Origin of the sequence: Nocardiopsis sp. MG754419 (assembly GCF_018207095.1) — a bacterium.
In the GTDB taxonomy this organism is placed as follows: domain Bacteria; phylum Actinomycetota; class Actinomycetes; order Streptosporangiales; family Streptosporangiaceae; genus Nocardiopsis.
Map to the genome: position 1 here is coordinate 1 of NZ_QOCZ01000032.1, position 43811 is coordinate 43811.

Below are 43811 nucleotides of genomic sequence, written 5' to 3' on the forward strand. Positions count from 1 at the left end.
CCCCGGGGGCAACGAGGGCCCGACCGCGCGGATCCCTGAGAGGCGTCCCACGGCCGTCCGGTGGGCGATCGCGAGCGCCGTGCACCCCCGGAACGCGAGAGACCCCGGTGGCCAGCGTTGTCGCTGTTCACCGGGGTCTCGTCCCAGGGTGGCAGGTGAAGGATTCGAACCTTCGAAGGCTAAGCCGACGGATTTACAGTCCGCTCCCATTGGCCACTCGGGCAACCTGCCTGGGATGCGGCGACGCGTGCGTCGCTGCGCATGAATGACAATAGCGGATGATCGGCCCGAACCTGAAATCGTTGGTCCGCGCGCCGCCCCGCCAGGGGCTTCGGGCACGCCCGACGGCGCGCGGCTAAGCTCTGAAGCCGGCCCGGTCCGAGGCCGGAGCAGACGTGCACGGGTACCGCCCGTGACCCATGAGATCTACGGGGTGTGAGAGTACGTGGCCGCCGAATCCAGTTTCGACGTGGTGTCCAAGCTCGACCGTCAGGAGGTCGACAACGCCTTGAACCAGACGGGCAAGGAGCTGGCCCAGCGGTTCGACTTCAAGGGCACCGGGACCACCATCGCCTGGCAGGGTGAGAACGGCATCGAGATCAGGAGCACCTCCGAGGAGCGCGCGTCCGCCGCGCTGGAGGTCTTCAAGGAGAAGCTGATCAAGCGCAAGATCTCCCTGAAGGTCCTGGACGCCGCGGAGGAGCCCAAGCCCTCCGGCAAGGAGTACCGCCTCCCGGTGGACCTCAAGGAGGGCATCACCACCGAGGACGCCAAGAAGATCTCCAAGCTCGTCCGCGACGAGGGCCCCAAGGGCGTCAAGACGCAGATCCAGGGCGACGAGCTCCGGGTCAGCTCCAAGAAGAAGGACGACCTCCAGAGCGCCATGACGCTCATCAAGGACAAGGACTTCGACCTGGCGCTCCAGTTCGTCAACTACCGCTAGCGCGTGCACGTCCCACGGCCGCCCGCCTCCGGTGGGCGGCCGTCGCCGTGTTCAGCCCAGGTCCCACTTGCGGCGCAGGGCCCGCAGGCGCTGGATGCGCTCGGCGATCGGGGGGTGGGCCGAGAACAACCGGCCCAGCGACCCGGGGAACGGGTTGGTGGTCATCAGGTGCGCCGTGGCGAGCAGGACCCGCTCGCGGGGCAGGGGGAAGGCCCGGTTGCCGGACTCCAGCTTGCGCAGGGCGTCGGCCAGCCCCAGGGGGTCACCGGTGAGTTCGGCGGCCTTCTCGTCGGCCCGGAACTCCCGGGCCCGACCCACGCCGCAGTAGACGACCAGGGCCGCCAGCGGCGCCAACGCGGCCAGCATGAGCCCACCCAGGATGTTGGGCATGTCCGTCTCCTCGGACTCGCCCAACGGCAGGAGGAAGGTCACCGCGGTCAGGGCGGTGATGAGCGTGGTGAGCGTCGCCGCGACCGAGCTGAGCAGGGTGTCGTGCGCGCGGATGTGCGCCAGTTCGTGGGCGATCACCCCGCGCAGCTCCCGCTCGTCGAGGGCGCGCAGCAACCCGGTGGTACAGCACAGGGAGGCCCGCCGGGGGGTGCCCCCGGCGGCGAAGGCGTTGGGCGAGCGCACGGGTGACAGGTACAGCTTCGGCATGGGCTGTTTCGCGGCCGTGGCGAGCTCCCGGACGATCCGGTAGAGCTCGGGGCGCTCGATCTCGCTCACCGGTCGGGCGCGCATCGCCCGCAACGCCAGGGACTCCCCGAACAGGTAGACGAGGATCCCCGCGCAGAGCACGAGGGCGATCCCGACCTGGACGCCCTTCTGGGCACCGCAGAGCCAGCCGACCAGGACGATGAGTGCCGAGGCTCCGGCGAACAGACCGACCGCGCGGACCGCGTTGGCGTGCACGCGCCCTCCTTCCGCTGTTCGCCGGTGTCCGGCTTTGGATGCGTACATGGTGACAAACGTGCGGGTCGGCGTCTCGCGTTCCCCATGTGACCGGCCGGTGTTGCGAAGTCTCCGCCGAGGGCGCGGGCGTCGGCGGAGGGAGGCCGAGTGTGACAATCGCCACCCGCCCCCCTTCGTTCCGGGAACGACGACCTATAGTGCGGACGTGGCCCTTGTCACTCCGCGCACCGGGGGAACGGAGGAACTCCGTCCCCGGGTGAACGGTGGGCCGTGTCGTTGAAGGTCGGCAGCCTCACACGACCCGGCCGCGGTGCACGCGCCCGCACACACCGCTCCGGGTTGGCGCACCCGGCGCGTGTGGGGGCCACGACAGCTGTCCTCCGTCCCCGATCCAGGCACCCGGCCCGCGACGGTGCGGTCCGACCGGGGGTGGAACACCCGAGCGCCGCCGCCTTCACGACCGGCGGCTCACCGAGGAGGTCGTCGATCTCAGTGGCCAAACAGATCGAACAGCTCGACCGCGTCATCATCCGCTTCGCCGGCGACTCCGGCGACGGGATGCAGCTGACCGGTGACCGATTCACCCAGGAGACCGCGTCGTTCGGCAACGACCTGTCGACACTGCCGAACTTCCCGGCGGAGATCCGTGCCCCGGCCGGCACCCTTCCCGGGGTCTCCAGCTTCCAGTTGCACTTCGCCGACCACGACATCATGACCCCCGGGGACGCGCCGGACGTGCTCGTGGCGATGAATCCGGCCGCACTCAAGGTCAACCTCGGCGACCTGCCGAAGGGCGCCACCATCATCGTCAACACCGACGAGTTCACCGCGCGCAGTCGGGCCAAGGTCGGCTACGTCTCCGACCCGCTCACCGACGGGACCCTCGACGGGTTCAAGGTCAGCGCGGTGGGACTGACCTCGATGACGGTCGCGGCCCTGGCCGACACCGACATCTCCAAGAAGGACGCCCAACGCGCGAAGAACATGTTCGCGCTAGGGCTGCTGTCCTGGATGTACAACCGCCCGACGGAGGGCACGACCTCGTTCCTCAAGGCGAAGTTCGCGAGCAGGCCGGACATCCTCGCGGCCAACCTCACCGCCTTCCGGGCGGGGTGGAACTTCGGCGAGACCACGGAGGACTTCGCGGTCTCCTACGAGATCAAACCGGCCCGGCTCCCCTCCGGCACCTACCGCAACATCACCGGGAACCTGGCGACCGCCTACGGCCTGATCGCGGGATCCCGACGCTCCGGGCTGCCCCTGTTCCTGGGCTCCTACCCGATCACCCCGGCCTCGGACATCCTGCACGAGCTGTCCAGGCACAAGCGGTTCGGGGTGCGGACGTTCCAGGCGGAGGACGAGATCGCGGGGGTCGGGGCGGCCCTGGGCGCCTCGTTCGGCGGGTCGCTCGGGGTGACCACCACCTCCGGCCCGGGGATGGTGCTCAAGCAGGAGACCGTGGGGCTGGCCGTCATGACCGAACTGCCCCTGATCATCATCGACGTCCAGCGGGCCGGCCCCAGCACCGGCATGCCCACCAAGACCGAGCAGACCGACCTCCTCATGGCGTTGTACGGGCGCAACGGCGAGTCCCCGGTCCCGGTGGTGGCGCCCTCCTCCCCCGCGGACTGCTTCGACGCGGCGGTGGAGGCCACCCGGCTGGCGGTGACGTACCGGACGCCGGTGGTGATGCTCTCCGACGGGTACCTCGCCAACGGCTCCGAGCCGTGGCGGCTGCCGGACGTGTCCCGACTACCGGTGATCGAGCCGGACTTGGCCACCGAGCCGAACGGGCCGGAGGGCACCTATCTGCCCTACCTGCGCGACGAGGACACGCTGGCGCGGCCGTGGGCGGTTCCGGGCACACCCGGGTTGGAGCACCGCATCGGCGGCATCGAGAAGCACGCGCAGAGCGGCGACATCTCCTACACCCCCGGCAACCACGACCTCATGGTCCGCACCCGTCAGGCCAAGATCGACGCCATCGCGCGGGACATCCCCGCGATGGAGGTCTCGGACCCGACCGGGGACGCCGAGGTCCTGGTGCTGGGCTGGGGCGGCACCTACGGGTCCATCACCGCGGCGGTGCGGCGTGTGCGGCGCGCGGGCGGCCGGGTGGCCCAGGCGCACCTGCGCCACCTCAACCCGTTCCCGGCCGACCTCGGCGAGGTGCTCCGCTCCTATGACCGGGTGGTGGTCCCGGAGATCAACCTGGGCCAGCTCGCGCTCCTGCTGCGCGGCCGTTTCCTGGTCGACGTCATCGGTTACAACAAGGTCCGCGGACTGCCCTTCAAGGCGGAGGAGCTCGCGGGTGTGCTGCAGGAGGTGATCGACCGTGACTGAGAACCCGAACGGTGTCGACGGCCCGGGGCACGAGGACGGGCTCGCGGGGCTGCGGCTCGTGCCCAGGACCGACACCGCGTACAAGATGAAGGACTTCAAGTCCGACCAGGAGGTGCGCTGGTGCCCGGGGTGCGGTGACTACGCGATCCTGGCCGCGTTCCAGTCGTTCCTGCCGCAGTTGGGGGTGCCGCGCGAGAACATCGTGATGGTCTCCGGGATCGGCTGCTCCTCGCGTTTCCCCTACTACCTGAGCACCTACGGTGTGCACTCGATCCACGGTCGGGCGCCGGCGATCGCGACGGGGCTGGCCACGAGCCGCCCGGACCTGTCGGTGTGGGTGATCACGGGGGACGGTGACGGACTGTCGATCGGCGGCAACCACCTCATCCACGCCCTGCGCCGCAACGTCAATATCAACATCCTGCTGTTCAACAACCGCATCTACGGGCTCACGAAGGGGCAGTACTCGCCCACCTCCGAGCCCGGGAAGATCACCAAGTCCTCGCCGGTGGGGTCGTTGGACCAGCCGTTCAACCCCGTGTCCTTGGCGCTCGGCGCGGAGGCGGGTTTCGTGGCGCGGACGGTGGACTCCGACCGCAAACACCTGACGTCGGTGCTGCGGGCCGCCGCAGACCACCCCGGCGCGTCGTTCGTGGAGATCTACCAGAACTGCCCGATCTTCAACGACGACGCCTTCGAACCCTTGAAGGACCCGTCCTCCCGGGATCTGCGCCTGTTGCGGATGGAGCACGGCGAGCCGTTGCGTCTGGGCCCGGACCGCGGTGTGGTCGCCGGTGAGTTCGGCGGGCTGGAGGTCGCGGACGTCGCCGAGGTGGGCGAGGATCGGCTCATCCGCCACGACGCCCACCGGGAGGACCCGGGGTACGCGTTCGCGCTGTCCCGGTTGGACCGGCCCGCCTTCGAGCACGTGCCGATCGGGGTGTTCCGGGACGTGCGTCGGCCGACCTACGACGACCTGTTGAACGAGCAGATCGAGGACGCGCGGTCCGAACGCGGCGACGGGGATCTGGAAGCCCTGCTGGCCGGCGGCGACACCTGGACCGTCGACTAGAAACCCGTGCCCGGGCCCCGGCGGGGGGTGAGCCGCGCACCCGCGGCCCCTCGCCACCGGCCCCGCGGTGGACCCCGGGTTCCGGCTCGGCGGACCCGCGCCCCAGGGGTGTTTCGTACGGGCACCGGCGGCGGCTCCTTTCCGGAACCCGGGGAGCTGCCGGAGGTCCCCGCCGCGCCGTCGCACATCCGGGCGCGCGCCGAAGCGAGGCGGAGTCCCGAAGAAAACCGGACCCTCGCCCGGGACGGTCGCCGGTGCCACTTTGGACGGAGGCAATACGCTGCCCCCATGCGTATCGTCATCGTCGGAGGACACGGGAAGATCGCACTACGGCTGGCCAGGCGACTGGCCGACCGTGGTGACACACCCGTGGCCCTCATCCGCAACCCCGACCACTCACAGGACGTCGTCGAGGCCGGGGCCGAACCGGTCGTCATCGACCTGGAGCAGGCCACCGCCACCGAACTGACCGAGAAGATCATGGGCGCCGACGGCGTGGTGTTCGCGGCCGGCGCCGGACCGGGAAGTGGCGCCGCCCGCAAGGAGACCGTGGACCACAAGGCCGCGGTGCTGACCGCCGACGCGGCCGCTCTGGCGGGCGTGCGCCGGCTGATCCAGGTGTCGGCGATCAACGTCGACGTGCCGGTCCCCGAGGGCACGGACGAGGTCTGGAAGGCGTACGTGGCGGCGAAGAAGGCGGCCGACGACGACCTCCGTCAGCGGGACCTGGACCTGGACTGGACGATCCTGCGTCCCGGACGCCTGACGGACGAGGAGGGCACCGGCCGCGTCGACCTGGGCGAGGACGTCGAGCGCGAGGCGGTGACCCGCGAGGACGTGGCCGCCGTGATCGTCGCGCTTTTGGACGAACCGGGGACCCGGGGCGGGGTTCTCAATCTGGTGAACGGTGAGACGCCCGTCGTCGACGCCGTCCGCGCCGCCGCCGGCTGATCCGTACCCCGGGCTCCGGAGCCCGGGGGGCCGTTCGGGCTCTGTGGCCAGATGCACCTCTAGGGGGCATGATGGTTGCGGAGCCCGGCGGAATCCCGCCACGGTGGACGCGGACGACCGGGAACAGGCCCCGACGGGTGAAGCAGCTCCGCAGAGCAGATGGGTACGGTTTTTCATGAGCGTCACACAGGTCGTCAGGGACAGCACGGTCGTCGAGCACGCCAAGGTCGCCGCGCAGCAGAAGCGTCGGATGTTCATCATCCAGCTGGACGTGAACGCCTATGACGAGGCGTCGAGCAAGCTCCGCCCGGGCCTGACGCGCATCCTCGAAGGGATCGAGGAGGCCGGGTGGCGTCTGGAGCAGATCACCCCGAGCGAGGGCGGCGAGTCCGCGTCGGCCCGCCTGTTCCTCTTCCGCCCCGACGCCGAGGCGCAGAAGGCCAAGGCCGCGGAGCAGGCCGAGGCCCACCAGCCCCAGCAGCACCCCCAGCAGCCGCAGGACCACTCGGGCCAGCAGCCCGCCTACCCGCAGCACCACACCGGCGCACAGCAGCAGGACCCGTACGCCGGTTACGGCCAGGGGTACGGCCACCAGCAGCCGTACCCCGGTTACGACCAGCAGCAGTACCCCGGTTACGGCCACCAGCAGCCGGGTTACGGGCAGCAGCCCGGATACGGCCAGCAGTACCCGGGGTACGGGCAGCAGGGCTGGTAGCCCTCCCCCGCACGTCTCTTCGAGGCCCGCACGGCATCGCCGTGCGGGCCTCGTGCGTACCGAGCGTGGCCATCGGCGTTCACGGTGGGTGGCGTTCGGGCCGTTTCGCCGGTCCGGATCGGCCCGTTCCCCGCACTCGACACCCCCGAAGTGCCCGACTCGCGGATTCATGACGGGTAACGACCGTTTCCGATGTATTCGCCAGAAGCCTGTTCTAGTCGCGCTTTCGGTTGTGTAACGCGACGGGTCCTCAAGGCAGTGATATGTCGGTCATGCCGCCCGAGAAGCCGAAGAAAGTCTGATCGAACTCGGGAATCTTCCCGAAAACTACTTCGAGCAGGCTTCCGGCTACGCTAAGTTAATTCCGGCGGCCGCAGCCAACCCGTTTCTGTACTTCCGAAAGGTGACTCACATGTCCCGTATCGCCAAGGTTTCCGGCTTCGTCCTGGCCACCGGCCTCGCCTTCGGTGCCTTCACCGGCACCGCCGCGGCCGACAACAACGCCGACATCCAGAACATCACCATCCCGGTCTGCGTGGACGTTCTGAAGGCCTCCGGCATCAGCGCCAGTGGCTGCAACGTCGTCGACTGGGACGCGACCTCGGGCATCGCGGTCCACGACAAGTAGACCCGGACGTCACCCGGGTCGGCTTCACACAGCCGCCGACTTCACCTGCACACAGCGAACCGAAAAGGAACACTCACCATGAAGCGCATCACCGCCGTCTCCGGCCTCATCCTCGCCACCGGCCTCGCCCTGGGCGCCATGTCCGGCACCGCTTCCGCCGACAACAACGCCAACATCCAGAACGTCACGGTGCCCGTCTGCGCCGACGTCATCAGCTTCGCGGGCTTCAGCTCCGAGGGCTGCAACGTGATCTCCAACGACATCCACTCCGGCATCGCGGTCTCCGACTGGTAGCCACTACTCCTCCGGAGTCGACGACGCGGGGCACGGCGGATCCACCGCCGTGCCCCGCGTTCGTTCGTGTGCGCGGTCCCCGCTCAGCCCTTGCAGGGTCCCTCGGGCGACCGGACCTCGGCGTCGGTGACCAGACGCGCGTGCGAGGCGGTGTCGTAGCGGGAGGTCCCGTAACGGAGTTTGGCCCGTTCGATCCCCTCCGGCAGCAGACCCGCGCGCCCCAGCGCCAGACACGACCCCGGGTTGTCGAGCCGGTGCCCCGCCTCCACCCGGAACAGGTCCAGGTCGTCGAAGGCGAACCGCGAGACCAGGCGCGCCCCCTCCGTGGCGACACCGCGCCCCTGCTCACCGCGGTGGGTCCAAAAGGACAACCACCCCAGCCCGTGGGCACGGCTGGTGACCGCCACCTGGGCGTGGCCCAGGGCCCGGTCCCTGCCGTCCACCACCGCGAACCCGTGGACGTCCTCGGTCCGGGCCAGCTCGGCACGACGATCGATCCATTCCAGGGCCAGGTCCACGGTGTTCGGGACGTCGGGCTCCTGCCAGGCCAGCTCCTCCCAGGCGAAGGCCTCCAACAGCCGGTCCACGTCCCCTCGGTTCCACTCGCGCAGTCGGTACAACGACACTCCCTCTCCTCGACTCCCCGGTCGCGCCAACCTAGAACCCGCCCTCGCCACGGGCAAGCGTTTTCTTGGCGCGCGCGGATCACTGTTCGGTATCCCTCCAGGTGATCGGCGGAACGTGGCCGGAACCGGGCGCGGACGTGTCACACGACGGCTCCCGTGGTACGTCTTCCCTGCCATGACGACGACAGAGGTCTTCGAGGAGCACCGCTCCCTCCTGAACGGGGTCGCCTACCGGGTCCTGGGCAGCGCCAACGACACCGAGGACGTGGTCCAGGAGGCCTGGCTGCGCTGGTCCGGCATCGACCCCACCGGGATCGACGATCCACGCGCCTACCTGGTCACCGTGGTCTCCCGGCTGGCCATCGACCGGCTGCGCCGGGCCGGTTCCCGGCGGGAGTCCTACGTGGGCGAGTGGCTGCCCGAACCGGTGAGCGACCTGCCCGGCGGGGCCGAACGTGCCGAACTCGCCGACTCGGTGGAGTTCGCCCTCCTGGTGGTGTTGGAGACCCTGAGCCCGCTGGAGCGCGCCGTGTTCGTGCTGCACGAGGCCTTCCAACTCCCCTACGCGGAGATCGCCCGGGTCATCGGCCGCGGTGAGGCGGCCACCCGGCAGTTGGCCAAGCGCGCCCGTGACCACGTGCGGGACCGTCGGCCCCGCTTCGAGGCCGACCGTGCCGAACGCCGACGCATGACCGAACGCTTCCTCCGGGCGTGTCTGGAGGGCGACCTGGAGGGGCTCACGGGGCTGCTCGCCACCGACGCGACCCTGGTCGCCGACAGCGGGGGCAAGGCCCGCGCTCCGATGCGGGTCCTGCACAGCGCGCGCAAGGTCGGGCGGTTCCTCACCGCCGTCGCGGAGGAGCGCAACGTCACGCGGTTCCTCGCCTCGGCGGGGATCGACGCCGTGGACGAGCTGGACGTGCGGATCACCGAGGTCAACGGCGGTCCGAGCGTGGTGGCGTCCGTGGCCGGCGGACCGGTGATCGTGCTGTCGCTGGACGTCTTCGAGGGCCGGATCCAGCACGTCTACCTGTTGGTCAACCCGGACAAGCTGTCACGTTTGCGGGTGCCCGACCCGTCCTAGGGCCATGGAACTCACCATTGTGGGCGGTGGCCTCGCCGGACTGACCGCGGCCATCGCCGGTGCCGAGAGAGGCGCCGACGTCACCCTGTTCGAATCCCATGCCACGCTCGGCGGTCGGGCCCGCTCGACCGCCCCTCCGTACGTGGCCAACGACGGACCCCACGTCCTGTACGGGGACGGAGCCCCCTACGCCTGGTTGCGGCGGCGCGGTCTGGTGTCGCCCTCGAAGGCCCTGCCGTTGCGAGGGGCGCTCGGTGCCCGGTGGCGGTACCGAGGCCGTGTCGGCGGTCCGCCCGCCGAGGTCCTGGGGGCGGCCACGCGCCGGCGTCTGCGCGCCCCGCACGACGTGGACTTCGGTGCGTGGGCCACCGAGCGTCTCGGAGCGGCGACCGCGCGCGCGGTCGCCAACATGATGGGGGTGGCGCTCTTCGACGCCGATCCCGCCCGCCTGTCGGCCGCCTTCGTCTGGGACCGGTTCCAGCGGGTGACCGCCCCGCGACGACCGTCGGCCCGTTACCTGATCGGGGGGTGGGGGACGTGGGTGGACCACCTGGTCGAGCAGGCCCGGAGCAGGGGCGTGCGGATCGCGACGCGGACCCGGGTGGACGCGCTCCCGGAGGGACCGACCATCGTCGCGACCTCCTTGGACGCGGCGCGCTCCCTGCTGGGCGACGACGGGCTGCGCGGGGAGAGCGGACACACGCTGATGGTGGACCTGGGCCTGACACGTCGACGTGGGGACCCGTTCCTGGTGTTCGACTCCGACGAGTGCGGCTACCTGTCGCGCTACAGCCTCGTCGACCCCACGCTCGCCCCTGCGGGTGAGGACCTGGTCCAGGCCCAGATGCCGGTCCGGCCCGGCGAGTCGCGGGCCGACGTCAGGCTCCGGTTGGAGACCCTGCTCGACGCCGCCCTGCCGGCGTGGCGGGAACGGTCGACCTGGCGGCGCGAGCAGATGGCACGGGGACGCACCGGGGCGCTGGATCTGCCGGGCCGCACCTGGCGCGACCGTCCGGCCATCGACCGGGGCGCCGGGGTGTACCTGGCCGGGGACCGCGTGGCGGCCCCGGGGCTGCTGGGCGAGGTGGCGCTGACCAGCGCCGTGCGCGCCGCGACGCTGGCCACCGCCCCCGGGAACACGCGTTCGGCGGCGCCGACGAGGTGATCGGGGACGTCCCCGCGGCCGGACGCCCGACGGGTCAGGCGTGCACCGGCCCGTGGGAGACGGCCTCCACGTTGTTGCCGTCCGGGTCGCGGACGAAGGCGCCGTAGTAGTGCTCGTGGTACTCCGGCCACACCCGTGGCGCGTGCAGGACCCGTGCCCCGGCCTCCACGGCCGCCGCGAAGAAGGCGTCGACCGCGGGCCGGTCGGCCGCGGTGAACGCGATGTGCGATTCCCGCGCCGGCCCGCCCGTCTCGGTGGGCGCGATCCAGAAGGCGGGCTGGTCGGATCCGTAGCCGATGACCTCCCCGTACTGGCGCATGCGCCGGTGGCCCAGGGGGGCGAGCACCGCGTCGTAGAAGGACGCGCTCTCGGCGGCGTCCGCGACCTGGATTCCGAGGTGATCCAACATGGCACCAGTGTGACACCCGTCACCGACGGGAGGCCGCGCGGAACACGCCCGCCGGGGCGGAACCACCGACTCGGGATCTCCGACTCAGGCGACCCACCGGTAGAGGTGTTCGGGGCGGCCCGCCGAGCCGTAGCGCATGCGCAGCTCCGCGCGGCCGTCGGCGCACAGGTGCTCCAGGTAACGTCGGGCGGTCACCCGGGACACCCCGGAACGCTCGGCGACGTCCGCGGCGGACAACTCCCCCTCCGCCTCCCGCAACACCCCGGAGACCAGGTCCACGGTGGCCGAGGTCAGCCCCTTGGGCAGGGAACGGGCCGCGGGCGGACGCAGCAGCCCGAACAGACGGTCCACGTCCTGCTGGGTGGCCTCGCCCTCCCCCTCCATCTGGCGGCGGGCCACCGCGAACCGTTCGAGCTGGTCGCGCAGGGCGCTCAGCGGGAAGGGTTTGAGCAGGTAGTGGACGGCACCGCCGTGCAGGGCGGAGCGCACCTGGGCGATGTCGCGCACCGCGGTGATCATGAGGAAGTCGGGTTGGGGCGTGCCGGGTTCACCTGCCGAGCGCAGGGCCCGCATCACCGAGATCCCCGAGGCGTCGGGCAGGTGCAGGTCCAACAGGACCAGGTCGGGGCGGTGTCCCCGCACCTGGGCCAGGGCCGCGGCGGCGGTGTGCGCCACCCCGACCACCGTGAACTCGGGCACCGACTCCACCAACTCCTGGTGGTTGCGGGCCACGCGCACGTCGTCGTCGACGATGAGGACACGGATCATCCGCTCACCCCCGCGGACACGGCGACGGGCAGGCAGGCGGTGAACACCGCCCCCTCCTCCGCGTCGGGCGCCTCCATCTCGATGCTGCCTCCTCTACTCTCACAGACCTGTTTGACCAGGGCCAGGCCCAGCCCTCGGGTGCCCCCGTCGCGGGAGGCCTTGGTGGTGAACCCGTAGCGGAAGATCTCCTCGGCCACGTCGTCGGCGACCCCGTGCCCGGAGTCGGTCACCCGGATCTCCAGGAGGTCGTGCGGCAGGTCCGTGTCGGCGGCCCGGTGCAGACGCACCAGGAGTTCCACCCATCCTCCCTGCGTGACGGCGTCCAGGGCATTGTCCACCAGGTTGCCGAGGATGAGGAGCGCCTCGGAGCGCAGTTCGCCCCGCAGACGGTCCGGAACGCTGGTCATCGGGGACAACCGCAGGTCGACACCGCGCTCGGAGGCCTGCGCGGACTTGGCCAGGGTGAGGGCGGCCAGCGCCGGGTCCCGCACGTGTTCGGCCACACCACTGGAGGTGCGGGTGTGGGTGGCGGCGAGGTCGGCCAGGTAGGCGCGGGCCTCCTCGTGGGCGCCCAGTTCGAGCATGCCCGCGACGGTGTGCACCCGGTTGGCGAACTCGTGGGTCTGGGCGCGCAGACCCCGGGTGACGGTGCGGGCGCCGTCGAGTTCCCCGGCGAGCCGGTCCACCTCGGTCCGGTCCCGGAGGGTGACCACGGCGCCGGACTCGACACCGCGGATGCTCACCGGCATGCGGTTGGCGACCAGGACCCGGTCGCCGGACAGCAGGATGAGGTCGTCGCCCGGGTCGGCGCCGGAGACGATGTCGCGGACCCGCGCGGACAGGTCGAGTTCGTCCAGGTGCCGGCCCTCGGCGCTCTCGGGCAGGTCGAGCATGGTGCGCGCCGGGCGGTTCACCAGGACGACCCGGTCGTGGGTGTCGACGGCCAGCACGCCCTCGCGCACGGCGTGCAGGAGGGCCTCACGGCTCTCCAGGAGCGCGGTGATGTCCGCGGGTTCCAGGCCGTGGGTCTTGGTGCGCAGTTGCCGGGACAGCGCCCAGGAACCGCCCACGCCCACGGCGAGGACGAGCACGGTCACGGCGAGGATCACGGGCATCGCGGCGCGTGCGTCGTCGGCGGCGCTGGAGGTGAGGATGCCGAGCGACACGTAGCCGACGACCTCGCCGCTCGCGTCATCGCCGCTGACCGATCCCCCACCGGAGAACACCGGCACCTTCGCGCGGACGGTGCGGCCCTGGGTGCCGTCCTGGACTCCGGTCCACTCCACCCCGTCCGCGGCGGAGCCCGGAGGGGTGGAGACCGTCTCACCGATGAGGTCCTTGTCGGGGTGGGTGAAACGCACCCCCGCGGGTGAGGCGATGACCAGGTAGTCGGCCCCGGTGGCCGCGGCGACGCGGTCGGCGATGGGGTCCAGTTCGGCGGCGGGTTCGGGCCCCTGGATCCCGTCGACCACCTCGGTCATGACGGCCACGGAGCGGGCGACGGTGAGGACGCGTTCGGCGTACTGCCGGTCGGTCTCACTGTCGACGTGCAGCGCCCACAGGACCCCGATGCCGGCGAGCGCGACCGCCAGGAGGCAGACGTAACCGATGAAGAGGGAGCCGGTGAGTGTGAGCCGGCCGTGAACGGGTGGTGAAGTCATGGGTGCTCCAGTGGCCGGGGTTCGTGGGCGGCCCGGCCGGTGAACGCGCAGGTCGTCAGCGTGTGGGCGCGTTCCACGAACAATACGACCAATATGACTCCAGTTTTAACAAAACCCTCATCCGCGCGTGGGCCGGGTCACACTGTGTCCTGGATCTCCCCTGCGTCTGCGCACCGGGGGATGTGCACAGACGAACGAAGAAGGAGAGGACCGATGCGCGATCGTGGCGTGGTGCTCCGTGTGGTGGGTGGGTTGTGCGCCCTCCTGCTGGTCGGAACGGCGCTGTTCGACGTTCGCCAGAGCGCGGCCTCCGGCGACGGTGCTCAGGAGAAGATCCTGCTCATCGCACCCGCCGGCCCCGGCGGCGGCTGGGACACGTTGGCCCGCGAGATGCAGAACGGCATGCGCGAGGAGGACCTGCGATTCAACGTCGAGGTCCGCAACGCCGAGGGCGCCGGCGGCACCATCGGGCTGGCCCAGACCGTGGGCCGCGACGGCCAGGACAACGTGCTGACCATGACCGGCCTGGGCATGGTGGGCGCGGTGGAGACCACCGGGTCGCTGTACGCGATGGCGGACTCCACCCCCATCGCCCAGCTGGCCTCCGAGTACCTCGCGGTCGTGGTCCCGCAGGACTCGCCCTACGAGTCCCTCGACGACCTCGCCGAGGACTGGCGGGAACAGTCCGGGACCCTGCCGGTGGCGGGCGGCTCCATGGGCGGGGTCGACCAGATCTTCGCGGCCCAGGTCGCCCAGGCCATGGACATCTCCCCCGGTGACATCAACTACCTGCCCTACTCGGGCGGTGGCGAGACCCTGACCTCGCTGCTGTCGGGCACCTCCCAGGTCGGCTTCGGCACCCTGGGCGACTTCAGCGACCAGATCGCCGAGGACGGTCCGCTCCGCGCGCTGGCCGTCTCCTCGCCCGAGCGCCTGGACGGGGTGGACATCCCGACCATGATCGAGCTCGGTTACGACCTGGAGATGTCGAACTGGCGTGGCGTCATCGCCCCTCCCGGTCTGACCGGCGAGGAGGCCGACGACCTGGAGGAGCTGGTGCGCGCGCTGCGGGCCACCGACTCCTGGGCCGACACCCTGGAGCGCAACCGGTGGACCGACACCTACCAGGGGCGCGCCGAGTTCGAGGAGTTCCTGGGCGAAGAGATCGCCTTGACCCAGGAGACCGTTGAGGAGCTGGGACTGTGAGCCCCAAGGGAACAGACGAGACGACGACGGCGGAGACCGAGGCCTCCGAGACCGTCGAGACCACCGAGTCCACCGTGTCCCCCGGGACCGAAGAGACCTCGGTGAACACCGCCGAGACCACGGCGGTCGACCCCGAGACCACCGCCTGGAGCGGACCCGCGGCCTGGGTCGTGCCCGCGCTGGCGGCGATCCTGGGCCTGGTGGCCGTGTGGGGCGCCTTCACCATCGAGGCCCCGCCCAACGCCACCCGCCCCGGCCCGGGCGCCTTCCCGGGTGCGGTCGGCGCACTGCTGCTCGTCGCCGCCGTCGGCATGAGCGTGGTCAACCTGCGCAACGCCGGCAGCGGGACGGCCTCCGCGCCCCTGGCCTGGTTCGAGGGCCGGCCGGTCGTGCTCGTCCTGGCCGGCCTGGTGGTGCACACCGCCCTGCTGGAGTTCGTGGGCTGGCTGTTCGCCGGCGCCCTGCTGTTCTGGATCGTGGCCTACGCGTTCGGCGCCCGCGCCTACCTGCGTGACGCGATCGTGGCGTTGTCGATGTCGGCCGCCGTGCAGGTCGGTTTCTCGCTCGGGCTCGGGCTCAACCTGCCGGGCGGCTTCCTGGAGTTGGTGCTGTGATGGACACTCTGATCAACCTGATGGACGGGTTGGCCGCGGCGCTGACCCCCCAGAACCTCATGTGGGCCTTCCTCGGTGTGCTCTTGGGCACCGCCGTGGGCATCCTGCCGGGCATGGGCTCGGCGATGGCGGTGGCGCTGCTGCTGCCGGTGACCTTCCGACTCGACCCCACCAGCGCGTTCATCCTGTTCGCGGGTGTGTACTACGGCGGCATGTTCGGTGGCGCCACCACCTCGATCCTGCTGAACACGCCGGGTCAGGCGTCGTCGATCGCCACCACCTACGAGGGCCACAAGATGGCGCTCAAGGGTCGAGCGGCCCAGGCGCTGGGAACCGCGGTGATCGGTTCCTTCGTGGCGAGCATCATCGGCACGCTCGTCGTGGCGCTCTTCGCCCCCGTGATGGTGGCGTTCGCGCTCAACTTCGGGCCCGGCGAGTACTTCGCCCTCACCGTGTTCTCCTTCGTGGCGGTGGCCGCGGTGGTGTCGGGTTCGGTGCTGCGCGGTGTGACCTCGCTGCTCATCGGTCTGGCCATCGGCATGGTGGGCATCGACGCCCAGAGCGGCACCGCCCGGTTCGACTTCGGCTCGTCCAGCCTGCTGGACGGCGTCGACATCGTCATCGTGACCGTGGGTCTGCTGGCCCTGGGCGAGGTGCTGTACATCGCGGCGCGGGGCAAGTCCGCGCCGGACTTCGCGGCGATCCGCACCGGTCGTCCGTGGCTGGGCCGCAAGGACCTGCGCCGCTCCTGGAAGCCGTGGCTGCGCGGCACCGCGATGGGCAGCGCCTTCGGGCCGATCCCCGGCAGCGGCGCCGAGATCCCCACGTTCCTGTCGCTGGGTCTGGAGCGCAAGCTCGCCGAACGTCGTGCGCGTCGCAAGGGCGTGAAGAACGAGTTCGGTGAGGGCGCCATCGAGGGTGTGGCCGGTCCGGAGTCGGCCAACAACTCCAGCGCCGCGGGCACCATGGTGCCCCTGCTCGGACTGGGTCTGCCCACGTCGGCGACGGCGGCGATCATGCTCGCCGCGTTCCAGCAGTACGGTCTCCAGCCGGGTCCGGTGCTGTTCGAGCGCAACGCCGACCTGGTGTGGACGCTCCTGGCGTCGCTGCTCATCGGCAGCGTCCTGCTGCTGGTGATCAACCTGCCGTTCGCACCGCTGTGGGCGAAGCTGCTGAAGCTGCCCAAGCCGTACCTGTACGCGGGCATCACGCTGTTCTCGGTGCTGGCGGTGTACGCGATCAACACCTCGGTGACGCACCTGGTGATGCTCCTGGTGATCGCGGTGCTGGGTCTGGTCATGCGCACCTTCGGTGTGCCGGTGGCCCCCGCCCTCATCGGTGTGGTGCTGGGTCCGATCGCGGAGACGGAGTTCCGTCGGGCGTTGGCGGCCTCCTCCGGCGACCCGTCGATCCTGGTCGCCAGCGGTATCTCCGTGGGCCTGTACGTGCTGGTGGCCGTCGCCGCCGTGGTGCCGCTCATCGGGTACCTGCGCAAGCGTCGCGCCGCCACCCGTGTGATCGACGTGCAGGAGCCCACCGAGAAGGTGTGAGTTCGGCCCTCCGTCCGACAGCGGCCCCCGGCTTCCGTCCGCCGGGGGCCGCTGTCGTGTCCGCCGTCCACCGGTGGGCGCGCCACCACCGGCGGGCTCCGCGCGCCCCGCGTCACCGTGGGTCGGACCCGGCCGGGAGGCGGTGGGAACGACCGGCCTGAACGACCCACGAGGTGGCGCGATACCCTCGTCGGGCCAGTCGAACTCCATCTCTTGGAGCAGGGAACCCGGTGTGAATCCGGGACTGACGCGCAGCGGTGAGGGTGACGGGCGGGCACGTCACGGGACACGTTTCCCGGGACAGCCACTGGAGCGACGCTCCGGGAAGGCGCCCCGCACCGGTCGACCCCGAGTCCGAAGACCTGCTGGCGCTGGCGGTGACGGGCCGCCAGGTCATCCGCGGACCCCGCGAACGGGTCCCTGACCCGAAGGACACGCATGCCCGATGCGCTCCGCACGCGGCGTGACCGCTGCCCCGGCGTACTCAGACCCTGGCCCGCCGACGACGGGCTCCTGGTCCGCCTCCGCCTCGTCGGCGGACGGTTGCCCGCGCATTCCCTGCGCGCCCTGACCACCGTGGCCGAGCGGCACGGCGACGGCCGTGTCCACGTCACCGGTCGCGCCAACCTCCAGCTCCGCGCCCTGCCCGGCCACGAGGGGGACCTGGATCCCGAGGTGCTGCGGGCGCTGGAGCACACCGGCCTGCTGCCCTCGCGCACCCACGAGCTGGTCCGCAACATCATGGTGTCCCCGCGCACGGGTACGCCGACGCACGGCCGCGCCGACCTGCGACCGGTCGCCACGGCCCTGGACGCGGCGTTGCGCGCCGCACCGCATCGCGCCGCGCTGCCCGGACGTTTCCTGTTCGTGCTGGACGACGGGACCGGCGACCTGCTCGACCGCACCTGTGACCTGGGGATCGTCGCGCTCGACGCGCACACATTCCAGCTCAGGATCGGCGACGGGTGGGGACCGACGGCCCCGCTGGAGGAGGCCGCCACCCTGCTCGTGGACCTGGCGGACGACTTCCTGAGCCTGCGCGGCGAGGGACCCACCGCGCCGTGGCACGTCACCGAACTCCCGACCCCGCTCACCGCCCCCGCGCCCCGGGATCCGCGGGTGCCGGAGCCCGCACCGCCGTTGCCGTACGGCCCGCTGCCCGACGGCGGCCGCCACGTCCCCGTGGGCGACGCGGGTCTGGGGCGGTCCGACTCCGAGGCCCTGGTCGAGGCGGCGCTCACCGCCGCGACCGACGAGCTCGTCGTGACCCCCTGGCGGGGCGTCCTCGTTCCCGGGAGGGCCCGATGAGCGCGCCCCGTCGCCCCCGACGGCACTACGAGTACGTCGATGACGGACCCGCGATCTACGTGGACTCCTTCGCCACCATCCGCCGCGAGGCCCGACTCGATCACCTGCCCGCCAACGCCGAGCGGCTCGCCGTGCGCATGATCCACGGGACCGGCCAGGTCGAACTCGCCGACGACCTGGTGGTCCATCCCGCGCTGGTGCCCGCCGCGCGCACCGCCCTGGAGGCGGGGGCTCCGATCCTGTGCGACGCCACCATGGTGGCCACCGGGGTCACCGCGAGCCGCCTGCCCCGCGACAACGACGTGCTCTGCTTCCTCGGGGATCCCCGGACCCCGGGGTTGGCCCGCGACTTCGGCACGACGCGCACGGCGGCCGCCGTGTCGCTGTGGGAACCCCTGCTCGACGGTGCCGTGGTCGCGATCGGGAACGCGCCGACCGCGCTGTTCCACCTGCTGGAGATGGTGGCCGACGGGGCGCCCCGCCCGGCCGCCGTCATCGGGTGTCCGGTCGGTTTCATCGGTGCCGCGGAGTCCAAGCAGGCCCTCGTGGAGTTCGCCGAACGACACGGCGTCGACATCCCGTACGTGACCGTCCGAGGACGCCGCGGAGGGTCGGCGATGACCTCGTCGGCGCTGAACGCACTCGCGAAGGAGCAGGAGTGACCGGACGTTTCCACGGGGTCGGGGTGGGCCCCGGCGACCCCGAACTGATCACCCTGAAGGCGGCCCGCCTCATCGCCGAGGCCGACGTCGTGGCCTACCACGCCGGGGTGGGCAAACAGTCGAACGCCCGCCGGATCGCCGCCTCGTTGATCCCCGCCACCGCGGTGGAGGAACAGCTCACCTACCCGGTCACCACCGGAACGACGGACCACCCGGGGGGCTACGCGGGCGCGCTCGCCGACTTCTACGAGGAGTCCGCCGCACGGCTGGCCCGCCACCTCGACGCCGGCCGCGACGTGGTGCTGCTGTCCGAGGGCGATCCGCTGTTCTACGGCTCGTACATGTACATGCACGACCGGTTGTCCGAGCGCTACGCGACCGAGGTCGTCCCCGGGGTGCCCGCCTTCGGGGCCGCCGCAGCGGCGGCCGCGGCCCCGCTGGCCCGGCAGACCGACGTGCTCACCGTGCTGCCCGGGACCCTGCCCGAACCGGAGCTGGCCCGCCGTCTGGCGGACACCGACGCCGCGGTGATCATGAAACTGGGCCGGACCTTCCCGGCCGTGCGCCGCGCGCTGGAGTCCGCCGGCCGGCTGGAGCACGCCGTGTACGTGGAGCGCGCCTCCATGGGCGGCGAGCGACGGCTGCCCGTGGCCGAGGTCGACCCCGGATCCGTACCGTACTTCTCCCTCATCCTGGTCACCGGGGACAGCCGCAACGGCAGGCGGTCCCGGGACCGGACGGAGCCCCGACCCGCGACCGTGGAGGGCACCGACCCGGCCGCCGAACTCCTGGTCGTCGGCCTGGGCCCCGGCCCCGAGCACTGGCTCACCCCCGAGGCCGACGCCGCGCTGGCCGAGGTCGACCACGTGGTGGGTTACGGGCCCTACGTCGACCGCGTCCCGCAGCGCCCCGGCCTGACCCGGCACGCGTCCGGCAACACCGTGGAGATCGACCGCGCGCGGCTCGCCCTCGGGCTGGCCCGCGACGGCGGGCGCGTGGCCGTGGTCTCGGGCGGGGACGCCGGAGTGTTCGGCATGGCCACCGCCGTGTTCGAGGCGGCCGAGGACCCCGCCTTCCAGGACGTCCCCGTGCGGGTGCTGCCGGGCGTCAGCGCCGTGCAGGCGGTGGCGGCACGGGCGGGCGCCCCCGTGGGCGGGGACTTCGCGGTGATGAGCCTGTCGGACCGGCTCAAGCCCTGGGAGGTGATCGAAGGTCGTCTGCGGGCCGTCGCCGAGGCCGACATGGCGCTCGCGATCTACAACCCGGCCTCTCGTGCGCGGATCGCGCAGATCGCCACCGCCCGCGACGTCCTGCTGGAACACCGCAAGAGCGAGACCGTGGTCGTCATCGGCCGCGACGTCGGCCGCGAGGGCGAGTCCCTGGAGGTGACCACGCTCGGTGGGCTCGATCCGGCCGCCATCGACATGCGCTGCCTCATCATCGTCGGCGCGTCCGGAACCCGCGTGTCCCGGACGGGCCGTGTGTGGACGCCCAGGTGGGTGCGGACGTGACCGTGCACTTCGTGGGGGCCGGTCCGGGCGCCGCCGACCTGCTCACCGTCCGCGCCACGCGCATGCTCGCCGCGGCCGACGTCGTCCTCTACCCGGGCACCTACCTGGACCCCGAGGTCCTCACCCACTGTGCGCCCGACGCCGACCTGGTGGACACCCAGGGCCTGGACCTGGACCGCATCACCGAGCGGCTGGTCCGCGCACACGCCGCGGACCGGGACGTCGTGCGGCTGACGTCCGGTGATCCGTCGCTGTACTCGGCGCTGTCGGAGCAGACCCGGCGGCTCGACGCCCACGGTGTCCCGTGGGACGTCACACCGGGGGTCCCCGCCTATGCGGCGGCGTCCGCGCTGGTGGGCCGGGAGCTGACGGTGCCGTTGGTGGCCCAGTCGGTGGTGCTCACCCGGACCGCCGCACGGTCGACCGCGATGCCCGAGAGCGAGTCGCTGACCGCGTTCGCGGCGACCCGGGCCACGCTGGTGCTGCACCTGGCGATCCGGCGGGTCCGCGCGCTCATGGACCGGATCGTCTCCGAGTACGGCGACGACTGTCCCGTGGTGGTCGTGTACCGGGCCAGCCAACCGGAGGAGACGGTCCTGCGCGGCACGGTCGCCACCATCGCCGATCGGGTGGAGGAGGCGGGACTCCGGCAGGCGGCGGTGGTCCTGGTCGGCCGTGCGCTCGACCCCGAGGGCGGCGGCGAATCCTTCCTGTACGACCCGGCGCGACCCCGCCTCAGCGCTCCGTCGTCAGGAACCACTGGGTGACGGTGCGGGCGGGGGTCCACCCGGTGAACGTGCCGATGGCCGCGGTCGTCTCGACCGCGATCCGGGTCAGTTCCCCGCCGTGGCGCCGGTAGGCGTCCGCGAGCAGGTGCTCGGTCTCCAGCGTCACTCCGTGCACCACGAGTCGGCCGCCCGGGCGCAGCGCGTCCAAGCAGGCGTCGAGTACGCCCGGTCGGGTCGCGCCGCCACCGAGGAAGACCGCGTCGGGCGGGGGCGGCCCGGTCAGTGCCTCCGGTGCCCGTCCGTGGATCACGCGCAGCCCCGGCACGCCGAGCCGGTCCGCGTTGCGCCCGATCCGCTCGGCGCGCGCGGCGTCGGCCTCCACCGCCGTCGCCGTGCACGAGGGGTGCGCCCGCATCCACTCGATGCCGACCGAGCCCGCACCCGCCCCCACGTCCCACAGGTGCCGCCCCGGCGAGGGCGCCAGCCGTGCCAGCGCCGAGGCGCGCAGATCCCGCTTGGTGAGCTGGCCGTCGTGCTCGAACGCGTCGTCGGGCAGCCCCGTCGCCAGCCCGTACCCCGCCGGGCCGAGCGGTTCCAACGCCAGGACGTGCAGTGGGGGCACCTCGGTGGGAGGGGCGGCGAGCCAGTCGTGCGCCGTGCCCGCCCGACGCGACTCCGTGGTGGCGCCCAGGTCGCCGAGCACGGTCATCCGAGTGTCGCCGCGCCCCGCGCCGACCAGTAGGGCAGCGACCGTCGCGGGCGTGGTGGCGTCCGACGAGAGCACCAGGACGCGACGGCCCGGCTCCAGGACGCGCATCAGCAGGTGCGGATCACGCCCCACGAGGGTCACCACCTCGCACTCGTGCGCCGGCCAACCCATCCGGGCCCGGGCCAGCGCGACCGACGAGACCGCCGGTTCCACCCGGACCGCGTCCGCTCCGAGCAGGTCGATCAGTGTGGCGCCGATCCCGGACACGAGCGGGTCACCGGAAGCGAGCGCGACGACGTCACCGTCCCCGAGGGAGGCGAGCAGGTCCGGCAGCCCCGCCCGCAGCGGGGAGGGCCACAGTCGACGCCGCTGCTCCGGCGCCTCCGGCAGCATGGCGAGGTGGCGGTGCCCGCCGAGCACGGTGTCGGCGGCCGACACCAGGCGGCGCAGCCTCTCGGGCACACCCTGCCATCCGTCGGCGCCGACGCCGACGACGGTGATTCGGGGAGGGGACGTCTCGACCTTCATGGGCAGGACGCTATCGTGGCGGCCGAAGGTGTGAGGTGCCCCTGCGGCCCAGCCATCGGAAACGGTGGGGACGGCGGCCGGGGAGAATCTGGGAAGCCCGGTGAGACTCCGGCACAGGCCCGCTGCGGTGAACCGAGCCTCCGTACAGGAGGACTCGGCAAGTCCGAAGACCGGCCCCGCACCCGCCCATGAACGGTGGCGCAACGAGCGGGAGCCTCACATGCCATTGCGGACGTCCCACTATCCCTTCTCCGCGATCGTCGGCTGCGACGCCGAACCACTCGACGACCTCGGTCTGGCCCTGATCCTGGCCAGTGTCTCGCCGGAGATCGGCGGTGTGCTGGTCCGCGGCCAGAAGGGCACCGCCAAGTCCACCGCGGTGCGGGCCCTGTCCTCCCTCCTGCCCCCCGTCGAGGTCTACCGGGGCGACCGTTTCTCCGTGGACCCCGCCGACACCGCGCAGGAGTCGCCGGACGGCCCCTTCCCCGCCGGCACCGCCGTGGAGCACCGCCCGGTCCGCCTCGTCGAGCTTCCGGTCGGCGCCACCGAGGATCGCGTCCTGGGCTCGCTGCACCTGGAGCAGGCGCTCACCCACGGCCGGGTCGCCTACGAACCGGGGCTGCTGGCGCGGAGCCACCGCGGGCTCCTGTACGTGGACGAGGTCAACCTCCTCCACGACCATCTGGTCGATCTCCTGCTGGACGCCGCCGCGACCGGCCGCGTGACCGTGGAACGCGACGGGTTCTCCGTGGAGCACGCCGCGCGCTTCCTGCTCATCGGCACCATGAACCCCGAGGAGGGTGAGCTGCGCCCGCAGCTGCTCGACCGGTTCGGGCTCACCGTCGAGGTCGCCGCGCCCTCGGACCCGGCCGCCCGTGTCGAGGTGGTCCGCCGGCGCATGGCCTACGACTCGGACGCGGACGCCTTCGCGGAGCGCTACGGAGCGTCCGAGAAGGCCCTGGCCGGGCGCATCGCGGCGGCGCGGCAGACCGTCCGGAACGCCCGCCTGTCCCAGGCCGCCCTCCTGAAGATCGCGGAGGTGTGCGCGGCCTTCGAGGTCGACGGCCTGCGCGCGGACATCGTGACGGCGCGCACGGCGTTGGCGCACGCCGCGTGGGAGGGTCGGACCTCGGTGACGCGCGCGGACATCCGCCGCGCCGCCCTGCTGGCCCTGCCGCACCGGCGTCGACGCAACCCCTTCGACGCGCCGGGGCTGGACGAGGAGCTCTTGGACCGGATCCTGGGGGACGAGGAGCCCCCGCCGGACGACCCCGAACCCCCGACCGATCCCGCACCTCCGACCGGCTCCGACGAGCCCGGCGCGGACACCCCGGAGACCGACGGCGGACCGGAGGCCGAGGGTCCCGACACCGATGGCCCCGAGGGCGGGCCCGCCGAGGCCCCGGACACCGATCCCACCGGACCGGAACCGCCCCCGGCCACTCCGCAGGACGTGGAGGGGGCCGCGGAGTCCGAGCCCGATGAGGAGGAACCCCGACCCGGGGCGGGCACCACGGTCGGGGCGAGCACGCCCTACCGCCCGCGGACGTTCACCGTCCGGGGCACGGGGGTCGGCGCCGACGGCCGGCGCAGTCGCGCCCTGGGCACCCGAGGCCGCCGGATCGGGGCCACGCCGCCCGGCCGGGGCGCCGGGACCTCGCTCCACCTGGTGGAGACCGTCAAGGCCGCGGCCGGCCGCCCGCACGGCGGTGGGCGGATCGGTCTGCGCCCCGACGACCTGCGCGTGGCGGTACGCGAGGGCCAGGAGAGCAACCTGGTGCTGTTCTGCGTCGACGCCTCCGGCTCCATGGCGGCGCGCAAGCGCATGGGCGAGGTCAAGACCGCCATCCTGTCCCTGCTCCTGGACGCCTACCGTCGCCGCGACAAGGTCGGTCTGGTGACCTTCCGGGGCGCCGAGGCCGCACTCGTGCTCCCGCCGACCCGTTCGGTGGACACCGCCGCCGCCCGCCTCGACGCACTGCCCGCCGGAGGGCGCACGCCGCTCGCCGAGGGTCTGTTGGAGGCGGCGCGGGTCCTGCGACGCGAGCGTCTGCGCGACCCGAGGCAGCGCCCGCTCCTCGTCCTGGTGACGGACGGCCGCGCGACCGGGGGCCGGGGCTCGGTCGGCCGTTCCCAGGCCGCCGCCGACCACGTCGCCGAACTGGGGGTGGACACCGTCGTCGTGGACGGCGAGTCCGGCCCGCTGCGGCTGGGGCTGGCCGTCGACCTCGCCGCCCGCCTGGGCGCCGAGCACCTACCCGTCGGCGAGGTCAGCGCCGAGGCGCTGGGCAACGCCGTGAGAGAGAGGGCCGCCTGATGCCTCAGGGTCAGCCGCTCGTCGTTCCGGACGACGGGCTCACGACGCGGCAGCGCCGCAACCAGCCCCTGTTCGCCGTCCACACCGGGGACGGCAAGGGCAAGTCGACCGCCGCGTTCGGCCTCGCGCTGCGCGGCTGGAACCAGGGCTGGCGGATCGGCGTGTTCCAGTTCGTCAAGTCGGCGAAGTGGCGCATCGGCGAGCAGACCGTGCTCGAACGCCTGGGACGGCTCCACGAGGAGACCGGCGAGGGCGGCCCGGTGGAGTGGCACAAGATGGGCTCGGGCTGGTCCTGGAGCCGCCGCCAGGGCACCGCCGAAGACCACGCGGCGGACGCGGCGGAGGGCTGGGCGGAGATCAAGCGTCGGCTCACCGAGCAGACGCACGACCTCCTCATCCTCGACGAGTTCACCTACCCCATCAACTGGGGCTGGGTCGACGCCGACGACGTCGTGGCCGCGCTCCGGGACCGTCCCGGGCGCCAGCACGTGGTGATCACCGGCCGGCGCGCGGACGCGCGGCTCGTGGAGGCCGCGGACCTGGTCACCGAGATGGCCAAGGTCAAGCACCCGATGGACGCGGGCCGCAAGGGCCAGCGGGGGATCGAGTGGTGAGGACCCCGGCGGCCTCCGGGCCGACGGCACCGCCCCGTTCGACCCCCCTGCCACGGGTGATGATCGCCGCGCCCATGACCGGGCAGGGCAAGACCACGATCGCGACCGGGCTGATGGCCGCCTTGGTCGACGCCGGGCTCGCGGTGAGCGGCCACAAGGTCGGCCCGGACTACATCGATCCCGGCTACCACGCGCTCGCGACCGGCCGCCCCGGCCGCAACCTCGACCCCCACCTGGTCGGCGAGGACCGGGTCGTGCCGTTGCTCCTGCACGGCGCCCGGGGCGCGGACGTGGCCGTCGTCGAGGGCGTCATGGGGCTGCACGACGGGCGGATCGGCACCGACGGGTTCGCCTCCTCCGCGCACGTCGCGACCCTGACCCGCACACCGGTGGTCCTGGTCGTCGACGTGTCCCGGATGTCGCGGTCCGTGGGCGCGTTGGTGGCGGGGATGGCCGACTTCGACCCCGCGGTCGAGGTCGTCGGCGTGATCCTCAACAAGGCCGGTTCGGCGCGCAACGTCGCCGAGATCACCCGCTCGGTACGGCTTCCGGTCCTCGGCGTGGTCCCGCGCGACGAACGGATCGCCAGCCCCTCACGGCATCTCGGCCTCGTCCCCGCCTCGGAGTACGAGGGTTCGGCCCGAGTGGTCGCCCGCCTCGGCGCGCACATGGCCGCCCACGTCGACCTGGACGCTCTGGTGGAGGTGGCCCGCGCCGCCCCGGCGCTGGACGGCCGCCCCTGGGAACCGGCGACGGAGGTGCGCTCCCCCGACGGAGGCGACCGCCCGGTGGTGGCCGTGGCCGGGGGTCGGACCTTCACCTTCCGCTACACCGAGACCGAGGAACTGCTCACGGCCGCCGGCTGCGCGGTCGTCCACTTCGACCCGCTCACGGACACCGCCCTGCCCGCCGGGACCCGGGGCGTCTACCTGGGCGGCGGGTTCCCCGAGGTGCACGCGGACGGGCTCGCCGCGAACCGGAGCCTGCCCGCCGCGCTGCGCGAGGCGGTGCGCGCCGGGGTCCCGACCGTCGCCGAGTGCGCGGGTCTGCTCTATCTGGCGGAGTCGCTCGACGGTCACGCCATGGCCGGGGCCGTCCCGGCGCACGCCCGGATGACGCGAAGGCTCACCCTGCGCTACCCGGAGGCGCTCGCGCCGAGGGACACGCTGCTGACCCGGGCCGGGGAACGGGTCACCGGCCACGAGTTCCACCGCACGACCCTCGACCCCGGGCGGGGGGACCTCCCTGCCTGGGAGATCGACGGCGCTCCCGAGGGGTTCGCCTCCCCCACCCTGCACGCCTCCTACCTGCACGTGCACTGGGCGGGGCACCCGCGGCTCGCGACGCGGTTCGCCGACGCCGTGCACGCGTTCGCGGCGACGGACCCGTCATCGCGGGCACCGGGACGGACCGGCCCGGCCCCCTCGGCGCGCTCGACCCCGGACGACCCGCCCCCCGACGACGGGACGGCCACCTCACCGCGCACGGAGCCGGTCGCCGACCCGCTGCGCCACCACGGAGACGTCGAGGCCCGTGGCGGTCTGCTGGACTTCGCCGTGAACGTCCACCCGGGCGAGCGGCCCGCCTGGCTCGACCGGGCCCTGCGCGCGAGCCTGGACGAGGTGGGCGTCTACCCCGACGAGACCCCCGCCCGCGCGGCCCTGGCACGGCGGCACTCCCGACCGCCCGCGGAGGTCCTGCCGACGGCTGGGGCCGCCGAGGCGTTCACCCTGATCGCCCGGGCGCGACCGTGGCGGCGACCGGTCGTCGTGCACCCCCAGTTCACCGAGCCGCACGCCGCGCTGGACGAGGCCGGGCACACGGTGACCACGGTGCTGTGCGGGGAGGACGACGGTTTCGTCCTGGACCCCGCACGTGTGCCCGAGGACGCCGACCTCGTGATGGTCGGCAACCCCACCAATCCCACCGGGGTGCTGCACCCGGCCTCGGTCCTGCGCGGGCTGTGCCGCCCCGGACGGCTGGTCGTGGTCGACGAGGCGTTCATGGACGCCCTGCCCGGAGAGCCGGAGTCCTGCGTCGGTGATCGGATCCCGGGCCTCGTGGTGCTGCGGAGCCTCACCAAGCACTGGTCGATACCCGGGGTCCGCGCCGGCTACGTGGTGGGTGAGGCGACGGTGGTGCGCGAGCTCGCCCGGGTCCGCACGCCCTGGTCGGTGTCGACCTCCGCGATCGCCGCCATGATCGCCTGCTCGACCGGTGAGGCGGGCGTGGAGGCGCAGCGCCGGGCACGGGAGCTCGACGACCGGCGCGCGGACCTGGAGGCCGGACTGCGCGCGACGGGGATCGCGTTCGTCCCCTCGCGGGCACCGTTCGTCCTGGCCCGGGTGGGCGAGGGCGTCCACGCGCGGCTGCGCGATCAGGGCATCGCCGTGCGACGGGCCGACACCTTCCCCGGTCTGGACGCCACCTGGGTGCGTGTGGCCGTGCGCCCGCCCGAGGCGACGCGCACACTGCTCGCCGCCCTGGCGCGGGCGGACGGGAGCGACACGGGCCACGAGGGCCGACCCAGCGGCCCCTGAACGCCCGCGGGCCTCGCGGGGGCTCAGCCCAGCTCGGTCACCCACGTGAACGCCGAGGACACCTCGTGGACGGTGGGGACGCCCTGCGGCCCCGGCGGACGTCGCACCACCACGACCGGCACGCCCAGCAGGGCGGCGGCCGCCATCTTCGGCCACGTGTAGACACCACCGGAGTCCTTGGTGACGAGCACGTCCGCCCGGTGCCCGGTCATCAGTTCCCGCTCACCGTCGAGGCGGTACGGGCCCCGGCCGGTCACCAGCCGCCAGGCGACGGGCGGCGCGACGTCGGGCACGTCCACCACCCGGGCCAGCACCGCGCGCTCCCCCAGCGCGGGGACCAGACGCGGCAGTTCCTGGCGGCCCACCGTCACGAACGGGCGCTCGCCCAACGCTGCGGCCCGCTCCGCCGCCTCCTCGTGGGTGTCGGCGTAGTGCCAGGCCGGGTCCGGTTCCCACCCGGGCCGTTCCAACCGCAGCAACGGCAGGTCCGTACAGGCGGCGGCCGCGTTGGCGGTCATACCGAGGGCGAACGGGTGCGTGGCGTCCACGACCGCGTCGTAGTCGGCCAGCGCCGCGCGGAGTCCGGGGACCCCGCCGAACCCGCCGATGCGCACCCGGCCCACGGGCAGGCGCGGCCTGGCCACGCGTCCGGCGAGCGAGGTGGTCACGTCCATCCCTTCGGCCACCAGGAGCTCGGCCAGCTCACGGGCCTCGGACGTGCCTCCGAGCAGGAGGAGTCTCACAGTGCGCTCCCCGGGCCGAGCAGGGGCGGAGGCGCGGATGCTCCATCGCGCGCCAGGTCCAGCAGCGCGTCCACGTCGAGGTGGCGCTCGGCGAGGTCGGCCAGCAGGTCCATACGCCGCTCACGGGCTCCGGCGAAGTCCACTCCGGAGGGCGCGTGCCCCAGGGTCCGGGCCAGGAAGGCCGACCGGAAGGCGTCGCCCTCCAGACTCCCGTGCCACATGGTGCCGTGGACCCGCCCCGAACGCGCCCCGCCGGGGAACGCCTCCGTGCCCGATCCCACCGTGACGCGGCCGTGGTGGATCTCGTAGCCGCCGACGGGGACGCCCCACACCTCGCCGGAGGGCAGGCGGAGGGTCTTGTCGGACGTGAAGTCGGTGCGCACGTCGAGCAGCCCCAGACCGTCCACGCACGAGCCCGGCGCGGCCTCGACCCCCTCGGGGTCGCTCACGGTCCTTCCGAGCATCTGGAACCCTCCGCAGACCCCGAGCAGCGGCCGTCCCCGCCGGACGTGGTCGGTGAGGGCGACGTCCAGTCCCCGCGCGCGCAGCCAGGCGAGGTCGGCGAGGGTCGAGCGGGTACCGGGCAGCACCACCAGGTCGGCGTCGGCGATGTCGCGGGGTCCGGAGGCGAAGACCACGTCGAGTCCGGGTTCGAGCCCGAGCGCGTCGACGTCGGTGAAGTTGCTGATCCGGGGCAGGCGGACGACCGCCACACGGTGGACGGCGCCCGCACCGGCCCGGCGTCCGTCGAGGTCCAGCGCGTCCTCGGAGTCCAACCACAGGCCCGGATCCCAGGGCAGGGTCCCGAACACCCGGCGCCCCGTGCGCCGTTCGAGATCGTCCAGCCCGGGCCGGAGCAGGTCGGGGTCGCCTCGGAACTTGTTGACGACGAACCCGGCGAGGAGGTCCTGGTCGGCGGGTTCCAGCAGCGCCACGGTCCCGTACAGGGCCGCGAACACCCCACCCCGATCGATGTCGCCGACCACCACCACGGGCATCCCCGCGTGCCGGGCCAGCCCCATGTTCACGTAGTCGCCCGCGCGCAGGTTGATCTCGGCGGGGCTGCCGGCCCCCTCGGCGACGACGACGTCGTAACGGGAGGACAGGTCGTCGAAGGCGGCGTGCGCGGCCTCGGCCAGGTGACGGCGGCCCGCCTCCCAGTCGGCGGAGGAGACCTCGCCGGCCGGGTGTCCGAGGAGCACGGCGTGGCTGCGCCGATCGCTGCCCGGTTTGAGGAGCACCGGGTTCATGGCGGGCTCGGGGACGGCCCCGGCGGCCGCCGCCTGGACCCACTGGGCCCGGCCGATCTCGGCCGGTCGGCCGTCCGGCCCGTGGCAGACCATCGAGTTGTTGGACATGTTCTGCGCCTTGTACGGCGCCACGCGCACACCGCGCCGGGCCAGGGCCCGACACAGGGCGGTGGTCACCACGCTCTTGCCCGCGTCGGAGGTGGTCCCGGCGATCAGCAGGCCGCCCGGCCCGCTCACGAGGCCCGCCGCAACAGCGCGGTGTCCATCACCCAGCCGGCACCGTCCCGGGCCCGCCGCCGGGCCGCGTCGATGTCGGGCCGCACGTCGCCGAGCCTGCCGGCGACCAACTCCTCGGAGGCGGTGCCCAGATTGGCGCCCCACCAGATCGTCCAGTCCTCCAGGCCCTCGAACCCGTGCCGGCCGCCGAGCATGACGACCAGGTTGTCCTGGCCCGCCTCGACGGCCTCGCGCAACCGCCGCGCCGGGGTCACGTGCACTGGACGCCCGACCTCGTGCAGCACGATCCCGTGCCGCGCCGCCAGGATCTGGGGCGCGCTGATCCCCGGCAGCACGTCGTACTCCACGGGTGTCCGGCCGCGCGCGGCGATGCGCTCCACGATCCGCAACGTGGAGTCGTACAGCGAGGGGTCGCCCCAGACCAGGAAGGCCGCGGTGCCGCCGCGCTCGACGAGCACCCGCTCGAACGCGACCGCCCTGGCCTCGTGCCAGTCGGCGACCGCCGCCGGGTAGTCCGCCGGGTCGTCCCGGTCGCGTTCGGGGTCGGCCACGGTGACGAGCGGTACCCCGAAGGCGTCGCAGACGCTCCGGCGCAGGGCCAGCAGCCCGTCGTCGTCGCGTTTGCGGACCGCGACCGCGTAGTCGCACCCGCGCAGCGCGTCGGCGACCTCCACGGTGACGTGCCGGGGGCCCATGCCGATCCCCAGGATCCGGACCCTCACTCGGACCTCTCCTCCAGGTCGCCCTCGACCTCCAGGTAGACCTCCTGCAGGGCGAGCATCGTCGCCGGGTCGGGTTCGGCCCACAGACCCCGCCGCGCGGCCTCGTGCAGGCGCTCGACGATGCCGTGCAGGGCCCACGGGTTGGAGCGGCGCAGGAACTCCTGCGTCTCGGCGTCCAGGACGTACTCGGCGGCGAGCTTCTCGTACATCCAGTCGTGGACGACCCCGGCCGTGGCGTCGAACCCGAACAGGTAGTCGACCGTGGCCGCCAGCTCGAACGCGCCCTTGTACCCGTGGCGGCGCATCGCCGAGATCCAGCGCGGGTTGACCACCCGCGCCCGGAACACCCGGGCGGTCTCGTCGGCGAGAGGCCGGGTGCGGACCGCGTCGGGGGTGGTGGAGTCGCCCACGTAGGCCTTCGGGTCCTGGCCGGTGAGGGCGCGCACCGTGGCGATCATGCCGCCGTGGTACTGGAAGTAGTCGTCGGAGTCGGCGATGTCGTGCTCGGCGCTGTCGATGTTCTTGGCCGCGACCTTGATCCGCCGGTAGTTGGCGCGCATGTCGTCCGCGGCGGGGACACCGTCGAGGCCGCGCCCGTAGGCGTAACCACCCCAGGCCGTGTAGACCTCGGCCAGGTCGCGGTCGTCACGCCAGTTGCCGGACTCCACCAACTGGAGGATGCCGGCGCCGTAGGACCCCGGAGCGGATCCGAAGATCCGGGTGGTTGCGCGCCGCTGGTCGCCGTGGTCGGCCAGGTCGGCGCGCATGTGGGCGCGCACGTGGTTCTGTTCCTCGGGTTCGTCGAGTCCGGCGACGAGGGTGACCGCGTCGTCCAGCATCGCGACCACGTGGGGGAACGCGTCCCGGAAGAAACCGGAGATGCGCACCGTGACGTCGATGCGCGGACGGCCCAGCTCCTCCAGGGGCACGACGGCGAGCCGGCCGACCCGGCGTGAGGCCTCGTCCCACTCCGGACGGACGCCGAGCAGGGCCAGGACCTCGGCGATGTCGTCGCCGGAGGTGCGCATGGCGGAGGTCCCCCACACCGACAGGCCGACCGACTCCGGGTAGGTCCCGGTCTCCTCCAGGTGACGGCGCAGCAGCGACTCCGCCATCGCCTGTCCCGTCTGCCACGCGAGCCGGGAGGGGACGGCCCTGGGGTCGACCGTGTAGAAGTTGCGGCCGGTCGGCAGCACGTTGACCAGCCCGCGGAGCGGAGAGCCGGACGGGCCCGCGGGGACGAACCCGCCCCGGAGGGCGTGGACGACGTGGTCGAGTTCGTCGGTGGTCCGGGCCAGCCGCGGCACCACCTGGGTGGCGGCGAAGGTGAGAACGGACCGCACCCCGGGGTCGTCGTGCAGGGTCGCGGCGGCGGCCGGGTCCCAGTCGGCCGCCTCCATGCGCTCGACCAGGCCGCGCGCCAGGGCCTCCACCTCGTCGACCTCGGTGGTGGGGGCGTCCTCCTTCAGTCCCAGGGCGGAGCGCAGGCCGGGCACGGCCCCGCCGACCCCTCCCCACACCTGGGCGGCCCGCAGGATGGCCATGACCAGGTTGATCCTGGCCTCGCCGTCCGGCGCCGCGCCGAGCACGTGCAGACCGTCGCGGATCTGCGTGTCCTTGATCTCGCACAGCCAGCCGTCGACGTGCAGCAGGAAGTCGTCGAACTCCTCGTCGTCGGGGCGCTCGTCCAGACCCAGGTCGCGGTGCATCTCCGCGGCGCGCATCAGGGCCCAGATCTCACCGCGGACGGCCGGGAGTTTGGCCGGGTCCATCGCGGCGATGTTGGCGTGCTCGTCGAGCAACTGCTCCAGACGCGCGATGTCGCCGTAGGTCTCGGCGCGGGCCATCGGCGGGATGAGGTGGTCCACGACCGTGGCGTGCGCGCGCCGCTTGGCCTGCGCGCCCTCCCCCGGGTCGTTGACCAGGAACGGGTACACGAGCGGGAGGTCGCCCAGGGCGGCGTCGGTGGCGCACTCGGCCGACAGGGCGGCGTTCTTGCCCGGGAGCCACTCCAGGGAACCGTGTTTGCCCAGGTGGACCACGGCGTGGGCGCCGAACCCGTGCTCCAGCCAGCGGTACGCGGCCAGGTAGTGGTGGCTGGGCGGCAGGTCGGGGTCGTGGTAGATCGCGATCGGGTTCTCGCCGAAGCCGCGCGGGGGCTGGACCAGGACGACGACGTTGCCGGCGCGCATCGCCGCCAGGACGAGGTCGCCGTCGTCGTTGACGTACAGGCGCCCCGGGGCGGGGCCCCACTTCTCCTCCATGGCCTGCTTCAGCGCGTCGGGAAGGCCCGCGGTCCAGGCGGCGTACTGCTCGGGGGTGATGCGCACGTGGGCGTCGGTGAGCTGGGCGGACGTCAGCCAGTCCTCGTCCTGCCCACCGGCGTCGATCAGGGCGTGGATCAGCGCGTCGCCCGCCTCCGTCTCGTCGGCCAGGTCCAGACCGGGCAGGTCCTCGGGGGCGCCGAGGTCGTACCCCTCCGCGCGAAGACGGCGCAGCAGGCGCACCAACGAGCGGGGGGTGTCCAGACCGACGGCGTTGCCGATGCGCGCGTGCTTGGTCGGGTAGGCGGACAGGACGACGGCGACGCGCTGGTGGGCCGCGGGCACGTGCCGCAGCCGGGCGTGCGCGACGGCGATGCCGGCCAGGCGGGTGCAGCGCTCGGGGTCGGCGACGTAGCGGGGCAGACCGTCCTCGTCGATCTCCTTGAAGGAGAACGGCACGGTGATGATCCGGCCGTCGAACTCGGGGATGGCGATCTGGGTGGCGGAGTCGAGCGGGGTGACCCCGTCCTCCGACTCCTCCCAGTCCGCGCGCGGGCTGGTCAGGCACAGCCCCTGGAGGACGGGGATGTCCAGCGCGGCCATCCGCTCCACGTCCCAGGCCTCGTCGTCGCCCCCGGCGCCGGCGGACGCGGGGACGCTGCCGCCGGCCGCGAGCACGGTGACCACGAGCGCGTCGAGGTCGCCGAGCGCCTCGTAGAGGTCGTCGGGGGCCGAACGCAGCGATCCGGCGAAGACGGGGACGCCCACGGCCCGGCCGGTCGCGTCGACGGCGTCCGCCAGGGCGTGCGCGAACGCGGTGTTGCCGCCGCTCTCGTGGGCCCGGTAGTAGAGGATGCCCACGCGCGGCAGCTCGGGGTCCCGCGGTCGCTCGCGCGTGGTGAAGCCCCACAGAGGGAGGGCCGCCGGGGGTTCGAAGCCCTCTCCGGTGAGCAGGACGGTGTCCGACAGGAACGCGTGGAGGCGGCCGAGGTTGGTCGGGCCGCCCTCGGCGAGGTAGCGGTGCGCGTCGGTGGCCACGCCCATGGGGACCGTGGAGTGCTCCATGAGTTCGGCGCTCGGCTGCTGTTCGCCGCTGAGGACGACCAGGGGCGTGCCGCGCTCGCGGACGGCGTCGAGGCCGGGCCACAGGTCGTGGGAGGAGCCGAGCAGGCGCACCACGACCAGGTCGGCGCGTTCGACGGCGGTGGTGAGTTCGGTGTCGGAGGCGCGGGCGGGGTTGGCCCACAGGTAGGCGGCACCGCTGGCCCGCGCGGACAGCAGGTCGGTGTCGGACGTGGACAACAGAGCGATCCGTACCGTCATGGCCGGACTCCTCCCTCGGGGTTCTCGCCCCATCGGCGGTCGGACTGCTCGCGGCCAGTATCTGGCTGCACCCCGGGTCGGGGTGTCACAGTGGCGGAACCGCCCCGGAATCGCACCGGGTTCCTACGCCACGAGCAAAGGCATCTCACTTTAACCACGCGCGTTCCGGGCCGGACCGGCGGGGAGCTCACGAGGCGCCGGCCCGACCGGACGGGGCGTCCCCGCGCCGCAGGAAGCGCACCACCGGGCGGCCCGAGCCCGAGCCGACCTCCACCGGGACCCGGTAGACCTCGCCGATGAGCTCGGGGGTCAGGACCTCGGCGGGTGTGCCCTCGGCGATGGCACGACCGTCCCGGAGCACGACCAGACGGTCGCAGTACATCGCGGCCAGGTTGAGGTCGTGCAGGGCGATCACCGTGGTCACCGGCAGCCCCGTGACCAGTTCCAGCAGGTCGAGCTGGTACTGGATGTCGAGGTGGTTGGTGGGTTCGTCCAGCAGTAGCTCGCTCGGTTCCTGTGCCAGGGCGCGGGCGATCTGGGCGCGCTGGCGTTCGCCGCCGGACAGCGTGTGCCAGGACTGGTCCGCGTGGCCGGTGAGGCCGGTGCGTTCCAGTGCCGCCGTGACGGCCTCCAGGTCGGTGGCGGTCATGGTCGACCAGGGGCGGCGGTGCGGGATACGGCCCAGGGCCACGACGTCGCGGACGGTGAGTTCGGTCTGGGTGTGCGCGTGCTGCTGGACGGTGGCGACGCGGCGCGCCACGGCCCGGCGTCCGGTCCGGTTCAGGGGCAGGCCGTCCAGGGTGACCACACCGGACGAGGGGCCGAGCACCCCGGCGAGCAACCTGAGCAGGGTGGACTTGCCCGACCCGTTGGGGCCGAGCAGACCGATGGTCTCTCCGGGACGGGGCACGAGGCTGACGTCGTCGAGCACGAACCGGCCGCCGAACCCGAGACCGACCCGGTCGGCGCGCAGACCCTCCCCCGGGCCGGGAACGGAGTGGTTCACGTCTTCCTCCTCACGCGGTACAGCACGATGACGAAGGCGGGCACCCCGATGAGGGAGGTGACCACGCCCACCGGGATCTCCTGGGGGTCCAGCGCGGTCCGGGCGACCGTGTCCACCCACACCAGGAAGATCGCGCCCGCCACGGCCGTGATCGGCAGCAGTCGGGCGTGGGAGGAACCGGTGATCGCGCGGACGGCGTGCGGCAGGACCAGCCCCACGAAACCGATCGCCCCGGCGGCGCTGACCAGGACCGCGGTGAGCAGGGCCGTGGCGCTGAGCAGCAGCACCCTGGCCCGGTCCACCCGCACGCCCAGGTTGGCGGCGGCCTCCTCGCCGAAGGCGAAGGCGTCGAGGGTGGTGGTGTTGGCCAGGCACACCAGGAGCACCAGGAGGAGTACCGCGCCGCACACCAGCACGTCGGTCCACCGGGCTCCGCCGAGCGAACCGAGCAGCCAGAACAGGATCCCCCGGGTGGTCTCCGCGTCGGCCGAGGTCAGCACGATGAACGAGGTGAGCGCCGAGAACAGCTGCATGGCCGCGACCCCGGACAGGACGACGCGGTCCATGCTTCCGCCCAGGCTGTGGCTGAGCAGCATCACCATGGCGAAGGAGATCAGGGCGCCGACGAAGGCCCCCGCCGAGAGCGACACGACGCCGACCCCCCAGCCGAGCACGATGACGGCGACCGCGCCGGTGGAGGCGCCGGAGGAGACCCCGAGCACGAAGGGGTCGGCCAACGGGTTGCGCAGCAGGGACTGCATGACCGCCCCGCACAGTGCGAGGCCCGCGCCGCAGACCGCGGCGAGCAGGGTGCGGGGCGCCCGGAGGTTCCAGACGATGCCCTCGCGCAACGGGGGCAGGGGGCTCTCGCCCCACCCCGCACGGGCGGCGGCCGATCGCCAGACCTGGCCCGGGGTGATGTCGGCGGGGCCGATGGTCACCGCGACGGAGACCGACAGTGCCAGGAGCACCAGGCCCCCGACCATGAGCAGCGCCGGACGCGCCGAGGTCACTGGGTGTACCCGAGATCGCGCAGACCGTCGGCGACCAGCTCGACGCCCTCGACGGTGCGGATCGCGGGGTTCATCGCCTGACCGCTGAGCAGGATGTACCGCTCCTCCCGCACGGCGGAGAGGTTGCGGGTGGCCGGGTTGGACTCCAGGAAGTCGATCTTGGCCTCGGCGGTCTCCGCGGTCTGGGACTCGCGGGTCAGGTCGCCGAGGACGATGACGTCGGGGTCGCGGTCGGCGACGGTCTCCCAGTTGATCTGGGGCCATTCCTCGTGGGTGTCGTCGAAGGCGTTCTCCGCGCCGATCGCGTTCGTGATGGCGCCGGGGGCACCGCAGCAACCGGCGAGGTAGGGGGACTCGGCGTTGGCGAACCAGTACATGAGGTTCACGTCCGCGACGTCCAGGTCCGCGGTGGCGGTGTCCACGCGTCCCCGGAGCTCGTCCACCAACTCCTCACCCCGGTCCGGCACTCCGAACACCTCGGCCAGGTCGTGGATCTCGCCGTAGACCACGTCGAGGGTCAGCGCCTCGCTCCGGGAACCGTCACCCCCGCTCTCGTTGTCCTTGCCCGCGGCGCAGTCGCTCGGGGAGAGGTAGGTGGGCACGCCCAGATCCTCGAACTGCTCCCGGGTGGCGACGCCACCGGGGCCCAGTGTGGCGACGAAGGACGCGGTGACGAAGTCGGGTTCGGACTCCAGGACCCGTTCGAAGGAGGGGGCGTTCTCGGCCAGCCGCGGGATGCCCTCGTCGGCCTCCTCCAACCCCTCCATGATCGGATCGGTCCAGGTGGCGGTACCGACGATCCGGTCCTCCAGCCCCAGGGAGAGGAGGATCTCGGTGGTGCCCTGGTTGAGGGAGACGGCCCTCTCCGGGGGTGCGTCGAGGGTGATCTCGTGACCGCAGTTCTCCAGGGTGGGGCCGCGGCCGGCCTCGACCGGACCGTCCCCGTCCGCGGGTGACCCGCAGGCGGTGAGCAGCAGTGTGGGCACGAGAAGGAGGACGGGGGGAAGGAGCGCGTGGCGCGACATAGGTATGCCTTGGATGTCGGGGCTCGAACGCGGAGCCTGGCATGGAGTCTCCCGCCGCGGGGGTGACGCGGCGGGGCCAGCAGGTCTTCGGACTCGGGTTCACCCGGACGAGGTGCCTTCCCGGGTCGGTTCCGCGTCGACCCTCGGGTCTTCGCGTACCCGCCCCAGTGGCGTCAGTACCCCGCCCGTCCCCCTCACCGCTGCGCGTCAGTTCCGGATTCGCACCGGATTCCCTGACCACGTACGTGGTACGACTGGCCCCTGGAGACTACCAAGGGGTGTCCGAAGTGTCCCGCCCAGGAGGCCGCCGATCCCGGGCCCGGCCCGGCGGAATCACCGCCGTGCACGCCCGACCGGAGACGGCACCACCGGGCCGACCACTTAACGAAACGTCGCATTAGACCCGTTTCCTCCCGCTTTCCGGGGGCACCTCTGCGCCATGAACGCTTCCTCCAAGGCACGCAGGGCACGGGCCACCGGCCGACGCGCGGGCAGACGGGCCTCGCACAGCCGGTGGCTGCGCGTCCTGGCGGGTCTGGGCTTCGCCGCCAAGGGTCTGATCTATCTGACGGTGGGGTACATCGCGCTGCGCATCGCGTTCGGCGAGGACCCCGGTGAGGAGGCCGACAACGGCGGCGCGCTCCAGATCATCGCGCAGGGCACCGGGGGCATGCTCCTGCTCTGGGCGATCGCCGTGGGTCTGGCCGGGTTGACCCTGTGGCAGGCCCTGGTCGCCGTGGTGCGCTCGGGCACGGCCGCGCAGCGGGCCGGTGCCGCCGCCCGGGCCGTGACCTGCGCGGTGCTGACCACCGCCATCGCGACCTTCCTGCTGGGTCGAGGCGCTCCGGAGAGCCAGGACGGTCAGTCGAAGGAACTCACGGCGCAGCTCATGGAACTGCCCTTCGGTCGCTGGATCGTGGGGATCATCGGGGCCGTGGTGGTCGCGGTCGGCGTCCACCAGGTGTGGAAGGCGCTGACCCGACGGTTCACCCACGAGCTGGCCCTGGGCGGTACCAGGCGCCCGACGCGTCGGGCGGTGGTGATGACCGGGACCCTCGGCATCACCACCCACGGCCTGGTCCTGGGCATGGCCGGGGTGTTCTTCGTCCAGGCCGCCCTAGCCTTCGACGAGGAACGGGCGGAGGGCCTCGACGGCACACTGCGCGCCTTCTCCGAGACCGCGGCCGGCCCCTACGCCCTGGTCGCCGTGGCGGTGGGCGTGGTCCTCTACGGGGCGTACTGCTTCTGCCAGGCCCGCTGGCAGCGCACCTGAGCCCGCTCAGACGGTGGCGCGGACCAGGGGGATGCGTTGGGCGATGGCCACCAGCACCAGGCTGATCACGGCGGTCGCGACGGCGTACCCGGCCGCCACGAGCACGCCGATGACCCCGTCCGGGGTACCGCCGAGGTCGCGCAGCGTGTACAGCACCATCACGTGGACCAGGTAGACACCGAAGCTCAGCCCGGAGAGCCACCGGACCGCCCGTTCGGTGGCCAGCGCCATGGGCCCCTCGGCGGCGGCCAGACGCAGCCCGGCGGCGCGCAGCGACAGGTAGGCACCCACGCCGGCGAGGATCATCGGCGGGGAGAGGAAGTCGTAGAAGTACTCACCGCCCGCGCCCCACTCGCCGGCCACGAACGTGGTCGCCGCGGCACCGGCGATCGTTCCGGCGACGCCCAGGATGAACGCGGCGAGACCGAAACGGGTGACCCGCGGTCCGGGTTCCACCGTGAACAGCAGCCGGCCCAGCAGGTAGTAGCCGAGGAACGGCACGAAGCGCGTCACCGCGGTCACCCCGCCGACCCCGTCCATCAGGGACAGCAGCTGGTCGACGACGCCCACCGCGAGCGCCACGCCCGCGAACCACCACAGCCCGTTGCGGGAGGTGTGTGCGACCACCGTCCGCAGGAAGGGCGTGAACAGGTACAGGCCCGCGATGACGTACAGGAAGTACAGGTGGATCGACGGGGAGCCCGTGGCGGCCTGGGTGAGGGCCTCGGTGAGGCTGATGCCGTCGCGCCACTGCATCCAGATCAGATAGGCGGCGGTCCACACGAACAGGGGGACGCCGATCTTGGCCCAGCGCTTGCGGTAGAAGTCGGCCACGGGTTCGTCCCGGGGCCGGAGCAGCAGAGCCCCGCTGATCATCACGAACACGGCGACGCACCAGCGCAGTCCGGAGTCCAGGACGTGCGCGGTCCACCAGTCGTACCCACCGATGTCGGTGTAGGTGGTACTCACGAACGGTGAGTAGGCATGCACCACGATGACCGCGGCCATGGCGGCCACGCGAGCGAACTCCATCCACGAGGTCGGTGCAACGGAGGGGGCCGGCGCGGGCGCTTGGGTGAGGGCTCTGTCTACTCGCACCCCCTACCGATATCATTTCGTTATAGACGAGTTCAACCCGGAGAGGGGTGGAGATCGGTGGCGACCGCCCGGTCGGGCGGCGCACTCCGGTCCCATGGGTCCCAGAGTAGCGGTTCGTTTCCGCCATCGTGCCCGCTCAGCGCCGGTGGCGGGTGCGGGGACCCCACCCGGCGACGGCTGCGTGTGATCTCCCCCATGAGGGGTCCGTGAAACCGGACGACGCCGGCGCGTGGCCCGTTCCCCGGGCCCGCGCTCATTCCATGTCGACCCGCGGCCCGTGTGGCCCCGGGCTCCCAGCGGTGAAGTACGTGCGCGCTCCGGGCGTGAACATCAGCCCCGCCGTGAGGAACGCGAAGGCGGCCACGCCCACGGCGCTCACACCGAGCACCGGCGTCGTGACCATCAGGACCGTCGCCGCGGCCCCGAACAGGACGTTGACCCCGACGACGCCCGGCCGGGCCACCGGGAGACCGGCGAAGACGAGGACGAACAGCACGGCGGCGGCGACCGCGTAGGCGAGGGAGAACGCGGCGCGGAGGAAGACGATCGCCGGGAAGTCCGGAAAGTCCGGGCTCTCCATCTGGAACATCCCGTTGCGGAGGACGAGTCCCCCGACGAACACCTGGTAGAGGCCGATCAGGACCAGCATCACCTGGATGACGGGGACGCTCCCGGGGATCGGTCGCAGGTTCATTCTCACTCCCATCGCGTTCGTCCGCTGTCCCTCCACGCTAGGACCACGTCGGGGACGGCGCATCGCCCCAGGGGCCGGATCCTCCGTCTCGAAAGGAGGTTCCGCCGCTCCCCCGCCCCCGACCATCGGCCCATCGGGCGGGCCACCGAGCGCGGGGCCGCGGCGCCCCGCACACGCGAACGCGCGCCCCGGGACGAAACGTCCGGGACGCGCGTTCACGACGGCGCCGAGGCGCCCACCCGAGGCGGGCCTCGGTCAGGAGCGCTCACTGCCTTCGAGGTCGGGGTCGGCGTCCGGGTCCGCCGACGCGGTCGTGGCGACCGACCCGGTGGGGTCCGTCGCCGCGATCGGTTCGGCGGGCGCCCGCACGGCGGCGGGGTCCTCGCGCAGGTCGCGCCAGAAGCTCATGACCACGCCCACGATGACGATGACGAAGGGCGCGGAGGCGACGATGACCGTCTGTTGCAGCGCGGACAGGCCCCCGGAGAGCAACAGGATCACCGCCAGGGCACCGGTCATCGCACCCCACAGGAGCAGGATGGGCGTCCGCGGGGTCTCGGATCCGTGGGTGGTGATCATGCCGAGCACGTACGTGTTGGCGTCGGCTCCGGAGACGAAGAACAGCACGGCGAGGATGACCACCAGGGCGGTGGTGAGCACCGGAAGGGGGAACTCGGCCAGGGTGGCGTAGAAGGCGCTGTTGATGTCGGCGGCGGTCGCGCTCGCGATGTCGGTGCCGTGGTTCATGTCCAGTTCGATGGCGGCGCCACCGAAGACCGCGAACCAGGTGAAGAACGCGATGCTGGGCATGCCGAGCACCACCAGGACGAACTGGCGGATCGTGCGTCCACGGGAGATGCGGGCCAGGAACACCCCGACGAAAGCGCCCCAGGACACCCACCAGGCCATCATGAAGTACGTCCAGCGCTGGAGCCAGGCCACGTCGCCGAAGGCGGGCCCGCGCAGGCTCATGAGCAGGAACTCGTTGCCGTACCGCCCCACGGACTCCAGGAAGAGCGAGACCAGGAAGGACGTCGGCCCGAGGAAGAGGACGAACAGGAACAGCACCGAGGCGATCGACAGGTTGACCTCGCTGGTGTAGCGGATGCCCCGCTTGAGGCCCGTGGCCGCCGACAGGCTGAACAGGACCGTCACCACGATGACGACGATGACCTGGGTGTTGGTGCCGGTCGGTGTGCCCAGGAGCCGGTTGAGCCCGTTGTCGATCTGCAGGGCCCCGAGGCCGAGCGAGGTCGTGGTGCCGAACAGCGTCGCGAACACCGTGAAGACGTCGATGGCCTTGCCCAGGGGGCCGTCGGCGTGGCGTCCGAGCAGGGGCCGGAACAGGGCGCTGACGAGGCCGGGCCGCTTCTTGCGGTACATGGAGTAGCCGATCGCCAGCCCGAAGGCGGCGAAGATCGCCCAGGCGTGCAGACCCCAGTCGTAGAAGGAGTACTGCATGGCCACCACGGCCGCCTGCGGCGTGCCGGGCTCGGCCAGTCCGTGGGGCGGGTCCCACATATGGGACACGGGTTCGGCGATGCCGTAGGAGACCAGGCCGATGCCCATGACCGCGCAGAGGATCATGGCGATCCACGTGTGGGTGGCGAACTCGGGCCGGTCATCGTCCGAGCCCAGGCGTACGCGGCCGAAACGGCTGAACGCCAGCACGATCAGGAACACGAGCAGCACGAGAGGCAGCACGAGGTAGGCCCACCCGAAGTCGCGGGTGATCCGGTTCAGGCCGGCGCTCATCACCGACATCTGCTGGGTGGGCGCGACGACTCCCCAGATGACGAAGATGAGGGAGACGGCCAGGGAGACCCAGAAGACGGTCCCCACCTTCCCGCCTGCGCGGGTCGCGGCACTCACCGGAGCCACCGGTGGCCGGGATTCGGGTTGCGGGATGTGGTGCTCTCGAGCACGGGTTCTTGCATGGCAAGACAGCCTAATGATCTTGAACGACGGGAGTCAAGAAAGACCCTCTTTTGTGTGAATATGCACATCAGAGAGGTTCCGTAGGTCACGGATGACGCGTCTTGACACGCCACGCACGACAGATCTAGCTTCTGTTGTATACAAGAAGGCGAGGATGTGGGAGTGACCAGGACAGCGGACCCCGCGCAGGGACCCCGGACGCGTGTCGTCGACGAGCTGCGCGAGGCGATCATCAGGGGCCGCTACGGCCCGGGGGACTCCCTCTCCGAGGTGGTTCTGGCCGAGATCCACGGCGTCAGCCGCACTCCGATCCGCGAAGCCCTCAAGCAGCTGCAGGTCGAAGGGCTGGTGGAGGTCCGGTCGCGCGTCGGCACGTTCGTGCGCCGCCCCTCCCGTCGCGAAGTGGTCGAGCTGTTCCAGATCAAGGAGATGCTCGAAGGTCTGGGGGCGCGGCTTCTGGCGCTGCGGGGCGAGGTGGCCGAGACCGCCCTCCTGAGGGAGAACCTCCTACGCTCCGCCCACGCGGCGCGGGATCGGGACGTCGAGGCGTACTCCCCCTCGGTCCACGAGTTCCACGACCTGATCGTGCGCGGTGCCGACAATACTCGACTCGCCCACCACTACCGACAGCTGACGAACCAGCTCGCCTACCCCCGGCTGGTGACCGCCTCCCTGCGGCGCCCGGGGCGCCTGGAGGCGTCCCTCGGCGAGCAGCGGGCCGTGTTCGACCGCGTCGTCGAGAAGGACGGCTTCGGCGCGGAGTGGGCCATGCGCGACCACGTGCGCGCCCTGGAGCGCGAAGTGATGATGGCTACGGCCGCCGACCCCCTGCGGGACCGCCGGGACCCCTGAGGTGCTCGGGGCGACCCTCGACCCCGGGACGCCGAGGGTCGAGGACTCACGCGCCCATCGTCGGGCGCGCAGCCGGTCCCGGCGTCGACGCCTGAGGTGGGACGCCGCGACGGAGTCCCGCCACTCCGTGGCGCAGGCACGCCGATGGCAGCCGGAGCAGCACCCCCGAAGCATGTGAGCACCGCGACGGCGGGTGCCCGACGACAGTGGGTCTCGGCGGGCGTGCGGGTCGGCGCGGGCGACAGGCCGCACGCGCCCTCGGGGTGATCGTGCAGGGCTACCGGATCGTGGTCGCGGTGGCGTACCCACAGCGGCCCGGTCCTGTCCGTACGGGACATCTCGTTCCTCTCGGAACCCGCCTCCGTGCCCCGGACCCTCCGGGCGGACGGGCCGGATCGAGGCCCCCATGCGCGCCACCTCCTCGCCGTCCGCGCGCGCCACCGGCCCGTGAACGGTGGTCGCGTCCATCGACGCCACCCACCACGTGTGCGACCGTCACGCACGCGCCCGCCCCG

At 72.4% G+C, this 43811-nt stretch carries 37 protein-coding genes, 1 tRNA gene and 4 riboswitches; of the genes, 21 read left to right on the plus strand and 17 right to left on the minus strand.

What is annotated here, in order from left to right; all coding sequences use genetic code 11:
• Positions 1-149: 149 nt before the first annotated feature.
• Positions 150-231, minus strand: a tRNA-Tyr gene (locus tag DSY14_RS09005).
• A gap of 214 nt (positions 232-445) precedes the next feature.
• Between DSY14_RS09005 and DSY14_RS09010 the strand changes: the two genes are divergently transcribed.
• Positions 446-943 carry a YajQ family cyclic di-GMP-binding protein gene (locus DSY14_RS09010; RefSeq protein WP_211716034.1) on the plus strand — a complete coding sequence of 166 codons (498 nt, stop codon included), beginning with the start codon at positions 446-448 and terminating at the stop codon, positions 941-943.
• Between the two features lie 51 nt (positions 944-994).
• Here DSY14_RS09010 and DSY14_RS09015 read toward each other — a convergent pair whose 3' ends face one another.
• A complete protein-coding gene (locus tag DSY14_RS09015) occupies positions 995-1855 on the minus strand; it encodes a M48 family metalloprotease (RefSeq protein ID WP_211716035.1) in 861 nt (286 codons plus the stop codon).
• Positions 1856-2347: 492 nt separating this feature from the next.
• Between DSY14_RS09015 and DSY14_RS09020 the strand changes: the two genes are divergently transcribed.
• The 6 genes from DSY14_RS09020 (at position 2348) to DSY14_RS09045 (ending at position 7858) form a co-directional block, all read left to right on the plus strand.
• Positions 2348-4198, plus strand: a complete 1851-nt coding sequence (locus DSY14_RS09020; protein ID WP_211716036.1) for a 2-oxoacid:acceptor oxidoreductase subunit alpha — start codon at positions 2348-2350, stop codon at positions 4196-4198.
• Positions 4191-5270, plus strand: a complete 1080-nt coding sequence (locus DSY14_RS09025; RefSeq protein WP_211716037.1) for a 2-oxoacid:ferredoxin oxidoreductase subunit beta — start codon at positions 4191-4193, stop codon at positions 5268-5270. The genes DSY14_RS09020 and DSY14_RS09025 overlap by 8 nt, the downstream gene beginning before the upstream one ends.
• A gap of 288 nt (positions 5271-5558) precedes the next feature.
• Positions 5559-6221: an NAD(P)H-binding protein gene (locus tag DSY14_RS09030; RefSeq protein WP_211716038.1), complete on the plus strand. Its 663-nt coding sequence runs from the start codon at positions 5559-5561 to the stop codon at positions 6219-6221.
• Positions 6222-6396: 175 nt separating this feature from the next.
• Positions 6397-6936: a hypothetical protein gene (locus DSY14_RS09035; RefSeq protein WP_211716039.1), complete on the plus strand. Its 540-nt coding sequence runs from the start codon at positions 6397-6399 to the stop codon at positions 6934-6936.
• Positions 6937-7348: 412 nt separating this feature from the next.
• The gene (locus tag DSY14_RS09040; RefSeq protein ID WP_211716040.1) at positions 7349-7564 is read left to right on the plus strand and encodes a hypothetical protein; all 216 of its coding nucleotides are present in this window, start codon (positions 7349-7351) and stop codon (positions 7562-7564) included.
• Between the two features lie 78 nt (positions 7565-7642).
• Positions 7643-7858: a hypothetical protein gene (locus DSY14_RS09045; RefSeq protein WP_211716041.1), complete on the plus strand. Its 216-nt coding sequence runs from the start codon at positions 7643-7645 to the stop codon at positions 7856-7858.
• An 83-nt stretch (positions 7859-7941) separates the two neighbouring features.
• Here DSY14_RS09045 and DSY14_RS09050 read toward each other — a convergent pair whose 3' ends face one another.
• Entirely contained in the window at positions 7942-8478 is a 537-nt protein-coding gene (locus DSY14_RS09050; RefSeq protein WP_211716065.1) for a GNAT family N-acetyltransferase, read from the minus strand.
• Positions 8479-8659: 181 nt separating this feature from the next.
• On the opposite strand from DSY14_RS09050, the gene sigJ reads away from it, so the two are divergent.
• Together sigJ and DSY14_RS09060 are read left to right on the plus strand one after the other, a co-directional pair.
• Entirely contained in the window at positions 8660-9568 is a 909-nt protein-coding gene (sigJ, locus tag DSY14_RS09055; protein ID WP_211716042.1) for an RNA polymerase sigma factor SigJ, read from the plus strand.
• A 4-nt stretch (positions 9569-9572) separates the two neighbouring features.
• Positions 9573-10733, plus strand: coding sequence for an FAD-dependent oxidoreductase (locus tag DSY14_RS09060; protein ID WP_211716043.1), 1161 nt, complete (start codon positions 9573-9575; stop codon positions 10731-10733).
• Positions 10734-10767: 34 nt separating this feature from the next.
• Here DSY14_RS09060 and DSY14_RS09065 read toward each other — a convergent pair whose 3' ends face one another.
• The 3 genes from DSY14_RS09065 to DSY14_RS09075 all read right to left on the minus strand — a co-directional run bounded on the left by DSY14_RS09065 (position 10768) and on the right by DSY14_RS09075 (position 13571).
• The gene (locus tag DSY14_RS09065; protein WP_211716044.1) at positions 10768-11142 is read right to left on the minus strand and encodes a VOC family protein; all 375 of its coding nucleotides are present in this window, start codon (positions 11140-11142) and stop codon (positions 10768-10770) included.
• A gap of 84 nt (positions 11143-11226) precedes the next feature.
• Positions 11227-11910, minus strand: coding sequence for a response regulator (locus tag DSY14_RS09070; protein ID WP_211716045.1), 684 nt, complete (start codon positions 11908-11910; stop codon positions 11227-11229).
• Positions 11907-13571 carry a sensor histidine kinase gene (locus DSY14_RS09075; protein WP_211716046.1) on the minus strand — a complete coding sequence of 555 codons (1665 nt, stop codon included), beginning with the start codon at positions 13569-13571 and terminating at the stop codon, positions 11907-11909. Before DSY14_RS09075 ends, DSY14_RS09070 begins: the two co-directional genes overlap by 4 nt.
• A 213-nt stretch (positions 13572-13784) precedes the next feature.
• On the opposite strand from DSY14_RS09075, the gene DSY14_RS09080 reads away from it, so the two are divergent.
• The 7 genes from DSY14_RS09080 to cobM all read left to right on the plus strand — a co-directional run bounded on the left by DSY14_RS09080 (position 13785) and on the right by cobM (position 21189).
• Positions 13785-14777, plus strand: a complete 993-nt coding sequence (locus DSY14_RS09080) for a tripartite tricarboxylate transporter substrate binding protein (protein WP_211716047.1) — start codon at positions 13785-13787, stop codon at positions 14775-14777.
• Positions 14774-15391: a tripartite tricarboxylate transporter TctB family protein gene (locus tag DSY14_RS09085; protein ID WP_374223994.1), complete on the plus strand. Its 618-nt coding sequence runs from the start codon at positions 14774-14776 to the stop codon at positions 15389-15391. Before DSY14_RS09080 ends, DSY14_RS09085 begins: the two co-directional genes overlap by 4 nt.
• Positions 15391-16941, plus strand: coding sequence for a tripartite tricarboxylate transporter permease (locus tag DSY14_RS09090; RefSeq protein WP_211716048.1), 1551 nt, complete (start codon positions 15391-15393; stop codon positions 16939-16941). The genes DSY14_RS09085 and DSY14_RS09090 overlap by 1 nt, the downstream gene beginning before the upstream one ends.
• Before the next feature lie 179 nt (positions 16942-17120).
• Positions 17121-17326: riboswitch (cobalamin riboswitch) on the plus strand.
• 53 nt (positions 17327-17379) lie between these two features.
• Positions 17380-18249: a nitrite reductase gene (locus DSY14_RS09095; protein WP_211716049.1), complete on the plus strand. Its 870-nt coding sequence runs from the start codon at positions 17380-17382 to the stop codon at positions 18247-18249.
• On the plus strand, positions 18246-18911 hold the full coding sequence (locus DSY14_RS09100) for a precorrin-8X methylmutase (RefSeq protein WP_211716050.1): 666 nt from the start codon (positions 18246-18248) through the stop codon (positions 18909-18911). The genes DSY14_RS09095 and DSY14_RS09100 overlap by 4 nt, the downstream gene beginning before the upstream one ends.
• Positions 18908-20422: a precorrin-2 C(20)-methyltransferase gene (locus DSY14_RS09105; RefSeq protein WP_211716051.1), complete on the plus strand. Its 1515-nt coding sequence runs from the start codon at positions 18908-18910 to the stop codon at positions 20420-20422. The genes DSY14_RS09100 and DSY14_RS09105 overlap by 4 nt, the downstream gene beginning before the upstream one ends.
• Positions 20407-21189 (plus strand): precorrin-4 C(11)-methyltransferase, encoded by a 783-nt coding sequence (gene cobM, locus DSY14_RS09110; RefSeq protein WP_211716052.1) that lies wholly within the window; start codon positions 20407-20409, stop codon positions 21187-21189. Before DSY14_RS09105 ends, cobM begins: the two co-directional genes overlap by 16 nt.
• On the opposite strand, the gene cbiE is transcribed toward cobM, so the two are convergent.
• On the minus strand, positions 21158-22387 hold the full coding sequence (gene cbiE, locus DSY14_RS09115; RefSeq protein WP_211716053.1) for a precorrin-6y C5,15-methyltransferase (decarboxylating) subunit CbiE: 1230 nt from the start codon (positions 22385-22387) through the stop codon (positions 21158-21160). The genes cobM and cbiE overlap by 32 nt on opposite strands.
• Positions 22388-22459: 72 nt before the next feature.
• Positions 22460-22563, plus strand: a riboswitch (cobalamin riboswitch).
• A 44-nt stretch (positions 22564-22607) separates the two neighbouring features.
• On the opposite strand from cbiE, the gene DSY14_RS09120 reads away from it, so the two are divergent.
• The 3 genes from DSY14_RS09120 to DSY14_RS09130 are packed head-to-tail and all read left to right on the plus strand — an operon-like array spanning position 22608 to position 27858.
• Entirely contained in the window at positions 22608-24704 is a 2097-nt protein-coding gene (locus tag DSY14_RS09120) for a VWA domain-containing protein (RefSeq protein ID WP_374223995.1), read from the plus strand.
• Positions 24704-25318, plus strand: coding sequence for a cob(I)yrinic acid a,c-diamide adenosyltransferase (cobO, locus tag DSY14_RS09125; RefSeq protein ID WP_211716054.1), 615 nt, complete (start codon positions 24704-24706; stop codon positions 25316-25318). Before DSY14_RS09120 ends, cobO begins: the two co-directional genes overlap by 1 nt.
• A 59-nt stretch (positions 25319-25377) precedes the next feature.
• Complete coding sequence (locus tag DSY14_RS09130; protein ID WP_211716068.1) at positions 25378-27858, plus strand: cobyrinate a,c-diamide synthase; 2481 nt, start codon at positions 25378-25380, stop codon at positions 27856-27858.
• A gap of 23 nt (positions 27859-27881) precedes the next feature.
• Here DSY14_RS09130 and DSY14_RS09135 read toward each other — a convergent pair whose 3' ends face one another.
• The 7 genes from DSY14_RS09135 to DSY14_RS09165 all read right to left on the minus strand — a co-directional run bounded on the left by DSY14_RS09135 (position 27882) and on the right by DSY14_RS09165 (position 37441).
• Positions 27882-28601, minus strand: a complete 720-nt coding sequence (locus DSY14_RS09135; protein ID WP_211716055.1) for a cobalt-precorrin-6A reductase — start codon at positions 28599-28601, stop codon at positions 27882-27884.
• Positions 28598-30088: a cobyric acid synthase gene (locus DSY14_RS09140; RefSeq protein WP_211716056.1), complete on the minus strand. Its 1491-nt coding sequence runs from the start codon at positions 30086-30088 to the stop codon at positions 28598-28600. The genes DSY14_RS09135 and DSY14_RS09140 overlap by 4 nt, the downstream gene beginning before the upstream one ends.
• Entirely contained in the window at positions 30085-30810 is a 726-nt protein-coding gene (gene cobF / locus DSY14_RS09145) for a precorrin-6A synthase (deacetylating) (protein ID WP_211716057.1), read from the minus strand. Before cobF ends, DSY14_RS09140 begins: the two co-directional genes overlap by 4 nt.
• On the minus strand, positions 30807-34397 hold the full coding sequence (gene cobN, locus DSY14_RS09150) for a cobaltochelatase subunit CobN (RefSeq protein ID WP_211716058.1): 3591 nt from the start codon (positions 34395-34397) through the stop codon (positions 30807-30809). The genes cobF and cobN overlap by 4 nt, the downstream gene beginning before the upstream one ends.
• Positions 34398-34431: 34 nt before the next feature.
• A riboswitch (cobalamin riboswitch) is annotated at positions 34432-34571 on the minus strand.
• 13 nt (positions 34572-34584) lie between these two features.
• Entirely contained in the window at positions 34585-35403 is an 819-nt protein-coding gene (locus DSY14_RS09155) for an ABC transporter ATP-binding protein (RefSeq protein WP_211716059.1), read from the minus strand.
• Entirely contained in the window at positions 35400-36416 is a 1017-nt protein-coding gene (locus tag DSY14_RS09160) for an iron ABC transporter permease (RefSeq protein WP_211716060.1), read from the minus strand. Before DSY14_RS09160 ends, DSY14_RS09155 begins: the two co-directional genes overlap by 4 nt.
• Positions 36413-37441, minus strand: coding sequence for an ABC transporter substrate-binding protein (locus DSY14_RS09165; RefSeq protein WP_211716061.1), 1029 nt, complete (start codon positions 37439-37441; stop codon positions 36413-36415). The genes DSY14_RS09160 and DSY14_RS09165 overlap by 4 nt, the downstream gene beginning before the upstream one ends.
• A gap of 60 nt (positions 37442-37501) precedes the next feature.
• A riboswitch (cobalamin riboswitch) is annotated at positions 37502-37715 on the minus strand.
• 165 nt (positions 37716-37880) lie between these two features.
• Here DSY14_RS09165 and DSY14_RS09170 point away from each other — a divergent pair.
• Positions 37881-38714 carry a DUF1206 domain-containing protein gene (locus DSY14_RS09170; protein WP_249187565.1) on the plus strand — a complete coding sequence of 278 codons (834 nt, stop codon included), beginning with the start codon at positions 37881-37883 and terminating at the stop codon, positions 38712-38714.
• A 6-nt stretch (positions 38715-38720) separates the two neighbouring features.
• Here the strand turns inward: DSY14_RS09170 and DSY14_RS09175 are convergent, their stop codons facing one another.
• The 3 genes from DSY14_RS09175 to DSY14_RS09185 form a co-directional block, all read right to left on the minus strand.
• Positions 38721-39746, minus strand: coding sequence for an acyltransferase (locus DSY14_RS09175; protein ID WP_211716062.1), 1026 nt, complete (start codon positions 39744-39746; stop codon positions 38721-38723).
• Positions 39747-40065: 319 nt separating this feature from the next.
• On the minus strand, positions 40066-40506 hold the full coding sequence (locus tag DSY14_RS09180; RefSeq protein WP_211716063.1) for a hypothetical protein: 441 nt from the start codon (positions 40504-40506) through the stop codon (positions 40066-40068).
• A gap of 255 nt (positions 40507-40761) precedes the next feature.
• Positions 40762-42378, minus strand: coding sequence for a BCCT family transporter (locus DSY14_RS09185; RefSeq protein ID WP_211716064.1), 1617 nt, complete (start codon positions 42376-42378; stop codon positions 40762-40764).
• Between the two features lie 228 nt (positions 42379-42606).
• Here DSY14_RS09185 and DSY14_RS29435 point away from each other — a divergent pair, with 228 nt between their 5' ends.
• The gene (locus tag DSY14_RS29435) at positions 42607-43296 is read left to right on the plus strand and encodes a GntR family transcriptional regulator (RefSeq protein WP_307851172.1); all 690 of its coding nucleotides are present in this window, start codon (positions 42607-42609) and stop codon (positions 43294-43296) included.
• Positions 43297-43811 lie beyond the last annotated feature (515 nt).

What these genes read in the sequence shown, in the direction of transcription:
- DSY14_RS09045 (WP_211716041.1), top strand. Translation starts at nt 7,643, where the DNA reads ATGAAGCGCATCACCGCCGTCTCCGGCCTCATCCTCGCCACCGGCCTC.
- DSY14_RS09040 (WP_211716040.1), top strand. Translation starts at nt 7,349, where the DNA reads ATGTCCCGTATCGCCAAGGTTTCCGGCTTCGTCCTGGCCACCGGCCTC.
- DSY14_RS09060 (WP_211716043.1), top strand. Translation starts at nt 9,573, where the DNA reads ATGGAACTCACCATTGTGGGCGGTGGCCTCGCCGGACTGACCGCGGCC.
- DSY14_RS09080 (WP_211716047.1), top strand. Translation starts at nt 13,785, where the DNA reads ATGCGCGATCGTGGCGTGGTGCTCCGTGTGGTGGGTGGGTTGTGCGCC.
- cobO (WP_211716054.1), top strand. Translation starts at nt 24,704, where the DNA reads ATGCCTCAGGGTCAGCCGCTCGTCGTTCCGGACGACGGGCTCACGACG.
- DSY14_RS09180 (WP_211716063.1), bottom strand. Translation starts at nt 40,506, where the DNA reads ATGAACCTGCGACCGATCCCCGGGAGCGTCCCCGTCATCCAGGTGATG.
- DSY14_RS09130 (WP_211716068.1), top strand. Translation starts at nt 25,378, where the DNA reads ATGATCGCCGCGCCCATGACCGGGCAGGGCAAGACCACGATCGCGACC.
- DSY14_RS09030 (WP_211716038.1), top strand. Translation starts at nt 5,559, where the DNA reads ATGCGTATCGTCATCGTCGGAGGACACGGGAAGATCGCACTACGGCTG.
- DSY14_RS09070 (WP_211716045.1), bottom strand. Translation starts at nt 11,910, where the DNA reads ATGATCCGTGTCCTCATCGTCGACGACGACGTGCGCGTGGCCCGCAAC.
- DSY14_RS09090 (WP_211716048.1), top strand. Translation starts at nt 15,391, where the DNA reads ATGGACACTCTGATCAACCTGATGGACGGGTTGGCCGCGGCGCTGACC.
- DSY14_RS09095 (WP_211716049.1), top strand. Translation starts at nt 17,380, where the DNA reads ATGCCCGATGCGCTCCGCACGCGGCGTGACCGCTGCCCCGGCGTACTC.
- DSY14_RS09165 (WP_211716061.1), bottom strand. Translation starts at nt 37,441, where the DNA reads ATGTCGCGCCACGCGCTCCTTCCCCCCGTCCTCCTTCTCGTGCCCACA.
- cbiE (WP_211716053.1), bottom strand. Translation starts at nt 22,387, where the DNA reads ATGAAGGTCGAGACGTCCCCTCCCCGAATCACCGTCGTCGGCGTCGGC.
- DSY14_RS09100 (WP_211716050.1), top strand. Translation starts at nt 18,246, where the DNA reads ATGAGCGCGCCCCGTCGCCCCCGACGGCACTACGAGTACGTCGATGAC.
- DSY14_RS09035 (WP_211716039.1), top strand. Translation starts at nt 6,397, where the DNA reads ATGAGCGTCACACAGGTCGTCAGGGACAGCACGGTCGTCGAGCACGCC.
- DSY14_RS09075 (WP_211716046.1), bottom strand. Translation starts at nt 13,571, where the DNA reads ATGACTTCACCACCCGTTCACGGCCGGCTCACACTCACCGGCTCCCTC.
- cobN (WP_211716058.1), bottom strand. Translation starts at nt 34,397, where the DNA reads ATGACGGTACGGATCGCTCTGTTGTCCACGTCCGACACCGACCTGCTG.
- DSY14_RS09065 (WP_211716044.1), bottom strand. Translation starts at nt 11,142, where the DNA reads ATGTTGGATCACCTCGGAATCCAGGTCGCGGACGCCGCCGAGAGCGCG.
- DSY14_RS09170 (WP_249187565.1), top strand. Translation starts at nt 37,881, where the DNA reads ATGAACGCTTCCTCCAAGGCACGCAGGGCACGGGCCACCGGCCGACGC.
- DSY14_RS09175 (WP_211716062.1), bottom strand. Translation starts at nt 39,746, where the DNA reads ATGGAGTTCGCTCGCGTGGCCGCCATGGCCGCGGTCATCGTGGTGCAT.
- sigJ (WP_211716042.1), top strand. Translation starts at nt 8,660, where the DNA reads ATGACGACGACAGAGGTCTTCGAGGAGCACCGCTCCCTCCTGAACGGG.
- DSY14_RS09120 (WP_374223995.1), top strand. Translation starts at nt 22,608, where the DNA reads ATGCCATTGCGGACGTCCCACTATCCCTTCTCCGCGATCGTCGGCTGC.